At 70.6% G+C, this 57,671-nt stretch carries 41 protein-coding genes and 3 pseudogenes (2 of these 44 only partly in view); 27 read left to right on the forward strand and 17 right to left on the reverse strand.

All coding sequences use genetic code 11. From position 1 onward, the window contains the following. Positions 1–789: the 5' portion of an MFS transporter gene (locus ACQHII_RS45610; protein ID WP_427924816.1), read on the reverse strand. It extends 504 nt beyond the left edge of the window; 789 of the gene's 1,293 nt are visible here — the first part of the coding sequence; it begins with the start codon at positions 787–789; its stop codon lies off the left edge, out of view. Between the two features lie 219 nt (positions 790–1,008). Here ACQHII_RS45610 and ACQHII_RS45615 point away from each other — a divergent pair, with 219 nt between their 5' ends. Continuing rightward, on the forward strand, positions 1,009–4,962 hold the full coding sequence (locus ACQHII_RS45615; RefSeq protein WP_427924817.1) for a glycosyl hydrolase: 3,954 nt from the start codon (positions 1,009–1,011) through the stop codon (positions 4,960–4,962). On the opposite strand, the gene ACQHII_RS45620 is transcribed toward ACQHII_RS45615, so the two are convergent. After that, positions 4,945–5,970 carry a LacI family DNA-binding transcriptional regulator gene (locus ACQHII_RS45620; RefSeq protein ID WP_427924818.1) on the reverse strand — a complete coding sequence of 342 codons (1,026 nt, stop codon included), beginning with the start codon at positions 5,968–5,970 and terminating at the stop codon, positions 4,945–4,947. The genes ACQHII_RS45615 and ACQHII_RS45620 overlap by 18 nt on opposite strands. Before the next feature lie 186 nt (positions 5,971–6,156). Between ACQHII_RS45620 and ACQHII_RS45625 the strand changes: the two genes are divergently transcribed. Further along, positions 6,157–6,978 (forward strand): TetR/AcrR family transcriptional regulator, encoded by an 822-nt coding sequence (locus tag ACQHII_RS45625; RefSeq protein ID WP_427924819.1) that lies wholly within the window; start codon positions 6,157–6,159, stop codon positions 6,976–6,978. A gap of 267 nt (positions 6,979–7,245) precedes the next feature. Here the strand turns inward: ACQHII_RS45625 and ACQHII_RS45630 are convergent, their stop codons facing one another. Further along, the gene (locus ACQHII_RS45630) at positions 7,246–8,100 is read right to left on the reverse strand and encodes a chitosanase (RefSeq protein WP_427924820.1); all 855 of its coding nucleotides are present in this window, start codon (positions 8,098–8,100) and stop codon (positions 7,246–7,248) included. 312 nt (positions 8,101–8,412) lie between these two features. Here ACQHII_RS45630 and ACQHII_RS45635 point away from each other — a divergent pair, with 312 nt between their 5' ends. The 3 genes from ACQHII_RS45635 (at position 8,413) to ACQHII_RS45645 (ending at position 10,428) form a co-directional block, all read left to right on the forward strand. Then, positions 8,413–8,835, forward strand: coding sequence for an organic hydroperoxide resistance protein (locus ACQHII_RS45635; RefSeq protein WP_427924821.1), 423 nt, complete (start codon positions 8,413–8,415; stop codon positions 8,833–8,835). A 103-nt stretch (positions 8,836–8,938) separates the two neighbouring features. Beyond that, a complete protein-coding gene (locus ACQHII_RS45640; protein WP_427924822.1) occupies positions 8,939–9,979 on the forward strand; it encodes a LacI family DNA-binding transcriptional regulator in 1,041 nt (346 codons plus the stop codon). Positions 9,980–9,990: 11 nt separating this feature from the next. Further along, entirely contained in the window at positions 9,991–10,428 is a 438-nt protein-coding gene (locus ACQHII_RS45645; protein WP_427924823.1) for an NUDIX domain-containing protein, read from the forward strand. A 60-nt stretch (positions 10,429–10,488) separates the two neighbouring features. Here ACQHII_RS45645 and ACQHII_RS45650 read toward each other — a convergent pair whose 3' ends face one another. Next, positions 10,489–11,526, reverse strand: coding sequence for a medium chain dehydrogenase/reductase family protein (locus ACQHII_RS45650; protein WP_427924824.1), 1,038 nt, complete (start codon positions 11,524–11,526; stop codon positions 10,489–10,491). Positions 11,527–11,677: 151 nt separating this feature from the next. Here ACQHII_RS45650 and ACQHII_RS45655 point away from each other — a divergent pair, with 151 nt between their 5' ends. The 3 genes from ACQHII_RS45655 (at position 11,678) to ACQHII_RS45665 (ending at position 18,387) form a co-directional block, all read left to right on the forward strand. Continuing rightward, entirely contained in the window at positions 11,678–12,337 is a 660-nt protein-coding gene (locus ACQHII_RS45655; protein WP_427924825.1) for a TetR/AcrR family transcriptional regulator, read from the forward strand. 237 nt (positions 12,338–12,574) lie between these two features. Further along, positions 12,575–16,180, forward strand: coding sequence for a hypothetical protein (locus ACQHII_RS45660; RefSeq protein WP_427924826.1), 3,606 nt, complete (start codon positions 12,575–12,577; stop codon positions 16,178–16,180). 122 nt (positions 16,181–16,302) lie between these two features. After that, a complete protein-coding gene (locus ACQHII_RS45665) occupies positions 16,303–18,387 on the forward strand; it encodes a GH92 family glycosyl hydrolase (RefSeq protein WP_427924827.1) in 2,085 nt (694 codons plus the stop codon). On the opposite strand, the gene ACQHII_RS45670 is transcribed toward ACQHII_RS45665, so the two are convergent. Further along, on the reverse strand, positions 18,376–18,858 hold the full coding sequence (locus ACQHII_RS45670; protein WP_427924828.1) for a winged helix-turn-helix transcriptional regulator: 483 nt from the start codon (positions 18,856–18,858) through the stop codon (positions 18,376–18,378). The two genes, ACQHII_RS45665 and ACQHII_RS45670, sit on opposite strands and share 12 nt — an antisense overlap. A 93-nt stretch (positions 18,859–18,951) precedes the next feature. On the opposite strand from ACQHII_RS45670, the gene ACQHII_RS45675 reads away from it, so the two are divergent. From ACQHII_RS45675 to ACQHII_RS45700, 6 genes and pseudogenes are all read left to right on the forward strand, one after another. Next, positions 18,952–19,440, forward strand: a complete 489-nt coding sequence (locus tag ACQHII_RS45675) for a PaaI family thioesterase (RefSeq protein WP_427924829.1) — start codon at positions 18,952–18,954, stop codon at positions 19,438–19,440. Between the two features lie 207 nt (positions 19,441–19,647). Beyond that, positions 19,648–20,433, forward strand: coding sequence for a response regulator transcription factor (locus tag ACQHII_RS45680; RefSeq protein WP_427924830.1), 786 nt, complete (start codon positions 19,648–19,650; stop codon positions 20,431–20,433). Between the two features lie 35 nt (positions 20,434–20,468). Continuing rightward, positions 20,469–21,695 carry a cysteine desulfurase-like protein gene (locus ACQHII_RS45685; protein ID WP_427924831.1) on the forward strand — a complete coding sequence of 409 codons (1,227 nt, stop codon included), beginning with the start codon at positions 20,469–20,471 and terminating at the stop codon, positions 21,693–21,695. A 443-nt stretch (positions 21,696–22,138) separates the two neighbouring features. Next, the gene (locus tag ACQHII_RS45690) at positions 22,139–23,026 is read left to right on the forward strand and encodes a sugar phosphate isomerase/epimerase family protein (protein ID WP_200710723.1); all 888 of its coding nucleotides are present in this window, start codon (positions 22,139–22,141) and stop codon (positions 23,024–23,026) included. A gap of 44 nt (positions 23,027–23,070) precedes the next feature. Further along, on the forward strand, positions 23,071–23,919 hold the full coding sequence (locus tag ACQHII_RS45695) for a sugar phosphate isomerase/epimerase family protein (RefSeq protein WP_427924832.1): 849 nt from the start codon (positions 23,071–23,073) through the stop codon (positions 23,917–23,919). 225 nt (positions 23,920–24,144) lie between these two features. Then, positions 24,145–24,336 (forward strand): annotated as a pseudogene (locus ACQHII_RS45700) (sugar ABC transporter substrate-binding protein); the annotation flags it as partial. On the opposite strand, the pseudogene ACQHII_RS45705 reads toward ACQHII_RS45700, so the two are convergent. The 3 genes and pseudogenes from ACQHII_RS45705 to ACQHII_RS45715 all read right to left on the reverse strand — a co-directional run. After that, positions 24,298–24,447 (reverse strand): annotated as a pseudogene (locus ACQHII_RS45705) (dehydrogenase); the annotation flags it as partial. The pseudogenes ACQHII_RS45700 and ACQHII_RS45705 overlap by 39 nt on opposite strands. Before the next feature lie 30 nt (positions 24,448–24,477). Further along, entirely contained in the window at positions 24,478–25,239 is a 762-nt protein-coding gene (locus ACQHII_RS45710) for an SDR family oxidoreductase (RefSeq protein WP_427924833.1), read from the reverse strand. A gap of 18 nt (positions 25,240–25,257) precedes the next feature. Beyond that, positions 25,258–26,436: a phytanoyl-CoA dioxygenase family protein gene (locus ACQHII_RS45715; protein WP_427924834.1), complete on the reverse strand. Its 1,179-nt coding sequence runs from the start codon at positions 26,434–26,436 to the stop codon at positions 25,258–25,260. A gap of 108 nt (positions 26,437–26,544) precedes the next feature. Between ACQHII_RS45715 and ACQHII_RS45720 the strand changes: the two genes are divergently transcribed. Continuing rightward, on the forward strand, positions 26,545–27,591 hold the full coding sequence (locus tag ACQHII_RS45720) for a LacI family DNA-binding transcriptional regulator (RefSeq protein WP_427924835.1): 1,047 nt from the start codon (positions 26,545–26,547) through the stop codon (positions 27,589–27,591). 101 nt (positions 27,592–27,692) lie between these two features. After that, a complete protein-coding gene (locus tag ACQHII_RS45725; protein ID WP_427924836.1) occupies positions 27,693–28,139 on the forward strand; it encodes an SRPBCC family protein in 447 nt (148 codons plus the stop codon). 14 nt (positions 28,140–28,153) lie between these two features. On the opposite strand, the gene ACQHII_RS45730 is transcribed toward ACQHII_RS45725, so the two are convergent. Further along, positions 28,154–32,197, reverse strand: a complete 4,044-nt coding sequence (locus ACQHII_RS45730; RefSeq protein ID WP_427924837.1) for a discoidin domain-containing protein — start codon at positions 32,195–32,197, stop codon at positions 28,154–28,156. 223 nt (positions 32,198–32,420) lie between these two features. Between ACQHII_RS45730 and ACQHII_RS45735 the strand changes: the two genes are divergently transcribed. The 10 genes from ACQHII_RS45735 to ACQHII_RS45780 all read left to right on the forward strand — a co-directional run bounded on the left by ACQHII_RS45735 (position 32,421) and on the right by ACQHII_RS45780 (position 44,404). Continuing rightward, positions 32,421–34,550, forward strand: coding sequence for a glycoside hydrolase family 27 protein (locus tag ACQHII_RS45735; RefSeq protein ID WP_427924838.1), 2,130 nt, complete (start codon positions 32,421–32,423; stop codon positions 34,548–34,550). A gap of 78 nt (positions 34,551–34,628) precedes the next feature. Continuing rightward, positions 34,629–35,921, forward strand: coding sequence for an ABC transporter substrate-binding protein (locus tag ACQHII_RS45740; protein WP_427924839.1), 1,293 nt, complete (start codon positions 34,629–34,631; stop codon positions 35,919–35,921). A 1-nt stretch (position 35,922) separates the two neighbouring features. Next, positions 35,923–36,858, forward strand: a complete 936-nt coding sequence (locus ACQHII_RS45745; protein WP_427924840.1) for a carbohydrate ABC transporter permease — start codon at positions 35,923–35,925, stop codon at positions 36,856–36,858. Further along, a complete protein-coding gene (locus ACQHII_RS45750; protein ID WP_427924841.1) occupies positions 36,858–37,706 on the forward strand; it encodes a carbohydrate ABC transporter permease in 849 nt (282 codons plus the stop codon). The genes ACQHII_RS45745 and ACQHII_RS45750 overlap by 1 nt, the downstream gene beginning before the upstream one ends. Beyond that, entirely contained in the window at positions 37,703–39,763 is a 2,061-nt protein-coding gene (locus ACQHII_RS45755; protein ID WP_427924842.1) for an alpha-galactosidase, read from the forward strand. Before ACQHII_RS45750 ends, ACQHII_RS45755 begins: the two co-directional genes overlap by 4 nt. Positions 39,764–39,815: 52 nt before the next feature. Next, positions 39,816–40,589: an SDR family NAD(P)-dependent oxidoreductase gene (locus tag ACQHII_RS45760; RefSeq protein ID WP_427924843.1), complete on the forward strand. Its 774-nt coding sequence runs from the start codon at positions 39,816–39,818 to the stop codon at positions 40,587–40,589. Between the two features lie 34 nt (positions 40,590–40,623). Next, a complete protein-coding gene (locus ACQHII_RS45765; protein ID WP_427924844.1) occupies positions 40,624–41,397 on the forward strand; it encodes a FadR/GntR family transcriptional regulator in 774 nt (257 codons plus the stop codon). Further along, entirely contained in the window at positions 41,394–42,539 is a 1,146-nt protein-coding gene (dgoD, locus tag ACQHII_RS45770; RefSeq protein ID WP_427924845.1) for a galactonate dehydratase, read from the forward strand. The genes ACQHII_RS45765 and dgoD overlap by 4 nt, the downstream gene beginning before the upstream one ends. Then, positions 42,536–43,354 carry a hypothetical protein gene (locus ACQHII_RS45775; protein ID WP_427924846.1) on the forward strand — a complete coding sequence of 273 codons (819 nt, stop codon included), beginning with the start codon at positions 42,536–42,538 and terminating at the stop codon, positions 43,352–43,354. Before dgoD ends, ACQHII_RS45775 begins: the two co-directional genes overlap by 4 nt. A 30-nt stretch (positions 43,355–43,384) precedes the next feature. After that, entirely contained in the window at positions 43,385–44,404 is a 1,020-nt protein-coding gene (locus ACQHII_RS45780; RefSeq protein WP_427924847.1) for a sugar kinase, read from the forward strand. Positions 44,405–44,608: 204 nt separating this feature from the next. Here the strand turns inward: ACQHII_RS45780 and ACQHII_RS45785 are convergent. The 7 genes and pseudogenes from ACQHII_RS45785 to ACQHII_RS45815 all read right to left on the reverse strand — a co-directional run. Continuing rightward, positions 44,609–45,604: pseudogene (locus ACQHII_RS45785) on the reverse strand (MOSC domain-containing protein); the annotation flags it as partial. A gap of 159 nt (positions 45,605–45,763) precedes the next feature. Continuing rightward, positions 45,764–48,745, reverse strand: a complete 2,982-nt coding sequence (locus ACQHII_RS45790; protein WP_427924848.1) for a glycoside hydrolase family 2 TIM barrel-domain containing protein — start codon at positions 48,743–48,745, stop codon at positions 45,764–45,766. A gap of 58 nt (positions 48,746–48,803) precedes the next feature. Then, a complete protein-coding gene (locus ACQHII_RS45795; protein ID WP_427924849.1) occupies positions 48,804–51,530 on the reverse strand; it encodes an alpha-mannosidase in 2,727 nt (908 codons plus the stop codon). 29 nt (positions 51,531–51,559) lie between these two features. Further along, positions 51,560–52,366, reverse strand: a complete 807-nt coding sequence (locus tag ACQHII_RS45800; protein ID WP_427925551.1) for a carbohydrate ABC transporter permease — start codon at positions 52,364–52,366, stop codon at positions 51,560–51,562. A gap of 47 nt (positions 52,367–52,413) precedes the next feature. Next, complete coding sequence (locus ACQHII_RS45805; RefSeq protein ID WP_427924850.1) at positions 52,414–53,361, reverse strand: carbohydrate ABC transporter permease; 948 nt, start codon at positions 53,359–53,361, stop codon at positions 52,414–52,416. 7 nt (positions 53,362–53,368) lie between these two features. Further along, positions 53,369–54,703, reverse strand: coding sequence for an ABC transporter substrate-binding protein (locus ACQHII_RS45810; RefSeq protein ID WP_427924851.1), 1,335 nt, complete (start codon positions 54,701–54,703; stop codon positions 53,369–53,371). Positions 54,704–54,948: 245 nt separating this feature from the next. Next, the gene (locus ACQHII_RS45815; protein ID WP_427924852.1) at positions 54,949–55,956 is read right to left on the reverse strand and encodes a LacI family DNA-binding transcriptional regulator; all 1,008 of its coding nucleotides are present in this window, start codon (positions 55,954–55,956) and stop codon (positions 54,949–54,951) included. Positions 55,957–56,478: 522 nt separating this feature from the next. On the opposite strand from ACQHII_RS45815, the gene ACQHII_RS45820 reads away from it, so the two are divergent. Next, positions 56,479–57,087, forward strand: coding sequence for a hypothetical protein (locus ACQHII_RS45820; protein WP_427924853.1), 609 nt, complete (start codon positions 56,479–56,481; stop codon positions 57,085–57,087). A 30-nt stretch (positions 57,088–57,117) separates the two neighbouring features. On the opposite strand, the gene ACQHII_RS45825 is transcribed toward ACQHII_RS45820, so the two are convergent. Beyond that, positions 57,118–57,671 carry the 3' end of an acetoacetate--CoA ligase gene (locus ACQHII_RS45825; protein WP_427924854.1) on the reverse strand. The gene runs 1,429 nt beyond the window's last position, so the window shows 554 of its 1,983 coding nt (coding positions 1,430–1,983); its start codon lies off the right edge, out of view — the gene reads right to left on this strand; its stop codon occupies positions 57,118–57,120.

Consider the following 57,671-nt stretch of genomic DNA (forward strand, 5'->3'; position numbering starts at 1 on the left):
GGCGCCGCTCACCGTCACCAGCAGGTAGGTGCCGAACTGGCCGAAGGTGTTGGCGCCGATGCCCCAGGTGACGTAGTAGACGAAGGTCGCGACCATCGGCACCAGTGCGGCGCGGTTGCAGATGTTCTTCAGCTCGATGCCGCGCGGCACGGCCTGTTGCGGCACCTCCTCCTCGGCCGGCTCGTCGGGCAGTTCCAGCCGGGAGCGGAGCTGCCAGGTGACGAGTGCGGCGACGACCAGATGGCCGGTGATGAACCGCGCCCCGGTCAGGCCCGTGTCGGACAGCAGGTAGCCGAGGAAGATCACGACGACGATGCCCAGCACCCACATGACCTGGGTGAACGACACCAACCGCGCCCGGCCCTCGGGCGGCGCGGCGTCCGAGACCACGGCCAGGGACGTCGGCAGATCGGCACCGGCCGCCAGCCCCGCGACGAGCACGCCGACGAACAGCACGATGTCGTTCGGCGCCAGCGTGATGACGATCGCGCCCACCGCGTAGCAGAGGATGTCGAGGTTGTAGACGCGGCGGCGCCCGAACAGGTCGGCGAGGCGGCCGCCGACGAGGGAGCCGACGGCGATGCAGCCGGTGACGATCGCGCTGATCGCCCCGGCCATCCACACGCCCATGTCATAACTGTCGCGGTAGATCGCCAGGTTGACGGCGATGCTGACGATGAGCGCGGCGTCCAGGTAGGAGGCCATGCCCGAGAGGGCGGCGACCTTCCACAGGTGCTTCGGGATGGGCTGCTCCGGGTGTGCCTGGGCAGCGGGCAGGAATCGGCTCATGGTGCGGCTCCTCGCGGCTCGGGGGCCGGGGTCGCAGTGAATATAGGGTTCGGAAAACGTTCCAACAAGTCCCCTTGCGCCATTCGACGTGAAGAAGTGTCAGCCTTCTTCCCGCTCTCCGCCACCGGTGCCAACATTGCAGGTGGCAGACGACTGAGTCGATGTAAAACGTTTTTGATCCGTGTGGGTGACCGAGCCGTACTCGGAAGGACCGCCGTCGTGATCTCTCCCGCGCTCCAGCAGCTCTTCGACGCCCCGCCCCGGGACTTCGGTCCCACCCCGCTGTGGTGGTGGTCCGGCGCCAAGGTCACCCGCGAGCGGCTCGACTGGCAGCTGCGCAGATTCGCGGACGGCGGCGTCCACAACCTCGTGGTGATCAACCTGGCCCCGGCGGGCCCGAGTTTCGGCGCCCGGACCGACGACCCGCCGTGGTTCGGCGAGGAGTGGTGGGACCGCTTCACCGACACCTGCCGCATCGCCCGGGACATCGGCACCCGCCTGTGGTTCTACGATCAGATCGGCTTCTCCGGCGCCAACGTCCAAGGCGCCGTCACGCGGCGGCACTTGGCAGCCACCGGCCGCGCACTGCGCTCCCGCCGGGCCACCGTCTTGGGCGGCACGGTGGCCGCGCGCGGTGCCGAAACCCTTGTGGGCGCCTACGACTTGACGGGCCGTCGGCTACCCGTGACCGCCCGGGACTCCGGCGCCTTCCGGATCACGGCCGCGAACGGCACGGAGGTACGCCTCGTCGTCGCCGTGCCCACGGCCTTCGACTACCTCTCCCCGCACGCCGGGGAACTGCTGCTGGACGCCGTCCACCGCGAGTACGACCGCCGGGTCCCCGAGTACCTGGGCAACGTCATCGCGGGCAGCTTCCAGGACGAACTGCCCGCCACGAACTCCTGGAGCCCCCGCTTCCCCGAGGAATTCCGCGCCCGCCGCGGCTACGACCTGCTCGATCACCTGCCCGCCCTGTTCGGAGCGGCGGACGCCCGCGCGGCGAAGATCCGCGCCGACTACTACGCCGTCCGCGCCGAACTCACCGAAGAGGCCCTCTTCAAGCCCCTCGCGGCCTGGCACGCGGAACGCGGCATGCTCGTCGGAGCCGACCAGAGCAACCCCGCGCGAGCCGGTTTCCCGGCCCAGTCGACCCAGATCTACACCGACTACTTCCGCACCCACCGCTGGTACGGCGCGGTCGGCAGCGACCACCACGGCGACTCCAAAGTCCACTCCTCTATGGCCCACCTCTACGGCCACGAGCGCGTCTGGATCGAGGCGTTCCACTCCTCCGGCTGGGGCGGCACCCTCGCCGACACCTACGACTGGCTGCTGCCGTTCCTGCGCAGCGGCGCCAACCTGTACAACCCGCACGCCAGTTACTTCGGCACCGCGGGCGGCTGGTTCGAGTGGGCGCCGCCGTCCACCGACTGGCGCCAGCCCTACTGGCAGCAGTACCCGGCGTTCTCCCGCGCGGTCGCCCGCATCTGCTCGATCATGTCCTGGGGCACCTACAGCGCTGACGTCGCGGTCCTGCATCCCACCGCCACCATGCAGGCCCTCCTCCCGCTCGACGCGCCCGTCCACCACTTCGGCGACGGCTGCCTCGGCGACGAGTACACCGATGTCGACGAGACCCAGGAGCACTACCTCGGCCTGTGCGGCACGAACAACTGGCTCGGCCCGCGCGTCGGTTCACTCGACCGCCACCGCATCTCCTACGACGTCATCGACGACGCCTCGGTGCAGCGCGCCACGGTCACCGAAGGCGCCCTGCGCGTAAGGGACTTGGCGTACCGCGCCGTACTGCTGCCTTCGGTCAGCGTCCTGGAGGAGGAGACGGCACACCGGCTGACCCAACTCCTCGACGCGGGCGGCCGGGTGGTGGTCGTGGGCCGCCCGCCCGCGTCCGCCGCCGGACTGGCCGGTGACGACTCCGTCGTCGCGGCGCTGCTGAAACACCCGCGACTGGAGCGGGCGGGCGACGCCGAGGACGGCGCGACTACGGTGGCCGACGCCGCCGGATACGCGACCGGCGAGGTGCCCCTGCTCGTCAGGAGAAAGGGAGTTGAGGCAGTCGCCCTGGTGACGGGCACCTTCCCCGACGCCCGCACGCTGCCGGGGGACGCCAACCACGAGGCGGACCCCGCCCGTTACGCCCGCCACTCGACCGTCACCGTGCACGCCGAGGTCGCCGAGGCCGAGATCTGGAACCCGGCGACCGGCGCCCGACAGCGGGCGGACATTACGGTCCGCGACGGCCGTTCGACCATCGCGGTACCGCTGGAGGGCGCCCCGGCAGTCCTCGTCGTATGGCGCGAAGGCACCCCACGGACACCCCGAACGACCGCACCACCACCGAGCCCGGAGCGGACCACCAACCTCTCGGACGGCTGGGAAGGCCGCCTGGTCCCCACCATGGACAACACCTGGGGCGACCTGGCACTCCTGGCCGGCACGTCCATCGAGGCACCGCAGATCTGGACCACGCACTGGACCGAGACGGACGGCCCCGACACCAACCGGCAACCCACACGGGCGACTTACGGCAACCGGGTCCGCGTCCTGCCTCCGACACCGGCCGCCCGGGCCCCCGAACCGCTGGACGGGCCCGATGTCGAACGGGTCCTCGCCGACGCCCTCCCCCTCACACCCACGGACGAGGACTGGCAGGTCTCGCTGTACTCGTCGAGCCGAGGGATCCCGGAACCGGACGGCCTGCTCGGCAACAAGGGCCTGGTGCCCGAGGAGTTCGTGCGCGTCCCCGTGCCCGGACCCGGGACGGTCGCCAGGGTCCGGGCGATCGTTGAGACGGACCACCGCGGACCCGCCGACCTGCACGTGGGCGCCGCGGCCGTCAAACGGGTGTGGTGGAACGGCGAACTCCTCGACACCGCCACCGGATACCTCACCACCGCACGCGTGACGCTGGAACGGCCCCGCAACGTCCTCGAATACGAACTGGCCGACGCCCAGGACAGACCGCTGCTGATCTCCGGCACCGCGGGCACACCCCTGGGCAGCTACTTCTGCCTGACCCGACCGGACGGATTCACCTCGCGCCCCCAGTTCATGTGCCTGCCCGAGGACGTACGACCGCGGGGCGGGGTGACATATCGAGGCCGTCTGCGTGCCTCCGGAGAGGCGGTACTCGTTGTGGGTGCCGCGGTCGGAGTCACCGTGCTGCTCGACGGGACGGTGGTCGCGCGCCAGGAGAAGGCGGAGTACTACGAGTCCGACTGGGGCGCCGTACCGATGTTCTTCCGCCACCAACTCGCCCTGGACGAGGGCGAACACGTACTGGAGGTGGTGGCCGACGCCGTCCACCCGCGCGAGGCGGTCTTCGTCGACTGCGTGGCCCGCACGGAGGCGGCGGTGAACTCCCTGACCAGCGGAGTCGGTTGGGAGGCCGAGACGGGGGAGTGGCACGGCCGGACCGTCGAACACGGCGGCCGGTGGGGCGAGTTGCAGCACTGCTACGCGGCCGTACGACCGCACCCGTTGCCCGAGACCGAGTGGCTGACCGGTGTGCCGGTGCTCGGCACCGCCGTACTGCCCTTGCGGTCCACCGACACCGTCCGCCCCCGCGCGCAGCGCTTCCGCTTCACCGTGCCGCCGGGCACCGTGGCGCTGGACCTGCCGCTGGAGCTGGCGGCGAGGGTGCGGGTCGGTGACGGTGGCGAGAGGCCGCTCGACGGCGAGACGCTGACGTTGGACCAACCGCCGGCGCGGGCAACGGAGTTGGAGATCGTCACCGAGCCCACCGCGATCCTGCGGGGCGGATCCGCCTGGCGCGGACCGGTGCGCGTCCGTACCGTACCGGCGCGATTCCCGCTGGGGGACTGGCAGTTGCTGGGGCTGGGTGGCTGGAGTGGTGGGGTGACGTACTCGCGCGAGGTGGCGGTGCCGGCCGGGGCGGACCCGGTGCTGGACCTCGGGCGGGTGCGCGGCAGCGTGTCGGTCGCTCTCGACGGGGAGCGCGTCGGCGAGGCGTTCTGTCCGCCGTACCGCTTCCAACTCCCGGGCTCCGCAGGGCGGACGGTCCGTCTGGAGGTGACGGTCAACAACACGCTCGCCCCCTACCTGGCGGAAGCCACCCCCACCGCTTGGGCCTTCCCGTCCCAGCTCCCGTCGGGGCTGATGGGGCCAGTGACGCTACGAACTCCGGTCTGACGGGGGCCGGGTGGAGTCGCGCAGTACGAGGTCGGGGGCGAACACCCTTGTCTCGTGGGCGTGTTCGGCGCGGGCCTCCACCTCGTCGAGCAGCATCCCCACGGCTGCCCGGCCCAGCTCCTCGACCGGCTGTCGTACCGTCGTCAGGGTCGTCCCCACGAAGCTCGCTATGTCGAGGTCGCCGTAGCCGACCACCTGTACTTCCTCCGGTATGCGTACTCCCCGCTCGCCCAGTCCGCGGCAGAGCCCGGCGGCGAGGAAGTCGTTGGTGCAGAAGACACCGTCGGGCAGTCCGTCCAGGCCACGGGCGATCTCCAGGCCGTACGCCACCGTCATCTCGTCGGCGACGATCTGGCGCAGCCGCGCCTCGCGCTGGGTGCGGACGGCCTGGCGGGCGCCCTGGTGGCGGTCCGCGCACTGCACGATCCCGCGTTCGCCGTTCACGACGAGGATGTCGCGTGCTCCGCGGTCCAGGAGGTGCTGTACGGCGATCCGGCCGCCGGCGATGTCGTCGACGGAGACGGAACAGCCGTCCTGGGCCGGCAGTGCGCGGTCCGCGAGCACCAGCGGGATGCCGCGTTCGCGCAGCCGGGTGAGGCGGGTGGGATCGGCGCCGAGCGGGACCACCACCGCACCGACGGCCCGTTGCTCGATCAGCATGGTGAAGTAGCCCTGTTCGCGCTCGGGGTCGTCTCCGCTGTCGCAGAGCACGAGCGAGTAGCCGTGGTCGTAGGCCGCGTCGGCCGCGCCCCGTGCGATGCGTGAGTAGAAGGAGTTGGCCACGTCGGGCAGTACCAGACCGATTGAGGACGAGTGCCCGGTGCGCAGGCCGGCGGCTCCCGGGTGCGGTACGTAGTCGAGGGCGGCGACCGCGTCGCGGACCCGCTCGGCGGTGCGGGCGTTGACCCGCTCCGGCCGGTTCAGGACGTTCGACACCGTGGACACCGAGACTCCCGCGGCGGCCGCGACATCCTGAATTCGGGCGGGGCGAACCGGGATGACGTCCACCCCCCTCGCTCTGACAGCCGCGCGACCAGGCACGACAGGGTCTTCATGGGCGCGGAAAGTCTACCTCGGGGGGTGTTGGAACGTTTTCCGCGGGGTCGGGACGCCGAACGCAGGCCCGCCTGTGATCGACGGGGCTGGCATGGCGGCATGGCTGAGGGTGGTGGGGCTGGTGGGGCTGATGGTCCGGTGGAGGTCGACCGCCCGCTGAGGCGCGATGCCGCCCTCAACAGGGAGAAGATCCTGCGTGCCGCGCGGGAGGTTTTCGGTCAGCACGGGCTGGGGGTCACGCTCGACGACGTGGCTCGGCACGCCGGCGTGGGCGTCGGCACCGTGTACCGGCGCTTCCCCGACAAGGACAGCCTCGTACGGGCCCTTTTCAAGCAGGATCTGGAGATCCGGCAGCAGTCCGCCGAGCGGGCGCTCGCACATCCGGACCCGTGGCAGGGGTTCGTCGATTTCCGCACGGAGATGGGGGCCGATCTCGCCGAGAATCGCAGCCTGTATGAAGTGATCATGTTGGAGAGCCACAGTTCCGAGCCCTTGGAGACCGCGCGGGGCGGCTTGCTCCCCTTTCTGGAGGCCCTGATCCGGCGGGCCCAGGAGAGTGGGGACCTGCGCCCGGAGATCAGGCCCTCCGACATTCCCGTCATGGTCGAGATGCTGAGCGCGGCCAGTCAGTTCACCCAGGGCAGGCGGCCCGACATCTGGCGGCGCTGCATCGAGATCCTGCTCAACGGCGTCCGGCAGCGTCCCGACAACCTTCCTCTGACGACCCCGAGCCTGGGCAACGAGACGGTGGAGCAGGTGATGGGGCTGGTCCGGCCACCCCGACTGAGGAGTAGCAGGTCTGCCGTAGGAACAGCCCTGCCGTCCGTGTCGTCAGGAGGACGGTCCCCAGTCCTCGCGGCCGGGAGTGGCCGAACTCGACGTTGCCAGGGGCAGGTTGACGAATTGAGCAGGGTGCCGTCCTCGCCGTACCAGCTCTCCTGGGTGTCGACCGCGCGCTGACTGCCCAGGAGGATTCCCTCGGCCTGCTTGGTGACCGTTCCGTCCGGCGCGACGATGCTCAGCTTGGCGGAGAGTCCGGTCTCCGGTGTCGTCGACTTGGCGTAGAGGGTGACGTCGAGCAGAGCCGCCTTGGTGAGTGGGGCGCCGCGCGAGACGGCTGCGGCGCCGGAACTCATGACCTCGAGTCCCGGCGCCGCAGCCGTCATGTCGACCCGTTCACGAACGGCCTCGGCCGTTCACTGAGCCTCGACGTGCCGACGGCACAGGTCAGTTGATGTGGTAGCTGTCTCCGTAGACCTTCCAGGACAGTGGCGTGTTGAGGTCGAAGTTGCCGTTGCGGAGGAAGACGCGCTGTTCGGTGTCGACGCGGGTGGTGTCGCTGTGGGCCTCCTCCTGCTTCATGGCCCACACGCGTGCGTCGAGGAAGGCGTTGAGGTACGTCGTCTCGTTGCCGCCCTGGGCCGGCGGCTTGGCCGAACGCAGGGCGCGGGCGCGGATGTTGCGGAAACTGGTGGGGTCGTCGCCGTCGCCGTGCATGACGATGGCGTCGTAGTAGGTGAACTGGCCCAGGGCGCGCAGCCCGTCGGTCTTGCCCTGGCTGACGGCCGGGTTGAAGTACACGCGGTCGCGTTCGTCGTTCTGCGCCTGCTGGAACACCGTGTCCTGTGCCGCGGTGCGCCAGTCCTTCGGGTAGTTCGGGTCGAGGCCGGAGTGCGAGTCGGTGCCGTTGACCGAGCGGAGCGCGGGCAGGTACTTGGCGAGGACGTTGCCGGGCTTGCGGGTCGCGTAGAGCTGGACGAGGTCGAGCATGTCGCCGGTGCCGGAGCAGAAGCCGATGATCCCGGCGGTGTAGCCGCGGCCGTCGCCTATGTCCTCGATGTACTTGTACTGGGCCTTCCAGTCGAGCGAGGAGTTCTCCGCGCTCGACACCAGCTTCATGGCGATCTCCTTCTTCGCCGGGTCGTCGAGGCCGACGGCCCGGACCGCCGGAGCGGCGGCCGAGGCCTGCGGAGTGCGCAGCAGAGGTACTGCCGTGAGCGACACGCCGAGGAGCGCGAGGAGGGTCCGGCGCGAGGGGCTCGCCGGTTCGGGGGTCGCCGAGGCACGGAACGGGTGGACCACTGGAACTCCAAATGGTGGTGGGGGGTCGGGAGTTGGTCTTGCCGCCGAACTGATAGGAAACTTAACTATCAGAGGTTCGGCGAGGACGGCACCCGCCAGGAGCCAAGTTCGTAGATATGAACGAGAGTCGTGTGTCTGTGCGAGGGCGATGCTTGACGGTTTGCCCGCCCTTGTCGCACCGGCCATGAGGCGAGGGCCGATCACCTGGTCGGCAGGAAGCGTGCCCCTCGCAGGGGCAGGCTGCGAACGGCCGACGGCAGCACACTCACGTCGTAGTCATCACGTGCCGGCACTCATGAAAAAGGAACCGCCATGTCTGCGCTGTACACCACCGAGGCCCTGTCGACCGGCGACGGCCGCAACGGCGAAGTCCGTTCCCTCGACGGCGTGTTGGACGAAGTCCTCGCGGTCCCGAAGGAGATGGGCGGCCCCGGCGGCGACCGGACCAACCCCGAGCAGCTCTTCGCCGCCGGCTACGCCGCCTGTTTCCACAACGGACTCCGCCTGATCGCAGGCGGCCAGGGGGTCCGACTGGGCGCCTCCACCGTCCGGTCGAAGGTCACCCTGCTCGCGCTGGACGCCGGCGGCTTCACCCTGGCCGTGTCGCTGACCGCGCACCTGCCAGGCCTGGAGCAGTCGACCGCCGACCAGTTGGTGAAGGCCACCCATGAGGTGTGCCCGTACTCCAACGCCACCCGGGGCAACATCGACGTGACCCTCACGGCCACGGTGTAACCAGGGGGAACACGCACCTTCAGGCCTCGCGCTTCCCGACAGCGCGAGGCCTGCGGGCGTCGGGCGGGAGCTAGGATGCGGCTGCCGAAGATCGGGAGACGCCATGGCACCAGGGACAGGACGCGGCGCGGGAGCCGCACCGCGCAGTGTGGACGTGGCGCGCCTCGCGGGCGTGTCGCAGAAGACGGTGTCCCGGGTCATGAACGACGAGCCCTACGTCTCCGCGGACGTACGCCGCCGGGTCCTGGCGGCGGCCGAGGAACTCGGCTACCGCTCGAACAACGCGGCCCGCGCGCTGGCCTCCGGCCGCACCCGTTCCATCGGCGTCGTGACGCTCGGTACCGCGCTCTACGGCCCCGCCTCGCTGCTCATGGGCGTCGAGCGGGCCGTACGCGACACCGGCTACGCGCTCCGGGTGGTCAACACGATGGAGGGCGAGTCGGCAGGCATCGCCGGTGCCGTCGACTCACTTCTCGACCAGGGCGTGGACGGCATCGTCATCTCCGAGCCGATCGACGAGGAGGACGGCGCCGACCTGTCCGCGCGGGTCGCCGTGCCGGTGCTCGTCCTCGGCGCTCCGCCGCCCTTCGTCGCGCCCCATGTGGTGACGGCCGGGATCGTCTCCGGTCCGCTGGCCCGGGCCGCCACCGAGCACCTGCTGGAGTTGGGCCACACCACGGTCCACCATCTGGCGGGACCCGTGCGCTGGTACTCGGCCCGGGACCGTCTCGAGGGCTGGCGGGCGGCGCTCGCCGCGCACGGCCGGGCGGAACCGCCGGTCGTACAGGGCGACTGGTCGGCCGCCTCCGGCTACGCGGCCGGTCGCGCCCTGGCCGACGCCCCCGGCGTCACCGCGGTGTTCGCCGCCAACGACGACATGGCCATCGGACTGATCCGCGCCCTGACGGAGGCCGGCCGGCGGGTGCCGGAGGACATCAGCGTGGTCGGCTTCGACGACACCCCGGTCGCCGCCTATGTGACTCCGCCGCTGACGACCGTACGACAGCCGTTCGACGCGATGGCGCGCATCGGTCTCAAGCTCCTCGTGCACGCCATCGAGCATCCTCAGGAACCCCCGCTGCCGGTGACCGAACCACCGGTCGAACTCGTCGTCCGGGCTTCGTCGGCGGCCCCGCCTCGCTAGGCTCTGCGGGCATGAAGGTCCGTCACAAGGCGCGGGTCGTGCTGCTCGACCACGGTCACCTGGTGTTCCTGAAGCGGGGCTGGCCGGGCGGTGACTCCTACTGCACGACCGTCGGCGGGAGCGTCGAGCCGACCGACGCGAACCTCGAAGCGGCCCTGCGCCGCGAGGCGTTGGAGGAGATCGGTGCCACGATCGGTCCCGCCACCGAGTTCCTCACCCTGACCGAACCGGGCGACACGACCACCGTCGTACAGCACTACTTCCTCGCCGACCTGCTCGACATGGACCCGGACCGCCGCCACGGTCCCGAGCTCGACGACGCCGACACGGGCGACTTCGAACCGGTCCGGGTGGAGCTGAGCCGCTCCGCCGTGGCGGCCCTCAACCTCCAGCCGGCCGAACTCGCCGACCATGTGCTCCGGCATGTCGACGCGTGGGGCGCCGCCTGACGGTCGCCGTCGCGGGAGGCGTTACGTCGTTGGGAGGCTGTACGTCGTTGGAAGGCCGTACTACGGCGTCAGTACGACCTTGCCGGCGACCGTGCCCGACTCGGCGAGGCGCAGGGCGTCGGAGACGCGGGCGAGCGGCAGCCGGGCCGCGATCCGCGGTGTGACCTCACCGCGCTCGACGGCCGCGAAGACCTGGGTGAGGTCGGTGCGCAGCTGGGCGCGGAACCGGTTCTTGTTCAGGGCGCGCCCGGCCCAGACGTTGAAGAAGTAGGCGCGACGGCCGTTGGGCAGCGCGTTCCACATCCAGACCCGGCCGAGGATCTTGAGCACGGGCAGCTGCTTGGAGCCCTCGTCGTCGCGGGTGGCGGCGCTCCCGTAGGAGACGAGCGTGCCGCCGGGGGCGAGGAGGTGCCAGGAGCGGACGGCGCTCTCGGCGCCGACGTGGTCGAAGACCGCGTCCACCCCGCGCGGGGCGAGCTCGCGGACCCGTGCGGCGAGGTCCGGGGTGCGGTAGTCGATGGGCTCGACGCCCTGCTCGCGCAGTGCGTCGTGGTGGCGCGGTGACGCCGTGCCGATCACGTACACGCCCATCGCGCGGGCGAGTTGGACCAGGACCGTGCCGACGCCGCCGTTGGCGCCGTGCACCAGGATCGTCTGGCCCGCACGGACCCGGGCCTTGCGGTGCAGCATCTGCCAGGCGGTGATGCCGTTGACCACCACGGTCTCGGCCTCCGCCGCGCCGACCCCGGCGGGCACCGGCACCACGTCGGCCGCGTCGACCAGCACATGGCTGGCCCAGCCGCCGACCTTCACCAGCGCGGCCACCCGGATGCCGGCCAGGCCCGGTTCCACGCCGGCACCGGTGCTCTCGACCGTACCGACCAGGTCGTAGCCGGGGACGAAGGGGAACGGGGGCTGGTCGTAGTACCGGCCGCGGCGCATCTGCTGCTCGGCGAAGGAGACCCCGGTCGCCTCCATCCGGATCACGACCTGGCCGGGGCCCGCGACGGGGACGGCTCCCCGCCGGACCTCCAGGCCCTCGGGCTCGACCTTGCCCGGCAGGACGACCTCGACGAGTGCGTCGGTGGTGTTGTTCATGGCGACCTCCACTGTGAGCTGCGGCGAGCTATGTGCTTTCGTGTTCGTTATAAGTTCTAACGCACGCTAGAAGAGGTCGTCAAGTGCAATTGTGATACCTTCTAACTGAAGCTTGAGTATGTAGTCCTGTGAGTGTGGGAGGCGGCCGGTCATGGCGGAAACAGGCACGAGGACCCCGCGTGAGCGCTACCGCGACCAGGTGCGCACAGAGATCAAGGAGCACGCGCGGGAACAGATCGCCGCGGCGGGCGCCTCCGCGCTCTCCCTCAACGCCATCGCCAAGCGGATGGGCATGAGCGGCCCCGCGCTCTACCGCTACTTCGCCAGCCGGGACGACCTCATCACCGAACTCGTCCGGGACGCGTACCGCAGCCTCGCCGACACCTTCCGCACGGCCGCCGAGACCGGCACCGACCTGCCCGGACTCGCCCGCACCCTGCGCGCATGGGCCCTCGCCGACCCCCAGCGGTACTTCCTCGTCTACGGCACCCCCGTCCCCGGCTACCACGCGCCCGACGACATCACCGGTATCGCGTCCGAGATCATGACGACCCTGCTGGACGCCTGCGCCGCCGCGGACCGGGCGGACGGTCCCGCGACACCGTTCGCCACGCATCTCGCGGACCACCGCGACTGGGCGGGCGACCACCCCGCCCCGCCCGCGGCCCTCCACTGGGCCCTGACGTTCTGGACCCGCCTGCACGGCGTCCTCTCCCTGGAACTCGCTGGCCACTTCACCGGCATGGGCTTCGACCCGGCCGAGTTGTTCGCGTCCGAGCTGGCGGGGCTGATGGAGCGGCCGGGGGAGTGAGGTCTGCCTGGTGAGGGGGCGCCCAACTCCCCTGCTGCGTGCGAGAGTTCTTATTGATTGGCGGCTCGGGACGGGCTGCCAATCAACTTCCGGCCCGGTGAACTCGGTGCAGTGGGGGAGGTCGTCCCGCGTCCCCTTGGGGGAGGGGCGCGGGACGTTCGGCAGGACGGGTGAGGCAGTAGGGGGGCGATCGGTGTGGGGCGTCCGGAGAGTCCGCTGGATCCTGAGGGCGGGCCGGTGCAGCGGCTGGCGTACGAGTTGCGTCAACTACGGCAGGAGGCAGGGGGGATCACCTATCGGGTGATGGCCGGCCGGGTCGAGTTCTCAGCGGCCACACTGTCCGAGGCGGCGGCCGGCGAACGCCTCCCGTCCCTGCCCGTCGTCCTCGCCTACGCCCGGGCCTGTGGCGCGAACTCCGGTGAGTGGGAGGGGCGTTGGCGGCGGGCGGCCGAGGAGGAGGCCGGCCTGCCCGAGGAGGACGAGGGGGCCACTCCGCCGTACCGGGGGCTGGCGCGGTTCGAGCCGGGTGACAGCGGTCGCTTCTTCGGCCGGGACCAACTGGTCGCCGACCTGGCGGAGTTGGCGCTCGACAACCGCTTCGTGGCCGTCGTCGGGACGTCGGGGAGCGGCAAGTCGTCCCTGCTGCGGGCCGGTTTGGTTCCGGCGTTGCGTGGCGAGGCCTGGCCGGGTGCCCGCCCGGCGGCCGTACGCATCCTCACGCCCGGCGAGCATCCGGTTCGCGGCCATGCCCGGGCGCTCGTTCCCGCCGAGAGCACGGGTGAGGGGGACACCTGGGTGATCGTGGACCAGTTCGAGGAGGTCTTCACGCTCTGTCAGGACCCTGCTGAGCGGGCCCGTTTCCTGGACCGGCTGCTGGCGGCCTCCCGGCCGGGCGGGCGGCTGCGGGTGGTGATCGCGGTACGCGCGGACCTCTACGGGCGGCTCGGTGAGCACCGCGGTCTCGCGGACGCGCTGCGCGGTGCGAGCCTGCTCGTCGCCCCGATGAGCACGGACGAACTGCGCGAGGCCGTCGTCAAGCCCGCGACCGCCCAGGGGCTGACCGTCGAGCGGGCCCTGACCGACCGGATCGTCGCGGACGTGACCGACCGGCCCGGCGGCCTCCCGCTGATGTCCCACGCACTGCTGGAGACCTGGCGCCGCCGCCGGGGCCGGACGCTGACGCTCAAGGGGTACGAGGCCGCCGGCGGTGTCCGGGGCGCGATCACGCAGACCGCCGAGGACCTCTACGGCAGCCTCTCCCCGCAGGAGGCCGTGCTCGCCCGCCAGGTGATGCTGCGGCTGATCGCCCCGGGCGAGGGCACCGACGACGCGGGCCGTCCCGCCCGCCGTGCCGAACTCGACGCCGACGGCACCGGCGAAACGGCTGTAGTCCTGGACCGGTTGGCCCGGGCCCGGCTGATCACCCTCGACGACGACACCGTCGATCTCGCCCACGAAGCGCTGATCACCGCGTGGCCGCGACTCCGCGAATGGATCGACCGGGACCGCGAGTTGCTGCGCCGGCACCGATCGCTCACCGAAGCGGCCGTCGCGTGGGAGCAGTTGGGGCGTGACGCCGGTGCCCTGTACCGGGGGGCTCGGCTGACCGCGGCCGAGGAGGTCTTCGCCGACCCGGCACGTCCCGACCGGCTCACGCGGCCGGAGCGAGCCTTCCTCACCGCGAGCCTCCAGGCCCGGGATGCCGAACGGTCCGCGACAGCTCGTACGACCCGCCGATTACGGTCCCTGATCGCGGCGTTGGCCGCCCTGCTCGTGCTGGCGGTCCTCGCCGCCGGGCTCGCGTTCACCCAGCGACAGGACGCCGTCACTGCCCAGCACGCGGCGTTGTCCCGGCAACTCGCCGCCCAGTCCGCCGTGTTGCTGGACACCAACCCCGACCTGGCCTCGCTGCTCGCGGTCCAGTCGTACCGGACGAGCCCCACCGCCGAGGCCGTAACCAGCCTGTACGCCGCCGCAGCACTGCCGCAGCTGCACAGCATGGCCGTCGGCTGTCAGGTGTGGTCGGTGGCCTTCAGCCCGGACGGGCGCACCCTGGCCACTGCATGCGCCGACGCGACCATCCGGCTCTGGGACACCGTGACAGGCAAGCGGAGGGCCACGTTCGCCGGCCTCGGCGGTTTCGTGGCGGCGGTGGCGTTCAGCCCGGACGGCCGCACCCTGGCCGATGCCGGGGAGCACGGCCTCCGGCTCCGGGACGTGGCCACGGGCACGATCCGTGCCAGGCTCACCAGCCGCGATCCGGTGTCCGCGGTGGCGTTCAGCCCTGACGGTCGGACACTCGCGGCCGCGCAGGACAAGGTGGTGAGCCTGTGGGACGTGGCCACAGGCAGACTGCGGGCGACGCTCAAGGGCCACACCAGGATCATCGAAGCGGTGGCGTTCAGCCCGGACGGCCGTCTGCTGGCCTCAGGCGGCGCGGACTTCACCGTACGGCTGTGGGACGCGGCGTCCGGAAGGCTGCGGGCCACCCGGCCCAGCCACGCCGGTGAGGTGACGTCGGTGGCCTTCAGCCCCGACGGACAGACCGTTGCCGTTGTCGGTACCGTCGGCGAAAGTGTCCGGCTGCACGACACGTCCGGTGGCGCCGACCACGTCCTGAAAACCGGCCAGACCGGCGTCCTGACGTCGGTGGCCTTCAGTCCTGACGGCCGCACTCTGGCCACCATCGGGACCGACAAGACGCTGCGGCTGACAGACGTGGCCACCCACAGGAGCCAGGCCATCGCCACCGGACATGTGGACGGACAGACCTCGGTGGTGGCGTTCAGTCCGGACGGCCGCACCGTGGCCACCGGCAGTGGGGACGGCACCGCCTGCCTGTGGCAGCCGGACACCGGCCGGGCCCGTACCGTCCTCAACACCCTTTCAGGACCCATCCGTTCGGTGGCCATCAGCCCTGACGGACGCACTCTGGCCACCGCCGGCGACGACAGCAAGACCCGTCTGTGGAACACGGCCACCGGAACGCTCCAGGCCACCCTCACCGGCCACACCGGGCCCATACGGTCCGTCGCGTTCAGCCCGGACGGCCGCACCCTGGCCACCGGCAGCTACGACAGAACCATACGGCTCTGGAACGTGCGTACGGCAGCCGTGCGCAGAGTGCTCTCCGCTTCCACTGCCGTCCGGTCGCTGTCCTTCGCCCCGGACGGCCGCACTCTCTTCAGCCGCAGCGACGACGGCAAGCTGAGGCAGTGGAACATCACCACCGGCACAGCGCGTGTCCTCTTCGACCCGCACAATCCAACCGTGTCGTCCGTCGCCGTCAGTCCTGACGGCCGCACCCTCGCGGTCGGCTCGTACTTCGACACGATCCCGCTCCAGGACATCGACCGCGGCATCACCCGGGCCACCCTCACCGGCCACACCAGCACCGTGAAAGCGATCGCCTTCAGCCCGGACGGACGGATCCTCGTCAGTGGCGGCCAGGACCACACCGTACGGCTCTGGGACACCGCCACCGGGAAGCAACGGGCCGTCCTGACCGGCCACGGCGATCAGGTGCAGGCGGTGGCCTTCAGCGCCGACGGCCGGACCGTGGCCAGCGGCAGCGACGACGGCACGGTACGTCTGTGGGACACGGCCACCGGACGGCTGCGGGCTACGTTGACCGGCCACACAGGGCCCGTACGGTCCGTTGCCTTCACCCCGGATGGACACACCCTCGCCACCGGCAGCACCGACGGCACCGCCCGCCTGTGGAGCCTCACACTGCCCAACCCGCGACAGGCCGTCGACAAGATCTGCGCCGCCGTGCGCCGGGACCTCACGTCGCTGGAACGGACCACCTACCTCGACGGCCACCGGGATGCGACCTGCTGACCCGACCGGCTGGCTCCAGTGACCCGGACGGTGTGGCGGCGCCGTTGTGAAGATCGGGTTGGGGACACTCGCCGTCCGGCGCCGCGCGGCGGCGGGTTCCCCTGTCTGGCTGGAGAAACGTGGTGCGACTTCCCCTGCTGCGGGCCGTACTGGCGGCCTCGGTGCTCGTGGCGTCCGGAACGGCCGCCGCCGCCCCGGTCCGGGCGGACGGCAAGCCCCGGCCCCGGGCCGTCGACGATCTCGCGCGGTACGTCAACACCTTCGTCGGCACCGCCCCGGGTGGCCCCGACTTCGGACACGGAGGCGGCGCGGGCAACACCTTCCCGGGAGCCTCGGCCCCGCTCGGCGGGATGCAGTGGAGCCCCGACACCGTGACGTACCAGCACGGCGGCTACTCCTACGGCGACAACCGCATCCGCGGCTTCAGCCTCGCGCACATCTCCGGAGCCGGCTGCGCCGCCTACGGCAACGTGCCCTTCATGCCCACGCAGGAGACCGCGCCCCCGGCCTACGCCACGTTCTCGCACGCCAACGAGCAGGCGGCGCCCGGCAGTTACCACGTCACCTTCGACAACGGCATCGGCACCGACCTCACCACCACCCAGCGCTCGGGCATCGCCCAATTTACGTATCCGGCGGCCGACACCCGGCCCGCCGCGGTGAGCATCGACGCGGGCAAGGCGTTCACCGCGGCCACCGGCTCGGTCGACATCGGGACCGACACCCTGTCCGGATACAGCGACAGCGGGGCCTTCTGCAAGTCCAAGAACCGCTACCGGCTCTACTTCCACGCCACCTTCGACCAGCCCTTCGCCACAGCCGCCCACCCGGACGGCAAGGCCGGCGCGGCCATGGTCACCTTCGCCCCCGGCGTGCGCACCGTGACCGCCCGGGTCGGCGTCTCCTTCGTCGACGTCGAGGGCGCCCGCCGCAACGCGCTCACCGAGCAGGCGGGACGGTCGTACGACACCGTCCGGCAGGCCGTGCGCGCCGACTGGAACACGTGGCTGAACCGCGTCACCGTCGGCGGCGGCACGGACGCCCAACGCCGGGTCTTCTACACCGCGCTCTACCACGCCCTCCTGCACCCCAGCGTCTTCAGCGACACCGACGGCCGCTACACCGGCATGGACGGGCTCGTCCACCGCACCCGCACCGGGCATGCGCAGTACGCGAACTTCTCCGGCTGGGACGTCTACCGCTGCCAGGTCCAGCTGCTGGCGCTGCTCGCCCCGCGCGAGGCCTCCGACATCGCGCAGTCCGTCCTCAACCAGGGCCTCCAGGCCGGGTACTTCGACCGCTGGACCCTCGCGAACGGCGGCAGCGGTGTCATGGTCGGCGACCCGCTGCCCGCCATCGCCTCCGCCGTCCATGCTTTCGGCGGCACCGACTTCGACGCCGACGTCCTGCTGCGCACGGCTCTCGCGGACCGCCAGGACGACCGGCAGCGTCCCGGGCACACGCAGTACGACACGCTCGGCTATGTGCCCGCCGGCACCAAGGGGGTGTGGGGCTCGGTCTCCACCACCCTCGAATATGCCGTCGCCGACTACGCGCTGGCCCAACTCGCCCACCGGCTGGGGGACTTGACCGCGTACAACACCCTGCTGCGCGCCTCCGGGAACTGGCGCAACCTCTTCAACCCCGCCACCGGATACATCCAGCCCCGCGCCGCCGACGGCACCTGGCCGGCCTTCACCCCGGCCCAGAAGACCGAGTACGTCGAGGGCAACGGGGCCCAGTACACCTGGATGGTGCCGCAGGACCTGCCGGGACTGTTCGCGGCCATGGGCGGCGACGCCGCTGTCACCACCCGCCTCGACACCTTCTTCACCAGCCTCAACGCGGGCGCCTCGGAGCCCTACGCCTACCTCGGCAACGAGCCCTCGTTCGGGACCCCTTGGGCGTACACCCACGTCGGCCACACGGACCGCGCCGACGCCGTCGTCCACCGCGCGCTGGCCACGCTGTTCAGCGACGCGCCCGCAGGCCTCGTCGGCAACGACGACCTCGGCGCGATGTCGTCCTGGGCGGTCTGGGCGAGCCTGGGCCTCTACCCCGAGGTTCCCGGCAGCGCCCAACTCACCCGCACCACACCCCTGTTCGCCAACGCCACCATCCACCGGGGCGACGGCACCACGCTCACGGTCGGTTCCGCGGTGCCCAGGCATTCACTCCGGCAGTCGCCCAAGCGCTCACCGCGGTAGCGGACTTCGTACGGGACGGGCCGCCGGTCCGGGAACGGCCGTCACCTCGGTCGGTGCGAGCGCCCCGTGCGCTCCGCCGCACTCCACCACCACGCGTACCGGCGCACCGCACTCGGTGTGCCGGACGTCGAGGACCTGGCCCTCGGGGTCGGCCGCATACGTCTCGCCCCACTGCCGCAGCGCCATGAGGATCGGCCACAGATCGCGGCCCTTGGCCGTCAGCCGGTACTCGTTGCGGGTCCGGCTCCCCGCCTCCTGGTAGGGCACGGTCGTCAGGACGCCGGCCGCGACCAGCTTGCGGAGCCGGTCGGACAGCACCGCGTCCGAGAGCCCGATATGGCGCCTGAAGTCGTCGAAACGGCGGACCCGGATGAAGGCGTCGCGCAGGATCAGCAGGGTCCACTTCTCGCCGACGAGGTCGAGCGTGCTCTGGACCGGACAGTTCTCCGTGCTCACGTCGAGCCATTCCATGCCGCCACCATAGCCACCTGGCTCTGTCATTGACAGTCAGCTGCGGCGGGATCTAGCTTCTATTGGAGAAGCCAGTAGAGGAGGCAGCACCGCATGGGACGGTCACGCACGTACGAGTGGCAGGACCCGGGGATCTCGGCAGCCGCCGTAGGAAAGACCACGGGTCTGGAATTCCTGCGGGAAGTGCTCGCCGGACGGCTCCCCGCGGCGCCCATCGGCGCCACCCTGAACTTCACCGTCGACGAGGTGGAGTACGGGCGGGTGGTGTTCTCCCTCATACCGGGGGAGGAGCACTACAACCCCATCGGCAGCGTGCACGGCGGAGTGTTCGCCACCCTGCTCGACTCGGCGGCCGGCTGCGCCGTGCAGTCCACGTTGCCAGAGGGCATGGGTTACACCTCGCTCGACCTGACCGTTAAGTTCCTGCGCCCGGTCACCGCCGACACCGGGCGGATCCGCGCCGTCGGCACCGTCCTCAACGGCGGACGGCGCACTGCGCTCGCGCAGGCCCAGCTGCTCGACGAGAAGGACCGGCTGCTCGCCCACGCGACCAGCAGCTGCCTGCTGTTTCCCGTGCCCTGACCGTCGCCCTACCGTCCCCCGACCGGAAACAGTCGTAGAAGAGGAGTCCGCCTGTCCCCCGTGCAGGCGGATCCGTACCGTCAACTCCCTTGATCCTTACGGTCTCGGGCCTTGCAGGCACGCTGTGAAGTTTGCCGCAGACCGTTGCCGTGGTGGTATGGGGAGAAGTACGTACGTGGAAGTGACACAGCGGGATCGTGAGGGCGTATGACGGTCGGGGTGACCGGGGTGTACGAGCGCATGCTGGCGGTGGCGGTGGCGGCGCTGCACGAACGGGATCCCGCACGGCTGTGGCCGATGGTCGCCGCGGAGCTGCCGGGCCTGTGCGGGGGCGAGGCGCTGATCTACAAGCTCGGCGAGTGGACGGACCGGACCGGCGCGATGGGGCTCTCGCCAGCCGCCGCGGCACACCTCGGGCGGATCGACGACGAGGCGATGGCGGTGCTCCGCCGGGGCTACCCCTTCGCGGACCACTACGTCACGGCCGGTGCCGCCCGCCGCCCCGGAACCGCCCACCGAATGGCCGGGAAGGGCTGGGCCGACAGCCGTACGGCGGGCACGATCAGCCGTCTGATGGACGCGAACCACGTCCTGGCCGTCCCGCTGCCGGGCACGGCGACCCCGGTCACCGGCGCCCTCGTCTACCGGGCCGGCGCCGACTTCACCGAGGACCACGTCCGGGCCGCCGAGATGATCCAGCCCCTGCTGGCCGGCGTGGAACAGCAGCGGCAACTCCTCGAACGCTGGCAGGCCACCCAGGCCCCGCCCGAGCTGACCGAGGACTGCCGCCTCACACCCCGCCAGGTCACCGTCCTGCTGCTCCTCGCCGACGCCCTGACCGCCTCGGCCATCGCCCACCGCCTGGGCATCTCCGTGCGCACGGTGCACAAGCACGTGGAGAGCCTGTACCGGAAACTGGGCACACGCGACCGGGTGAGTACGGTGCTACGGGCGCAGGAGATCGGCCTGCTTCCAGCCCGCACGGGACGCTGAACCTCAAGCCGCCGCACCGACAGGAGCCCACCCTCGTGACGTACGACATCACCGCCCTGCGCGCCCTGTTCCCCGCCCTCAGCACCGGGACCGCCCACTTCGACGGCCCCGGCGGCACCCAGACACCCCGACCGGTCATCGAGGCCATCACCCGCGCGCTCTCGAACCCCCTCTCCAACCGGGGCCGGATCACGGCGGGGGAGCGCAACGCCGACACCATCGTCACCGGCGCCCGCCAGGCCATGGCCGACCTCCTCGCCGCGGACCCGGCGGGCATCGTCTTCGGCCGCAGCGCCACCCAGCTCACCTACGACCTCGCCCGCACCCTCGCCAAGACGTGGGCGCCCGGCGACGAGGTCGTGGTCACCCGTCTCGACCACGACGCCAACATCCGCCCCTGGATACAGGCGGCCGAGCGGGTCGGCGCCACCGTCCGCTGGGCGGACTTCGACCCGGCGACCGGTGAACTGACCCCCGACCACCTCCGCGCCGCCCTCTCCGCACGCACCCGGCTGGTCGCCGTCACCGCCGCCTCCAACCTGATCGGCACCCGGCCCGCGATCCCCGAAATGGCCCGCCTCGCGCACGAGGCGGGAGCGCTGCTCCACGTCGACGGCGTCCACTACACCGCGCACGCCCTGGTCGACCTCGGGCAGCTCGGCGCCGACTTCTTCGTGTGCTCGCCGTACAAGTTCCTCGGCCCCCACCTCGGCGTGCTCGCCGCCCGCCCCGAACCGCTGGAGACCCTGCGCCCGGACAAGTTGCTCCCCTCTTCCGACGCCGTCCCCGAGCGCTTCGAACTCGGCACCCTGCCCTACGAGTTGCTCGCCGGCACCAGCGCGGCGGTCGACGTCCTCGCGGGCCTCGACGCGGGGGCCGCCGGGAGCCGTCGCGAGCGCCTGTCGGCCAGTCTCGGCGCGCTCCACCGGCACGAGGAGGTCCTGCGCACGAGCATCGACCTCGGACTCGCGGCCCTCGACGGCGTCACCGTCCACTCCAACGCGGCCGACCGCACCCCCACCGTGCTTCTCACTTTCGACGAGGCGCTCGGCGCGGACGCCACGCAGGAGGCCTCCCGTTTCCTCGCGGAACGCCACGTCCACGCACCCTCCGGCTCGTTCTACGCCATCGAGGCCTCCCGCCGCCTTGGCCTGGGCGACTCCGGCGGCCTGCGCATCGGCCTCGCGCCCTACACCGACACCGAGGACGTCGACCGGCTGCTGACCGGACTGGAGCTGTTCCTGAAGCGGCCGACCGGCTGACGCCTGGCGAACCGATCAGGGTCGTGTCCCGTCCGTGCGCACGGATGAGGGAAAAAAGAGGTGCCCAATGAGGGGAGAATGATGGGTTCCACCCCTTCAGCAATGCCCCGCCGCGCATCTACCGTTGCGTCCATGTAAACAGCCTGGTCCGGTGGCCTGTCAGCGGCCACGGACCGGACACGACGGGCAGGACGGTTTCCGGAGGAGGGCAGGACCGTGGCGCTTGCCGAGCCGATCGCGGACGCGCGGCCGGATACGGCCGATCCCGGACCGGCCCGACACGATCCGCTGCTCCAACACCCCGACATGGTTCTCGCCCCTTGCCCGGTGGGTAGGACGCGCCGGGCGACGACCTCGGCCCTCGTCGCCGCGGCGCGTGATGCCGCGGGCCGTCCGCCGGCCGCGGTCGCCGACTCCGACCGGAACCTCAGAAAGGCCACAGCATGACCACCTCCCCCCTGAACAGGATCGCCGGTGCCCCCATCTCGTGGGGTGTCTGTGAAGTACCCGGCTGGGGCTACCAGTTGACGCCCGAGCGGGTGCTGAACGAGATGCGCGAGGTCGGCCTGTCCGCCACCGAGTTCGGCCCCGAGGGCTTCCTGCCCGCCGAGCCCGGCGCCATGGCCCGCACCCTCGCCGACCACGACCTGCACGCGGTCGGCGGCTTCACCCCGCTGCTGCTGCACGTGCCCGGCCACGACCCGCTGCCCGAGGCCGAACAGCTCCTCGCGGGCTACGACGCCTCGAAGGCGGAGGTGCTCGTACTGTCGGCCGTCACCGGCCAGGACGGCTACGACTCACGCCCCGAACTCGACGCCGACGGCTGGAAGTTGCTGCTGTCCAACCTCGACCGGCTCGCCTCGCTCGCCGCCGAACGCGGGGTGCGCGCCGTCCTGCACCCGCACGTCGGCACGATGATCGAGAACGGCGACGAGGTCCGGCGCGTCCTGGAGCACTCGGCCATCTCCCTCTGCCTCGACACCGGCCACCTCCTCATCGGCGGCACCGACCCGGCCGAACTCACCCGCCAGGCCCCCGAGCGGATCGCCCACACCCACATGAAGGACGTGGACGCCTCCCTCGCCGCCAAGGTCCAGGACGGCCGGCTCAGCTACACCGACGCCGTCCGCGAGGGCATGTACCGCCCGCTCGGCGCCGGAGACGTCGACGTCGAGGCCATCGTCACGCACCTCAGCGCCCGCGGCTACGACGGCTGGTACGTCCTGGAGCAGGACACCATCCTCACCGAGGAGCCCAAGGCGAAGGGCCCGGTCGAGGACGTGTGGGCCAGCGCCGAACACCTGCGCTCGGTATTGCGCGGCGTCGCGTAGCCCGCATCCGGGCCTGATGTGCATTTGATGTGTTCTGAGGGAAAATGACCGCTGACGAATTTCTGGCCACTTGCTGGACCACTGCGGGAGACGCCGCTCCCGATGAGGAGGACCAGCGCAGTCCGCTGGATCTGCGGGAACGGGTGGAAGCGGCGCGCCAGTCCGGATTCACCGCCTTCGGGCTGCTGTACGCGGACCTGGTGGAGGCCGAGCGCGCATACGGAATGGCCGGGATCCGGTCGCTCTTCGCGGACAACGGGATCAACCATGTCGAGCTGGAGCTGCTGACCGACTGGTGGGCGGACGGACCCCGGCGGGCCGCGTCGGACGAGATCCGGACCGGCATGCTGAAGGCCCTCGAGACACTTGGCGCCCGCACCTTCAAGATCGGCCCCGACGTGGCGGACGAACCCTGGGAACTCGACGTCTGGGCCAAGGAGTTCGCCGTACTGACCGCGCAGGCCGACGGGGTCGGCGCCCGGCTCGGCGTCGAGCCGCTGCCCTGGTCCAACCTGAAGACCGTGCACGACGGACTACGGCTCGTCGAGGCCGCCGGCCATCCGGCGGGCGGCCTCGTCATCGACGTCTGGCACACCGAGCGCGCCCACACCCCGCCCGCCGAGCTGGCGGAGGTACCCGGCTCGCGGATCGTGGGCGTGGAGCTCAACGACGCCGACAGCGACGTCGTCGGCACGCTCTTCGAGGACACCGTCCACCGCCGGCGCCTCTGCGGGGAGGGCTCGTTCGACCTGCCCGGGGCCATCGTCGCGCTCCGCACGGCCGGCTTCCACGGCCCCTGGGGTGTGGAGATCCTCTCCGACGCGCACCGCGCGCTGCCGGTGCGGGAGGCCGCAGCGGCGGCATATCGGAGTGCCGCGGCACTCGTGAACTGAAAAATGGGCCACAGGGGTGGCGGGAACGAAACCACGGTCGTTCCCGCCACCCCTGTTTTCATTTCCATTTCGGTGTACGGAACACGTTTTGATGGTCGTCGAGGAATTGTTTAGACATCTTGGCGTGACGATTCCATCTCGTCATGAGCAACAGCCGTATTAACGGCATGAGATCCGCCGCAGCACAGTGAGGTGCCCTCGCCGGCTGCTCCAGCGGCTCGGGCGCACACCATCTGCGTGATCATGGAACAGGGGCAGGTGGCAATGGAGGCCCGCTGTGCCGGCGTGAAGAAGGCCTTCACCGGCAGGACCGAGATCCTCAACGCCAACGGCACGGACATGCCGTCGGTGAAGTCGACGATCACGGCCAAGCTCCAGCAGCACAAGACCATCGACTACGTGACCACGCTCGGCGCCGTTCGCCCCGAAGCGCTCGGTGACCACCAGGGAGTCCACCACGTCCAGACCGGCGAGGGTCTCCGTATGGAAGGCGCCGATGCGGCCGAGCCCCATGATGCCCAAGCGCATGGGAAGCGCGCTCCTTCTGCGGGGTGCGGCTCAGTCCAGACCCCCGAAGACGTTCTGGTCCCAGTCGATGACCGAGCCGGTCACCACGCCGCTGCGGTCGGAGAGCAGGAAGACGACGAACGCGGCGATCTCGTCGACCTGTCCGAGCCTGCCCATCGGCTGTGACGCGGCGGCCTTCTCCCGCCAGTCGTCCCCGGCGCCGTGGAAGGCGCGCTGGACGGCGTCCTCGCCCTCGGTGTCCGTCCAGCCGATGTTGACCGTGTTGATCCGGATCCGGTCGAAGCGGTGTGCGTGCGCCGCGTTGCGGGTCAGGCCCGCGAGTCCGGCCTTGGCGGCGGAGTACGGGGCGAGGTGCGGCGGCCCGCCGTTCGCGCAGTTGGAGCCGATGCTGACGATCGTTCCCGGTGACTGGCGCCCGGTCATGTCGGCCACCGCGGCCTGCATCGCGAAGAACGGTGCCTTCAGGTTGATCGCCATGTGCTGGTCGAACAGTTCCGGTGTGGTGTCCAGCAACGAGCCGCGTGAGGTGAGCCCCGCCGCGTTGACCAGGCAGTCGATGCGCCCGTGGGCCTCGACGGTCCGTACGACGCTGTCGCGCGCCTGCGCCGGATCGGCGAGGTCGGCCCGCAGGAAGTGGGTGCCGGTCTCCGCGGCGAGTTTCTCGCCTACGTCGGCACGGCGGCCGGTGAAGACGACGGTCGCGCCCTCCGCCACGGCGGCCCGCACGACACCCGCGCCGACGCCCTGGCTGCCGCCGTTGACGAGGACGACCCTGTCCTCAAGCAGTCCCATGAGAGTGATGTGTCCTTTTCAGCTCTGGCGGCGCTCGGCCGCGGCCCGGAGTTCATGACGCAGCCGCCCGGGGTCCCAGTCCTCGGCTACGGCCTTTCGCAGAGTGTCCGCCTGCGAGGGCGGGGCGAGCCCCTCGACAGGTGGGTCGAGGTCGAGGTTGGTGGGGAAGGGGTAGCCCTCGGCGGTGGCGGCGATCACGCGGCGCAGCCAGTCCGCCGAGACACCCTCGGCCTTGCGGCTCAGCAGCACCGGGAACAGGGCGTTGGCCATCGCCTCGCGGTCCACCGTCTCCATGGCGCGCCCGAACGCGGAGGACACCTGCAGCAGATTGGCCATACGCCTGATGTCCGCCGACCGGTTGTGCCCGGCGGCGTGGAACAGCGCCGGGTTGAAGAAGACCGCGTCGCCCTTCTCCAGCGGGAGCTGGACGTGATGCGCGTCGAAGTACTCGACGAACTGCGGCAGCCGCCAGGCGAGATAGCCGGGCTCGAACTTCTGCGAGTGCGGCAGATACAGCGTCGGACCGGACTCCACGGGCATGTCGCAGTGGGCGACCGCGCCCTGGAGGGTCAGCACGGGCGAGAGCCGGTGGACGTGCGCGGGGTAGGCCGCCGCCTGCTCCTGGGAGAGGAAGCCGAGGTGGTAGTCGCGGTGCACGCTCTGTGCCGCGCCGCCCGGGTTGACCACGTTGACCTGCGAGGTGACCTGGTAGGCGGGACCGAGCCAGGCCTCGGAGATCAGCTCCAGGATGTCGTTGGCGTAGTAGTCGGCGAACGCCTCGGGCGCCCGTACGGCCACCTTGTCGAGGGCGTTCCACACACGGTCGTTGGCGCCGGGCTTGGCGAAGTGGTCGCCGCGCCCCGCACCGCTCGCCCGCTCCTCCTCGATCAGCGCCCGGAAGGCGTCGGACGCCCGGTCCACGACGGCCTCGTCGGGGAAGGCGCCCTTGAGGACCACGATGCCGGGCCCGTCGAGCAGCGCCCGCACCAGTTCGCCCTGTACGTCCCGGCGGCCCTCGGCGGTGGCCGCGAGCTCACGGAGCCGGGTGCTGTCGTAGAGCGGGACGTTCTGCTCGATCCCCTCGGCCGAGGGGTGGTCGGCGAGGTCGGTGCGCTGCTCCACGAGGGAGCGGAACGCGTCGAGATCGCAGTCCGCCCCGGTCAGCCAGGTCCGCGTCCTTGCGGTTACGGGAGACATGCAGGTCCTTTCGCCGTGCCGTGGTTTCTGCCAGTCTTGATAACTCCAACCCATCATTCAATGCTTGTCAGTACATCAAAAGTGCATCACCGGCTCTGGGGACCCGTCATGCGACACCGCTATCCGATCAGGGAGATCGCCCGTCAGGCCGGGCTGAGTACGGCCACGGTCGACCGTGTCCTCAATCAGCGGGGCAACGTGACGGAGAGCACCATCAGGGAGGTGCAGGAAGCCATCAAGGACCTGGACCGCCAGCAGAGCCAGGTCCGGCTGGGCGGCCGTACCTTCATGATCGACATCGTGATGCAGACCCCGGAGCGGTTCTCCACCGCCGTACGGGACGCGCTCGAAGCCGAACTGCCCTCGCTGCATCCCGCTCTCGTACGGTCGCGCTTCCACTTCCGCGAGACCTGCCCGCCCGCCGAACTGACCGCGACCCTGGACGGAATCGCGAAGCGCGGCAGCCAGGGCGTGATCCTTAAGGCCCCCGACGAGCCGGAGATCGCGGCGGCCGTCGGCCGGCTGATCGCGGCCGGCATCCCCGTGGTCACCCTGGTCACCGACCTGCCGCACAGCGCGCGCCTCGCCTACGTCGGCATCGACAACCGCGCGGCCGGCGCCACCGCCGCCTACCTCCTGGGCCAGTGGCTGGGCGGGCGGCCCGGCAACGTCCTGACCACCATCAGCCGCGGTTCCTTCCGGGGCGAGGAGGAACGCGAGATGGGCTTCCGCAGCGCGATGCGCCTCGCCGACCCCCGGCGGTCCCTGGTCGAGGTTACCGACAGTGACGGCCTCGACGCCACCCAGCACGATCTCGTCCTGGCCGCCCTCAAGCGGGACGAGGACATCATCGCGGTCTACTCCGCGGGCGGCGGCAACCTCGCCACCCTCGACGCCTTCGACACGCTGGGCCGGGAGTGCGCGGTGTTCATCGCCCACGACCTCGACCACGACAACACCCGGCTGCTGCGCGAGCGCCGCCTCTCCGCGGTCCTCCACCACGACCTGCGCCAGGACATGCGCCGCGCCTGCCAGATCATCATGCGCGCCCACAAGGCGCTCCCCGACGACGGCCCGCAGCTGCCCTCGGCGATCCAGGTGGTCACACCGTTCAACATGCCGCCGGGAGCGCCGTCCGCTCTCCCGGCCGACTGACAACGCGGGGCGCGCGGGGGGCCGCGCCGATAGGCTGTTGCTGGTCGGCACATCAGCGTGCGCTCAGCCGGAACTCCAGCGATCGCAGCACAGGAGGAACCATGGCCGGTCAGTTCGAGGCGACAGCCGAGATCAACCGCCCGGTCGAGGAGGTCTTCGCCTTCCTCGCCGCCGGCACGAACGACCCCAAGTTCAGCCCGAGGGTCCAGCAGATCACGAAGACCCCGGAGGGCCCGACGGCCGTCGGCACCGTCTTCACCAGCACGGTCAAGGACGCCGGGATGAAGACGGGCCGCACCTTCCGCATCACCGAGTTCGAGGCACCCCACCGCATCCGCTGGGCGGAGACCTCGAAGAACGTCGTCACGGCCGACGAGGGCGGCTACGACCTCGAATCCACCGGACCGGGCACGACCAAGGTGCGGATCTACAACGTCCTCGAAGGCCACGGAGTCGGAAAACTGCTCGTGGGCTTCGCGCTGAGCGCGGCCCGCAAGGACGCGCCCGCGTTCGGGCAGCGCATCAAGACGGCGGTGGAGGCGTCCTGATGCGCCGCTGACCGTCAACGCGCCTTAGTGGGGCGGCTGTTGTAGGCCTCCACCGTCAGCAGCGGATGCCCCGAGGCCAGCGCTCCGACCGGCCAGGACAGGGTGACGGTCTGTGCCTCGCCGGGCAGCAGCCACAGGTAGTTGTGGCTGTACAGCGTCGGAAGCACCCGGTGGCCGGTCGAGCCGTTCGTCAGCGAGAGCCGGACCATCGCGGCGACGGCGGGACCGTCGTTGCGGACGGTGGCGGTGAGCCCGGAACGGGTCACCCGCCCGAGTGTCGCCGACATCGTTGTCCGCGGTGCCCCGCTCAAGCCCCGCATGGCGGCCGGCGTGCGATAACGCCAGTACGTGTTCCGTGACCGGAGCCGCCCCTCACCGTCCTCCAGCGTCAGCCGCAGCAGGTGCAGATCGGGCAGGTCGTCGGTCCAGGGTGCGCCGAACGCCTTCGCGGTCGCGGCCGGTGCCACGTCCACCCGGGCGCTCCTGTTCCCGCCGAGCCGACGGCCCGACAGGTCGAGCAGCTGCGCGGAGACCACGGCGTCGCGCAGACCGGCACGGGTGTGGTTGACGGCGATGACCTGCCCCTCGGGGTCGGCCTGGACGTGCAGCGGCTCGCAGGCCGAACGGGCGCCGTAGTAGGTGCCGTTGACGTCGAAGTCGTAGTCGTAGGTCTGCCAGACCGTGCTGTGCCAGGCCGGGTGGGACATCCACAGCATGAGGCCGCTGGCGTTGTCCCAGAGGTTCGCGTTCCAGGCCTCGAACATGGCGCGCGTGTTCTCGTAGTTGACGAACTGTGCCTTGCGCGCGAAGTCGTCCAGGCCGGTGACCTCCCCGAGGCGTGCCTCTACGGCGGCCTTGTACGTCTGCGGTGCCTGGTTCCCGCGCTCGCTCCAGTCGTGGTAGTACCAGGCGCCCCGGATCGGCCACTCGGGCTCGTCGCCCGTCATGTTCCGCAGGCTGGCGGCGGTGGAGACCACGGGCATGCCGATCTCGGTGTGGAAACCGAAGTCCTTGCTGCCATAGGTGGTCGGGTCGAAGTACTTCTCCGGCTCGACCCAGCCGTAGGGTCCGCCGCCGGTGATGATGCCGCCCGCCGAGTTGTTCTGGTAGAGGACGCCGGGGACCTGGTCCTCGACGGCCTTGCGCATGCCCTGGTCGATCGCGGCGGGCGGATTGCCCTCGTTGGCGCCGCACCAGATCACCACGCTGGGATGGATGCGGTAGCGCAACACCGTGTCCCGGGCGAGGGAGTTGAAGGCGTCGTGGTCCGGCGGGTCCATGCCCCACGCGTTGGGAAAATCGTTCCACACCAGGATGCCGTGCTCGTCGCAGGCGGCGAAGAACTCCTCCCGGTCGGACGTGCCGACCCAGTTGCGGATCATGGTGAAGTTCATGTCCCGGTGCATCCGCACGGCCGCGTCCATCCGCTCCGGCGGCATCCGGCGCAGCAGTTCGTCCCAGCCCCAGTTGCCGCCCCGGGCCAGGACCCGCACCCCGTTCACACTGATCTTCAGCGGATCCGGGGTGTTGGACACCGACTTCACATCGGTCCAGGTGTCCGCGTCGTCCGACACCTGGATCACATACGTCTTCGGATACGCCGACTCCCACACGACGGCGACCCGGTCGAACCTCTTCGAGGCGCCCAGGTCGACCTGGATCCACTGGTGGTCCTCGTAGGCGGAGGACCAACGAGTGCCCGGATCACCGTCCGTGGCGTGCGCGGCCGGGTGGTCGGGATCCTCGGTGGAGGCGGTCGTCGTACGACGGAGAGCGAGGTCGGTGCCGGGGGCCGTGCTGTCGACGACGTTCAGGGACCACAGGGAGTTTCCCCAACTGGTTTTGCGCAGACCGCAGTTGATACGGACGTAGCGCGCGGTCCGGGGAGCGAAGTCCTCCGTCTGCAGGCTGGCGTTGCCGTTGTTGAAGGGCAGCGGAACCGCGCCGTTGTCCACCGACGCGGCATCGGTCCAGGTAGCGTCGTCGGAGGAGACCTGCACCACGAAGCTCTTCGCGTAGGCCTGTTCCCAGACCAGGTCGACCCCGTCGAAGGACTGCGCCGACCCCAGGTCGATCCGGATCCACTGGTCGTCCTCGTAGGCCGAGGACCAGCGGGTGCCGGGATCGCCGTCGGTCACGTTGCCCGCGCCGTGGTCGTCCCCGTCCGTGCTCGACGCGTCGGCCTGCGCGTGCAGGGCCAGGTCGGTCGCGGGCCGGGCACTGTCGCGTACGGCAAGGGTCCACAGGGAGTAGCCCCAACCGGAGGCTCTCGTAAGGCACTTGACGCGCACGTACCGGGCCCGTTGCCGGTCGAAGGCCACCGACTGGGTGTACGAGTCGCCGGAGTTGGCGAACGGCAGCGGCACCTCGTACTCGTAGCCGAACTGACGGATGCCGAAACGGGTCGTCCGGCTGTCGCTCTCGGCACCGTCGACCGTCGCGGTCAGGGTGAGCCGGTGGAGGGCCGGGTCTCCCAACCCGTTGGGCCACCACAACGTCGGCTTGCGCAGCCGCAGTTGACCGAAGTCGGCGGGCGCGAAGGTGACGTCGGCGCTCTGGCCGGCCGGCACGGTGACGGCCTTGCTGATCCGTACGTCGTCGAAGGCGGCGGAGACCGTGGTCCGGTGGTCGGTGGTGTCGGCGTTGCGGACCGGGACGACGATCGTCACTTCGGCGACCGACACCCGGGGCAGCTCCGGCAGCAGGGTGTCGACGCGCGGATCGCCGATGACCACCTGGCCGGTCGAGCGCAGCCGCACATGGTTCCAGATGCCGGCGGCCCGGTCGCGTACCGCCGGCATCCAGTCCCAGCCCGAAGCGGCCAGGTAGGTGGGGGAGTTGAGATTCATCTGGTTCGCGCCGGCGTCCACCCAGGACTCGCCGGCCGGACCCTTGTCGCCGGGGCTGCCGGGTACCGGCATCGGCGTGATCCGCACCGCGAGCGCGTTCGTCCCGCCCGGAGTGAGCAGTTGGGTCACGTCGAGGGCCGAGCGGGCGAAGGGATACGTGAGCCCGCCCACGCGGTGGCCGTTGAGCCAGATGTCGGCCGTGTGGTTGACGCCGTCGAACTCCAGCCAGATCCGGCGCCCGGCCCCGGTGCGCAGGCCGCGCGGCAGCTCGAAGTCCCGTTTGTACCACCATGCGTGGCGTGACAGGGCTTCGGGGACGCGGAGGTTGTTGAGTCCCGCGACGGGATCGGGCAGTTTGCCCTGGTCCACGAGGGAGCCCAGCACCGTGCCGGGGACGGTGGCCGGCAGCCAACTGCTGGTGTCGAAGGACGACTTGGACAGTTCCGTACCGTCTGCGCCGGCCCAGTCGTCGAGTGTCAGCCGCCAGCCGGACTCCACCGGAACCGTGCCGTCCTCGGCCACCGCCAGCTTCGGCGCCGGGCCGGTGTGAGTGCCCCAGTCCGTCCAGCCCGTGGCCGACGCGCGGTGGCCCTTGACGGTGCCGTAGACCTCGAAGCCGTTCAGGCCGAGGGGGTTGGGGTTGGAGCGGCGCGTCGAGGTCAGGCGTATCCAGCGTGCCGTGACCGGGCGCGGGGGCTGGATGTTCACGACTCCGCCCGTGCCGGCGGCGGTGCGGTGCACGGCGGTCCAGGTGGTGTGGTCGGTCGAGGTCTCGACGACGTACTCGACCGAGTAACTGGACTGGATCTCCTTGCCTGTTGTGCCGTCGGCAGGGTTGCCCGAGGTGGGCGGAATGAACACCGGGTCGTTCGCGTCGCCCTCGAAGGTGAGGCGGATCGACGTGACCTCGCACGGAGCCTGAAGATCGATCGAGATCCACTGGGGGTCGCCCGCCCCGGCACGCCAGCCGCTGCCGCGCACACCCGGCGAGTTGAGCCGGTCCACCACGAACGAACCCGGGGTCGGTGCGTAGGCGGTCGAGGAGACCGACACCGGGCGGTACAGGGCGAGTTCACCGGGTTGACCGGGGGAGGAGGGGGCGGCCGACGCGGGCGCGGAGAAACCGAGACCGAACCCGGCCAGCAGACCGGAACCCGTGGTGACGAAGGCGCGGCGCGACACGTGCGGTGAACCCGACTGTTCTGTCATGAGCGTGATGTCCCATCAAAAACCGGCGGCACTGACAACGTTGCCAAAGGCTGTGACGCGAGAGAAGCTGTGTCAACCCCTGAAGCAACGTTCTAATAAATTAGGAATTAATGTTGACAGGGTTTCGGCCGCACGCCACAGTCGTCGCCGTGACGCACCCGGGCCCCTGTCGCAGCGCGGCCCGCGGCACGTCCTCCTGCTTCCCAACCTCCGGGAGAGGCACGTGATTTCATCTCCGCAGGTCCGCACACCCGCGGTAACGAGACTGACCCGCCGGGCCACCGTCATCGCCATCGCGACCGTACTGGCGGCGACCGCCGCCCCGGCCGCCACGGCACGGACCGGCACCGACCAGGGCGCCCCCGACTACTACGACAGCGGTCTCGCCCCGACGCCGTACATGGGCTGGAACACCTACTACGGGCTCGGCGCGCCCACCGAACAGCAGGTGCGCTCCGTCGCGGACAAGCTGGTCAGCAGCGGTCTGCGGGACAGCGGGTACGACATCGTGTGGCTGGACGGCGGCTGGCAGGCCGACAACCCGCGTAACGCACAAGGGCAGTTGGTCGCCAACCCGGACCGCTTCCCCTCCGGCATCCCGGCCCTCGTCTCCTATCTCCACGAACGAGGACTGCGCGCGGGCATCTACACCGACGCCGGCACCTACGACGGCGGCAAGAGCTGCGGGCTGGGCAGCCGCGGCTATTACGACCAGGACGCCCGGCAGTTCGCCGGCTGGAAGATCGACGCGGTCAAGGTCGACTTCCTGTGCGGCATCGGCGCCAAGCTCGATCCCGGCCCGGCATTCAAGGAGTTCAGCGACGCGGTCGCCAAGTCCGGCCGCAGGATGCTGCTCAACCTCTGCAACCCGCTCACCGACGACTGGGGCCTGCCCCACACACCGGAGCAGGACGCGCACAACACCTACGTCTACGCCCCGACGACCGCCGACTCCTGGCGCACCGGCACGGACATCGCCTGGGGCACCGCGAGCCCGGGGCAGTGGCCCAACATCCTGCGCAACATGGACGCCAACGCCTGGCACCCCGAGGCGCAGGGACCCGGTCACTACAACGACCCCGACTACCTCATCCCGATGCGGAAGATGACCGACGGGTCGTACGAGCTGAGCCAGGAGGAGTCGACCAGTCAGTTCGTGATGTGGGCCGAGATGGGCTCGCCGCTCGTCCTCGGCTCCGACCCGCGCACCCTGTCCGACTCCATGCTGGCCACCCTGCGCAACCCGGAGATCATTGCCGTCGACCAGGACCCGCTGGCCGTCCAGGGCGTGCGCGTGGCCACCGACTCCGTCGGGGACGTGTACAGCAAGGTGCTCGCGGGGCGCGGGCAGCGCGCGGTCGTGCTGCTCAACCGGTCGGACCGACCCGCCCTGCGTACCGTGCAGTTCGCGGACACCGGGCTCGGTGGACCGGTCCAAGTGCGGGACCTGCGGGCTCGCGCCGACCGGGGTACGCACACGGGGTCGTACACCGTCGAGGTTCCCGCGCACGGCACCGCGTTCCTGAAACTGACCGGCGCCGATGCCCTGCCCGGTACGAGTCTGGGGCAGCGGACCACGGCGAGTCCGGCCGTCGTGAATGACGGCGGCACACCGACCACCTTCCTGCGCGGCCCGCACGGCTCGCTCGTCCAGCAGGCCGACGGCAAGGCGAAGGACCTCGGCGGTCCCACGAAGGGCCGGATCCTCGGCCAGACCGCCGCATACGCCTCGGCCGGCGGCCGGATCGACGTCTTCGTGCGCGGCACCGACTCCCGGGTGTACCGGAGGACCTCCGTCGGTGGCCGTTGGGGCGCCTGGCGGAGCCTGGGCGGGCAGGTGGCCGACGCGCCGTCGGTCGCGTTCACCGATCCCGCGCACTGGACATTGTTCGCGACCGGCTCGGACGGGCAGGTCGTGCAGCGCGGCCCGGCGACCGGCTGGTCCTCGCTCGGCGCACCCGGTGGCCGGGCGGTCTACGGGCGGCCGTCCGCCGTCGTGGACTCCCAGGGGCTGGTGCAGGTGGCCGTTCGTAGCGTGGCCGACGACGTGTGGACGCGGTCCAGGGACGCGTCGGGGGAGTGGTCGTCGTGGAGTTCGCTCGGCGGGACCGTCAGCGGCAGCCCGACGCTGGTCGCCGTCGGGGGCGCCGTGCTGCTGTACGCGCGGGCCGCCGACTACACGCTCTGGCAGCAGCGGTACGAGAACGGTGCCTGGCAGGGGTGGACCAAGCAAGTGGCCTTCCCCAGCGCCGCGTTCGACGGCGCGCTCGGTGCGGTGGCCGGGCCGGGTGGAACGGTCCACGCGGTGTACCGGGGCGTCGACGGCTATGTCCACCTGACTCAGGTCAAATAAATTAGTAATTATTCTTGACGTGGTGGGGACGCCACGCGAATCTGGATCCGCCCGCGAGGGATCCACAGGGAGCCATCCATGACGAACCACCAGCCAGACAGACGCCGGTTCCTCGCCGGAGTCGGCGCCGCGGGAGCGGCGGCGCTGCTCAGTAGCTGTGTCACCTCCACCGCCACCGGCAAGACCTCCTCGAAGGGCGCGGTGACCCTCCAGTCCAACCTCTCCGCCCCGCAGGCCAAGGCCGCGATGGAGGACCTCGTCGCCGCCTACGCCAAGAGGGGGTCCGAGAAGGCGAGCCTCAACACGGTCGCCGCGGAGACCTACCGCACCCAGCTGCCGACGTACCTCACCTCGGCCAACCCGCCCGACGTGTACACCTGGTACCCCGGTTCGGTGGCGGACGCGTACGCCAAGAAGAACCTGCTGCTCGACCTCGACGAGGCGTGGACCACCTCGCCCGACCTCAAGCGCTACACCAAGGCGCTCAACTCGCTCTGCACATCGACGAGTTCGGGCAAGAAGGTGTTCGTGCCCAGCACCTACTACTGGTGGGGCATGTTCTACCGGAAGTCCAACTTCGCCAAGTGGGGCGTCAGCGAGCCCAAGAGCTGGGACGACTTCCTCGACCTGTGCGAAAAGCTCAAGAAGAAGGGCGTCGACCCGATCGGTCTCGGCGCCGGTGGCGGCACGGCCTGGGTGGCCTCGGCGTGGTTCGACTACCTCGACATCCGGATCAACGGCGCCGAGTACCACCGCCAACTCCTCGCAGGGAAGCACAGGTTCACCGACCCCGAGGTGCGCAAGGTCTTCGACCGCTGGCAGGAGGTGCTGCCGTACTTCGACCCGAACGGCGCCGCCGTCGCCTTCCAGGACGCCACCACTTCCTTGCTCAACGGCCGCAGCGGCATGATGCTGATCGGCACCTTCTTCGCCGACGCCGCCCCCAAGAACGCCCTCGACGACATCGACTTCTTCCGCTTCCCGGTCATCGACCCGAAGGTCCCGCTCGCCGAAGAGGCCCCGGTCGACGGGTACTTCGCCAGCGCCCGCACCGGCCGCCGCGACCAGGTCGTCGACCTGATGAAGTACCTCGCCACCGCCCAGGCCCAGGAGATCTACATCAAGGGCTCCTCAGGCACCGTCCTGCCCTGCCACCCCGACGCGAAGGACTCGGGCACGGCGCTGGTCAAGAAGGGCCGCGCGCATGTCGCGGAGGCGGCCGAGATCACCCAGTTCTTCAACCGGGACTCCAGCGACGCCCTCCAGCCCACCGCCGACAACGCGTTGACCAAGTTCCTGGCCAAGCCCAAGTCGATCGGGAGCATCCTCACCGACTGGCAGCGCGATGCCGAGAAGATCTGGAACGCCTGACATGGCCGTCCTGACCGCGCCCGACCGGACGTCCCCGACCCGAACGCCCGCCCCGGGCAAGCGGGTTCGGGGCCCCCGGCGCACACCCCCGCTGGTCCTCGCCTTCGTCCTGGTCCCGCTGCTCGTCGAGGCCGTGTGGGTGTTCTGGCCCGCCGTGCAGGGCTTCTACCTCGCCTTCACCCGCTGGGACGGCGTCTCTCCACCGCAGTTCATCGGCCTGGACAACTTCCGGGAGATGGCCCACGACGACGTCTTCCGCAGCGCGACCGGCCACACCGTCCTCTGGCTCGTCCTCTTCGGCGGCCTCTCCGCCCTGCTGGGCCTCGCCGCCGCACTCCTGCTCCAACAGGAGCGCCGCGGCGTGGGTTTCTACCGCGCGGCCCTGTTCCTGCCGGTCGTCTTCTCCCTGGTCGCCACGGCTCTCGTCTGGCAGGCCGTCTACCAGCCCGACGGCGTCCTCAACCAACTCCTCCAGTCCGTCGGCCTCGGCAGCCTCCGCCACGCCTGGCTCGCCGACCAGGACACCGCCCTCTACGCCGTGATCGTGCCCGCACTCTGGCGCCAGATCGGCTACGTGATGGTCCTCTACCTGGCCGGCCTCAAGGGCATCGACCCCGCCCTCTACGAGGCCGCCAAGGTCGACGGCGCCGGCGCCTGGCAGCGCCTGCGACACGTCACCCTGCCCCAACTCCGCAGCGTCAACGCGGTGGTGCTGTCGGTCATCGTCATCGACTCACTGCGCTCCTTCGACGTCGTGTGGTCCCTGACCCGCGGCGGCCCCTACCACTCCTCCGAACTCCTGAGCACCTACATGTACTCAACCGCCTTCCAGTCCCTACGACTCGGCTACGGCTCCGCACTCGCCGCCGTCATCTTCGTGCTGGCCTTCGGCGTCATCTGCTCCTACCTCGTCCGCGCGTTCCAGGAGGCCGACTGATGTCCGCCAACTCCACGGCCCTGCGCCGCAAACGGGCCGCGACCGCCGGATTCCACCTGGGTGCGGGCGCGCTGGCGATCCTGTGGCTGCTGCCCATCGCCCTGGTCGTGGTCACCAGCCTGCGCTCCTTCGACGACATCGCGGCGCACGGCCTGGGCAGTTGGCCGCACTCCTTCACCCTCGGCAACTTCCGCCAGGCCTGGGTCGACGGCGGCCAGCAGCGCGCCCTCATCAACAGCCTCATCGTCACGATTCCCTGTGTGTTGATCACCCTGGCCCTCGCCTCGATGGCCGCGTTCGCCCTCAGCCGCTACGAACTCCCCTTCCGCCGCACCCTGTTGCTCCTCATGCTCGGCGGCAACCTGCTCCCCCCGCAGATCCTCCTCATCCCGGTGTCCAAGCTCAGCGAGGTGATGGGCGTCTTCGACACCCTGCCCGCGCTCATCGGCGTGCAGATCGGCTTCGGAGTCGGCTTCTACGTGTTCGTCCTGCACGGATTCATGCGCTCGATCCCGGCGGAGATCCAGCAGGCGGCGGTCGTCGACGGCGCGGGCCCCTGGCAGATCTTCTGGCGGATCATCCTCCCGCTGACCCGCCCCGCCCTCGCCGCGCTCAGCGCCCTGTCGTTCACCTGGATATTCAACGACCTGCTGTGGGCCATCACCGTCCTGCGCAGCGACACCAAGATGCCAATTACGGCCGCCCTCATCGGACTTCAGGGCCAGTTCGTGTCGATGTGGAACGTCATCGCGGCGGGTTCCGTCATCGCCGCCGCACCCACCGTCGCCGTGTTCCTGCGCTTCCAGCGGCACTTCGTGGCCGGCCTCAACCTCGGGGCGGTCAAGTGAGGTACCAGCGCTGGACCTTGCGCACGGAGAACACCAGCTACACCGTGCGCCTCTCCCCGGACGGCCCCTGGGCCGAACTCGACGCCTGGGGACCGCTCGGCGTCGAGGACGGTCCCTCCGCCCTCGACCGGTCGCGGCGCACCCACTTCATCACGCCCGCCGACGCGGCCCCCGCCGAGTATCTGCCGTACGGGACAAGGCCGTTCACCGGCTCGGAGCTGGTGGTGTCGGGTCCGGACGGTGACCGGGGTTCGTGGTGGGAGTTCGAGCACGTGGAGGCGGAGGAGACCGCGCTGCGGTTCGCCTTCCACGACGAGCGGCTGGGCCTGCGCACCGTCCTCCACTACGAGACCGTGCCGGGCACGGACGTGATTCTCCGATGGGCAGAGTTCACCGCCACGGCCGAACTCCGGCTGGAGCGGCTCGACTCGGCCGCAGTGAACATCCCGGTCACCGGAACCGCCCGCCTCACGTACCTCACCGGGCAGTGGTCGCAGGAGTTCCAGCGGACCCAACTCGACCTGCCCAGAGGCACGTTCACCATCGGCAGCCTCCAAGGCGTCCCGGGGCACGCGTACGCGCCCTGGCTCGCGGTGCAGGACGGCGAGGTACCGGCCGCGTACGGCATCGCCCTCGCCTGGCCCGGCAACTGGCACATGACCGCGGAGGCCGAACCCGGCGGCTCCGTGCGGGTGCGAGCGGGCCGCGTGCCCCACGAGGGCGCTGTGCCGCTCGCACCCGGCGAAACCCTCGCGACCCCCCGACTCGCCTGCGCTTTCAGCCCGGACGGCCTCGACGGACTCTCCCGCGTCTGGCACCGCTACGAACGACACCTCACCGGCGAACGCCTCCACCGTCCCCGCAAGGTCCTCTACAACTCCTGGGAGGCCACCGGCTTCGACGTCGAGGCGGCCGGACAGCTGGAGCTGGCGAAGACGGCCGCCGACATCGGGGCCGAACTGTTCGTCGTCGACGACGGCTGGTTCACCGGGCGTGCCGACGACACCGGGGGACTCGGCGACTGGTGGCCCGACCCGGCCGCCTTCCCGCACGGCTTCGACCAATTCATCGCCGACGTAAGGGCGTTGGGCCTGGACTTCGGTCTGTGGATCGAGCCCGAGTCCGTGAGCCCGGGCAGCCGTCTGCACGCCGAGCACCCCGAGCGGGTGTACCGGATCGAGGGCCGCCCCGGCCGGCTCGTCCGCAACCAGCTCCTCCTGGACCTGGGCCGGACCGACGTCCAGGACTTCGTGATCGGCACGCTCGACCGGCTGCTCGGCACGTACGACATCGGCTACCTCAAGTGGGACATGAACCGGCCCCCCACCGAACGCGGACGCCCCGGAGCCGGCCGCGTCGACCTGGACGCCGAGCACGTCGCCGGATACCTGCGCGTCCTCGACCACCTCCGGTCCGCCCACCCCCACGTCACCGTCGAGGGCTGCGCGGGCGGCGGCGGACGGATCGAGCACACGACGATCGCGCGCACCGACGTGGTGTGGCCCAGCGACAACACCGCCCCGCTGGACCGGCTGCGGATCCAGCACGGCTTCCTGCACGCGCACGCCCCGCACGTCATGAGCTCCTGGGTCACCGACGCGCCCGGCGTCTTCGACCCGCGCCCGCGCAGCCTCGCCTTCCGCTTCGTCAACGCCATGTGCGGAGTCCTGGGCATCGGCGCCGACCTGCGCGCCTGGACGCCGGAACAGCGGGCCGAGGCCGCCGGCTGGACCGCCCGGTACAAGGAGGTGCGGGACGTGATCCACCACGGCGAGGCACGGCTCCTCGGCACACCGGACGAGCCGAGCTGTGGCGTGCAGTACGACGCCGGGGACCGGACCGTCGTCGCCGCGCTGAGCACCGGGCGGCTCGACGGGGCCCCGCTCGTACCGGGGCGTGCGCAACGGCTGCGGCTGCGGGGACTGGAACCCGGGGCGCGGTACCGGGACACGGCGACCGGGACGTCGTACGGCGGAGCCCATCTGCTGCACCACGGGCTGCCGTTCGCGTGGAGTGCCGATCATGATGCCGACCTGGTCGTGCTGCTGCGCGAGTGAGCCCCGTTATGTTTCCTGCAAGCCCTGACGCGCGAAGGAGTCGAACCCCACGATGGACCAGCCCGTACGACGGCACGGCGCCCGCTTCACCGGACGCACGGCCGTGATCACCGGAGCGGCCTCAGGAATCGGCGCCGCCACGGCCGTACGACTCGCCGAGGAGGGAGCGGCCGTCGTGCTCGTCGACATCGCCGAGGAGCGGGGCGAGGCGGTGGCGGAGCGGATCGGCAAGGACGGCGGGCGGGCCCGGTTCGTGGCCGCCGATGTCGCGGCCGAGGACGACTGGGCGCGGATCGTCGGGGCCGCGCACGGCTTCGGGCCCGTCGACGTCCTCGTCAGCAACGCCTTCACCGTCGACGTCAGACCCGCCCACGAGATGAGCCTCGCCTCCTGGCGGCGGCAGCTCGACGTCAATCTGACCGGCGGCTTCCTCGGCTTCCGGGCGGTCCTGCCCGATCTGGAGGAGCGGCGGGGCGCGGTCGTGCTGACCTCGTCCGTGCACGCCCACAGGGGCCTTCCCGGACATCCCGCCTACGCCTCCGCCAAAGGCGCCCTGCTCTCCCTGTGCAGCCAACTCGCCGTCGAATACGGTCCGGTCGTGCGGGTCAACGCCGTTGTGCCGGGACCGATACTCACAGCCGCCTGGGACAGAGTGCCGCCCGAGGAACGGGAACGCAGCATCGCCGAGACGGCCGCCCGCCGCTTCGGCACACCCGAGGAGGTGGCCGCGGCCATCGCGTTCCTCAGCGCGGACGAAGCTTCCTTCATCACCGGTACGAGTCTCGTGGTGGACGGCGGCTGGAGTGTCGTCAAGGCCTCCGCGTGACCCCGCTCCCTCAACAGCAGAAAGGCTGTACGACATGACGCCCTATGCCCGTCGCGGCGTGCACGGCCAGACCGTGGAAGTCCTCGCCCGCCGCATCCTGGGCGGGGGGATCCCCGAAGGGGCCACGCTTGATCTGGTCGCGCTGCAGAGCGAGTTGGACGTCAGTCTGACCGCGCTGCGCGAGTCGCTGAAGGTGCTCGCGGCCAAGGGGATGGTCGACGCCCGGCAGCGTCGCGGTACGTTCGTGCGCCCCCGCGCCGAGTGGAACCTGCTCGACGCGGACGTGCTGCGCTGGCAGTTCGAGGGCGCTTCCACCGCCGAGTCGGACCGGGCCCTGCTGCACAACCTCGCCGAGGTCCGCGCCATCATCGAACCCGCCGCCGTCCGTCTCGCCGCCCAGCGCCGCACCGACGCGGACCTGGCCGCCCTGGACGGCGCCCTCGACGCGATGGGCGAGGAGGGCTCCGACGCGTCCCACGCCGTCGAGGCCGACCTCGCCTTCCACCGCGCACTGCTCGCCGCCACCCACAACGAACTCCTCGAACGCATGGAGATGGTCATCGAGTCGGGCCTCGCCCACCGCGACCGCATCGTGCACAGCGCCCCGCACAGCGAGGACCCGGTCCCGGCCCACCGCGCCGTCCTGGACGCCGTACGCGAGAAGGACCCGCAGGCCGCCGAGGCCGCGATGCGGGCCCTGCTCGATCAGGCGGGCCGCGACCTGGACCGCCTCGGCGAGTCCGAAGCGGGTTCGGAAGAAGACTCTGCATCGGGTTCCGAAGAGACGGAAGGTTCCCGCTCCCAGTGATGATCACCCGTATCGAGACCTTCCTCGTCCCGCCCCGTTGGCTGTTCTGCCGGGTCGAGACCGACGAAGGCGTGGTCGGCTGGGGCGAACCGGTCGTCGAGGGGCGCGCCGAGGTGGTGCGTGCCGCGGTCGACGTGCTGGCCGAACACCTCGTCGGCCAGGACCCGTTGCGCATCCAGGACCACTGGCAGGTGATGTCCAAGGGCGGCTTCTACCGGGGCGGCCCGATCCTCTCCAGCGCCGTCGCGGGCCTCGACCAGGCGTTGTGGGACATCGCCGGGAAGACCTACGGCGCTCCCGTGCACGCCCTGCTCGGCGGCCCGGTGCGCGACCGTGTCCGGGTCTACGCGTGGGTCGGCGGCGACGAACCCGCCGAGCTGAACGAGCAGATCGCCGCCCAGGTGGAGGCGGGCTTCACCGCCGTGAAGATGAACGCCGCCGGGGCCACTTCACCGATCCCCACCCCCGCCGAGACCGCCGCGATCGTCGCCCGTGTCGCCGCCGCCCGCGAGGCACTCGGCCCGGACCGTGATGTCGCCGTCGACTGCCACGGCCGCTTCACCGCCCCGGCCGCGCGCCGCGTCCTGGCCGAACTCGCCCCGCTGCACCCGCTGTTCGTGGAGGAACCCGTCCTGCCCGAGCACGGCCATCTGCTGGCAAGTCTGGTCGAGTCGAGCCCGGTACCCCTCGCCACCGGTGAACGCCTCTATGGACGCGCGGAGTTCCTGACCCCGCTCGCCGCGGGCATCGCCGTCGTCCAGCCCGACCTGTCCCACGCCGGCGGCATCTCGGAGGTGCACCGCATCGCCTCCCTCGCGGAGGCCTACGGCGCCCAGCTCGCCCCGCACTGCCCGCTCGGCCCGATCGCGCTGGCGGCCAGTCTCCAGGTCGCCTTCGCGACCCCCAACTTCCTCATCCAGGAACAGAGTCGGGGCATCCACTACAACAAGGACGCCGACCTGCTGTCCTATCTCGTCGACCCCGCGCCGTTCCGTTTCGTCGACGGCCATGCCCTGCGCGGGGACGCCCCCGGCCTCGGCATCACCGTCGACGAGGCCGCCGTGCGCGCCGCGGACCGGACCGGGCACGCCTGGCGCAACCCCGTGTGGCGGCACCCCGACGGCTCCTTCGCGGAGTGGTGAGCGTGCCGCTGGACATCGTTATCGACCGTGCGCACGGCGGGCGTTGGACCTCGCTGCGGGCGGGGGAGCGCGAGTGGCTGTGGCGGCGTGACGCACCGGAGCGGGAGAAGGCGGTCCCCGGCGACGCCTTCGTGGACGCGGGTGGACTGGAGGAGTGCATCCCCACGGTCCGTGGTGATCCCGACCACGGGGACGCCTGGTCACGGCCCTGGACGCGGGAGGGGGAGGCGGACGTCGTCCGCTGCGACCGCTTCATGCTGACACGTACGGTGCGTAGCACCGGCGGCGGTGCCGAGGCGGACTATGTGCTGATGGCCGACGCGGGCTTCCGCTTCGTGTGGGCCGCGCACGCCCTGCTCGACCTCTCCGACCAGGCACGGCTGCACCTCCGTGAGGGAGCGCTCACCCGGCTCTTCCCGGAGGCGGCGCCGCTGGTGGACGGAGCGTGGCCGGAGGGCGCGCCGTGGGCCGAGGGCGACTGGCCCGCCCCGCGCGGACTGCGCCTCGACCGGTTCGGGCCGGACGACGGCACCGCCGTAGGAGCTGTGGTGGACGCTTCGCACTGCTGCGTCCACGACCGGGACGACCGGCTCTCGCTCGCCCTCGAAGCCGACGGTCAGCCCCTGTCAATTGCGCTGTGGCGCAACCTGGGCGGCTTTCCCGCCCCGCAGCCCTATCGCAGTACGGGCGTCGAACCGATGCTCGGTCGCGTCTTCGACCTCGCCGAGGCGGGCCCGGGTGATGTCGCCCTGGTGCCCGCATCGGGTGAGGTCCGGTGGCGGCTGACGCTGACCACACACTGCCGTTGCGCCTGAACCGACCTGCACGGGAAGGGAATTCGTCACATGGATCTTGAAGACGTCCGAGCGACCGGTGTGGCCGTGGTCTGCATCGGGGAGACCATGGCGGCCCTGGCGCCCGCGCCGTCCGCTTCGCTGGAGAGCGCCGACGACCTGCGGGTGTCGGTGGCCGGCGCGGAGTCGAACGTGGCCATGTACCTGGCGGACCTGGACATCCCCGTGTCCTGGCTCTCGGCGGTCGGGGACGACGCGCTGGGCCGGCGGGTGCTGGCGGAGGTCGGCGCGGCGGGAGTCGACGTCGGCGGGGTGCGCCGCGACCCCGGGCGGCCAACGGGCCTGCTGGTGAAGGAGCCGACGGGCGACCGGACCCGCGTCCACTACTACCGCGGTAATTCGGCCGCCTCGGCGATGGGCCCCGACGTACTCGACGACGACCGGCTCGGGTCGGCCTCCGTCCTCCATCTCACGGGCGTGACCGCGGCGTTGTCTCCGTCGTGCCGGAACCTGGTGGCCACCGCGCTCGCGGTCCCGGCCGACGAACGGCCGTACGCCATCAGCTTCGACGTCAACCACCGTCCCGCGCTGTGGGCGCCCGACACGGCCGCCACCGTGCTGCGTGAGCTGGCCGACCGGGCCGACATCACCTTCGTCGGGCTCGACGAGGCACAGGAACTCTGGGACGCGGACCTCGAACCGGACGGTGTACGAAGGCTGTTGCCCCACCCGCGTCTCCTCATCGTCAAGGACGGCGGGCACGCGGCCGTCGCCTTCGGCTCGGATGGCAGATGGACCGTTCCAGCGCTGGGCACGGACGTGGTGGAGCCGGTCGGCGCGGGTGACGCGTTCGCCGCCGGGGTGCTGACCGGTCTGCTGCGCGGGGAGGGCATGGAGCGCGCGCTGCGGCTGGGACACATCACGGCTGCGTCGGCGCTCACGGTCACGGCCGACCACGGACCCCTCCCGGACAGCGCCCGGATCGAGCGGCTCCTCGCGCTCCCGGCCGACGAATGGGCCGTGGAAGCAGGGCAGTTGGCCGTCCCGGTCAGGGATGGGGCACCGCGGTGACCGAGTTGGATACGGGACAGTAGGGGCTGGCGTTCATGCCACCGGAGGAGGGGGACACCGAAGGGGGACGCGCGGGCCCGACCGGCGCCAGGTGCGTCACCGCGAACAGGACGGCGGCCACGACGAGCAACGCGAGGGCGGTACGGCGGACGGTGGCTTCCCGTGGCCAAGGCCCTGGCTCGGAGGCAACTCTTCTACGACGGGTCCGCGGGCGTACACGAACTCACCCCGGGGCGCGGCGACTTGGAGATCGACGCCGGGCCGTAGCCGCGTGGTGAGATAGCCGCTCGCCGTGCCGTGCGGTTCGTGTTTGACGCTGATCCGGTAGCTGCCAGCGTCGGGCGCGGCGGAGAGCGAGTAGCTCCGCACCGGAGCGGGGCCGGTCGTGGTGGGGACGCGCAGGGTGAGGTACTGGCCCGCGCGGGCGGCCGGGAGCGGAGAGCCGTCGGGGTCGGCCAGCCGGATCGAGGTGACCGTCGTGCTCTCGGCGGTCACGTCGATCACGCGCAGCGGGCGGAAACCGTTCCAGGCCGGGCGGGCGGCGGGCCGCGCATCGTCGGCCTCGGCGAGCAGTTCACGGAAGGAGCCCTGCCAACCCGGGCTCAACGCGGGCACGTTGAGGGCGAGGCGCAGCTTGGCGGGGTCGCGGCCGGGAAGGTAGAGCAGCGCGTCCGTGTCGGCCACGCTCAGCGCGCTTGGACCGGTCCTGGTCCGTACGATCAAGTCGCCGGCCTGTACATGGCCTTCGCGGACGACGCGCATGTAGAAGCCGGGACGGTGATGGCTCACCAGCAGGGCGGCCAACTCCGGTTCGCCGAAGCGCATTCCGACCCGGTAGCAGGTGACGCGCGGCTGGGTGACCTCGAACTCGGCCTCGCCGATGCGGTACCGGTCGCCGATGCACACCTCGGTGTCGAGCAGACCGTCCACGGTGAGGTTCTCGCCGAACTGGCCGTAGCCCAGGTCGTCGCGGCCGAAGTGTCGCTGCCAGTGCCGGTACGACTGGATCTGGTAGACGAGCACGGCCCGCTGCTCGCCCCCGTGACCGGCGGTGTCGCCCTGGCCGTCGCCGTCGATGTTGAGTCGGCGGACCATGGCCGGGCCCCGCACCGGGTACTTCCACACACCGGTGCGGACGGTCCTGCCCTCCCACGGGACGTCTCTCGGCATTCCGACATTCACCGACAGCAGGGTGGGCACGGGGAACTCCTTCCCACGGGGACGATCGGCACGGTCGCGCCGAGACCGGTTGCGCCGGGACGGCAGTCGTCCCCTCCCATACTGAGGGCGCGGTCGCCGCCGTGCGAGTACTGGGGGATACGGCCCCGGCCGTGCGAGGCCGCACCCTCAGTGCTCGATCTAGTGCGGTGCCGTGATCCGGAGCCTGATCGTGCGGGCTTCCGGGCGCAGCGCGAACGCGGGCCACACGTCCGGGCCGCAGGCCCGGGAGCCGAGGCCGTGCTGGGCGGCGTCGACGGTCAGGTGGCTCGACGTGGAAACCGGCAGCTCGAACGGGTGTCCGGACCGGGCGATCTCCTGCGGGGTGTGACGGCTCAGCGTGAAGCCGGGACGTCGGCCCTGCGTGTCGGGGAGCGCCTCGACGCGCAGCACTTCGGTGTCGCCGCTCGTCAGCGCGAGGCGGCGCACCGCGGAACGGTGTCCCGTCTCCTGGGGCCGCGCGTACTCGACCGAGAGGTCACGGATACCGGCGGCGAACCGGCCGGCGCGGGCCGCGCGCAGACTGTCGGGGTAGGACTCCAGCGGGCCCAGGCCGAACCACTCGGCGCCGTCGACGGGAGCCGTGCCGTCGGGCAGCTCGAAACGCACCCCGATCCGCGGCCACACCGTCTTCCAGCCGTGCGCGGGCTGGATCTCCACCCGCAGTTCGACCTCGCCGTCGCTCTCCCGCGACCAGACCGACTCCACCAGCACCGACAGCGCCGAGTCGGCGGCCGAGACCTTGTCGACCGTGCGCAGCGCGTCCGCGGTCTGCTCCACGGACACCCGTCGCGAGGTCAGCCGGTCCAGCCCGTCGCGGAGCCACAGCTCGGCGTTGGACACCCCTGAGACGCTCGCGTCGCTCTCCTCGACCTCGCCCCACGCACCCTTGTCGTTGTCGGTCGGCGCGCGGAACAGCTCCAACCGGGGCCCCGATACGGCACGTTCACCGAGCCGCACGAGCGACCCGCCGACGAACTCGGCGATCCCGAGCGTGAGCGTTCCGTCGCCGGGCCGCCAGCCCTTCCGGGGCCGTACATCCGGGACCGGACGGCGAATGGAACGGTCCAACTGTGCAGTTGCCACCACATGCCCCTCGGACGCCCACGCCGTGTCCCGCGCCAGCTCCGCGTCGATCGTCAGCCAGGTCTCGGCGTCCGGCGACACCGCGACCGGCGGCAGCGACACCCACTCCGAGTCGCCCGCCCCGACGGACGGGACCTCCAACTCCCCTGCATCCACCGGCACTCCGTCGTGCTCGACGCGCCAGCGGAACCGCAGGTCGGACGTGTCGCCCGTGTGCCGCAGATTCGTGATCGCGACCCTGTCGCCGTCGAACGCGAAGTCCACGGGCGCCACGACGGACTTGAACTCGTACAGGCTCGGCGTCGGGCTGCCGTCGCTCAACACCATGCCGTCCATCACGAAGTTGCCGTCGTGGATGACCTCGCCGAAGTCACCGCCGTACGCGTAGTACGGAGTTCCGTCCGGGGCCGTGGTCAGGATGCCGTGGTCGCGCCACTCCCAGACGAAACCACCGTGCAGACGCGGGTGTTCGCGCACCAGCGCCTCGTACTGGTCGAACGCGCCAGGCCCGTTGCCCATCGCATGCGCGTACTCGCACAGCAGGAACGGCTTGGTGCGCTGCCTGGCGCCCTGCGAGGGCGTGCAGTTGAGCAGCGGGGCGCGCGAGCCGTCGGTGCCGATCTGCTCGGTCTCCAGCACGGACGCGTACATCCGGGAGTAGACGTCCGTGTACTCGCCGGTGTAGTCGCCCTCGTAGTGGACGGGGCGTTCGGCGTCGCGGGCGTGGACCCACGACGACATGGCGGCGAGGTTGCTGCCGGTGCCCGCCTCGTTGCCGAGCGACCAGATCACGATGCTGGGGTGGTTCTTGTCCCGTTCCACGGTGCGCTCGATGCGGTCGAGGTACGCCTCGCGCCAGGCCGGGTCGTCACTGGGGTTGCCGGTCCAGCCGACCTTGTCGAAGCCGTGTGTCTCCAGGTCGCACTCCAGGATCACCCAGAACCCGAGCTCGTCGGCGAGGTCCAGCAGCCGGGGGTGCGGCGGGTAGTGGCTGGTGCGGATCGCGTTGACGTTGAACCGCTTCATGAGGGCGAGGTCCTCGCGGGCGTGCGCCTCGTCGAAGACCCGGCCGCGCTCCGGGTGGGTCTCGTGCCGGTTCACCCCGTGGAACACGACCCGGCGCCCGTTGACCAGGAACTGGTCCCCGCGGATCTCGACCGTACGGAAGCCCAGGCGCAGGGCGACGGTCTCCGCGGCCGTCGACACGGTGGCGTCGTAGAGGCGAGGCCGCTCGGCGGACCAGGGCTCCACGGCGGCGACGTCGACGGGCGATACGTCGGCCGGCGTTGCCCAGACCCGCTCCACGCCCAGTTCGGGGATGCGCAGGGTGACCGGGAACGCCGTCGCGTCGGCGGTGATCTCCGCCTCGACCCGGCCGCGCCCGTCGTCGAAGCCGGTCCGCAGCCAGACGTCCTCGATGCCCCCGGCCGGCTGGGCGACCAGGGTGACATCGCGGAAGATGCCCGGCAGCCACCACTGGTCCTGGTCCTCGACATAGCTCGCCGCCGACCACTGGTGCACCCGCACCGCGACCACGTTCTCGCCGGGCCGCACCGCGGACGTCACATCGAACTCGTGGGCCAGCCGGCTGCCGCTCGCACTACCGATCTCCACCCCGTTCACCCAGACCCTGAACAGCGACTCGACACCGTCGAAGCGCAGCACGACCCGCTCGGCGTCCGACCAGTCGGCCGGCACGTCGAAGGTACGGCGGTAGTCACCGGTCGGGTTCTCGTCCGGGACGTACGGCGGATCGATCGGGAACGGGAACTGGATGTTGGTGTAGATCGGGCGGCCGTACGCGCCGTCGCCCTCCAGCACCCAGTGCGCGGGCACGGGGATGCTGTCCCAGCCGTCGGCGTCGAAGCCCTCGGCCGCGAAGTCCTCCGCCGCCGACGCGGTGGGGGACAGGCGGAAACGCCAGGACCCGTTCAGGGAGAGGGACTTCGCGTCGGAGTGCAGCCACGAGCGCGCCGGGCGCAGGGCACCACGGCCGGGTGCGAGGTCGGAAACATGGGGGGAGAACTCGGGGAGCAAGAGGTCACAACGCTTTCATGAGAGCAGAACGGGGCGTATTGCATTCGATCACGGCGGTCTACCGGAGCACGACGGTGTGGATCTCCCAGGGACCGAGGTCGAGTTCGAGCGCGTCGGCGACCGGGGTGCGGGAGAGCGGCCGGCCCAGCAGATCGACGGTCGTGGCCTCGGTGAAGGTCCCCGTCACGCGGACCGTGGACGCGGTGTCGCGCATCGCGGTCAACCGCACCTCCGTGCCGGGCCCTTGTGCGTCGTCGCCGCCGACACGATGGACGGCCGACACGAGGACGTCCTTCCCGTCGACCCGCAACCCGGCGGTGTCCGGCGGCAGTTGATGCCCGGCGGACCCGGTGCCACGAGTCACCAGGACGTCGTTGCGGAACTCCTCGGCGAGCGCCACCGCGTGCGCACCGCGCCAGCCGGACGCCGAGGGAACGACGGCGAACCGGTTCTCGATCCGCATCCCGAGGTCCTGCGCACCGGGTACCGGAATCTCGCTCGCCGCCGGTTCGTCACGCAGGGGGTGGATGTTGACGCTGATCGAGCCGATCGCGCGCAGCAGGGTGATGGCGAGTTCGGTGCCGTCGCCGACGAGTTCGTACTCGCTGGAGTGGTCGAGCAGGACGGTGGCCGCGCCCGCCGCCACGAACGAACCGGCCGGGAAGGTCGGCAGCGGATACTCGCCCCAGCCGCCCTCGGCGGTCAACCCGCGTTCGGTGACGGCGAATTGCCCGGCGGACGCGGACGTGGTCACCGGTTCGGGCAGTGGCACATGGAAGCGCAGCCGGTGATCGGCGCACTGGTTCAGGAAGGACGTGGAGACCCGCACGAACGGCTCGCCCACACGTACTTCCACCAGCGTCTCCACCGGCGTCGGCACGACCTGGTCACCGCGTACATCGCGGTCGTCGGAGAGCGCGGCGGGCCACTCGTAGACCCGTGTGACGCTCAACCGCGAGCGCAACGGGCCGGTTTCGAGCACCTCGACGGTGATTTCGGTGGGCTCCGAGACGAGGACGTCCTGCGCCGGGGGAGCGTAGTTGTAGCTGTCGCCCCGGTCGCCGCCGTCGACCAGGCGCCCCACGCCGTACAGCACGGTGCCGTCCTGCCCGGTGATGTCCAGGGTGCCGTCGGCGGCGACGGTGACCTCGACCAGGCCGTTGGCGAGGGTGCGGTCCGTCGCCGTGGCGGGGGCGGACGTCGTCGCAGCGGTGGTGTCGCTCGGCTCGACCCGGAAGCTCGCAAGCCCGGAGGCGGGCACGTCCACGGGGGCGAGCGCGGTGGCCCGGGCCTCCTCCAGTGTCAGCACCCGCCACTCACCGGGATGCGCCGCGGCTGCCTCCGCGACCTCGCGGCGCAGGATCAGCAGGTCGAAGGGTCCGCTCGTCGGCACCTCCGCGAGGTGGAACACCAGCTCACCGGCGGTGAGTTCGTAGTGGTCGATCAACCGGCCGAAGAGTTCGCGGCGGTGGATACGGCGCAGCACGCGCTCCAACTGCGAGGCGTCCATGCGCTCGTCGGTGAGGACGGTCGGCGCCTGGGAGATCAGCTGTACGAGGGCCGTCGAACCGTCGGCGGCGGTCGCGAGGAGAGCGGTGCCCTCGGGCGGGGCCACGACATCCACCTCGACCAGCGTCGTACGGTCGAACGGCAGCGGGTTGGCGACCAGATGGCCGTCACTGGGCACCCGTGCGGCGGCCTCGGCGAGCGCCGCGTCCCGTAGGGCACGGGCCGTCTGCGCGGCTTCGGCGAGGCGGGCCGCGACCTGGTCGCACGTCTCGTCGGTGCCGGAGCCGACGACCGAGTCGTGCGCGGTCGACTCGATGATCTTGTGCCAGGCGAGGCGGAGGAACGGCGCGTCGTCGCGCCGGGACCACAGTGCGTTCATGCGCTCGGCGTGGTCGATCGTGCGCTCCGCGACGGCCATGCGCTGCTTGAGCCCGAGACGTACCGACAGCACGCCCGGGAGGATGTTGCCGCGCACATGGCTGCGCAGCTCACCAGTGACGACGGCGGACACCTCGTCACGGACGTGCTTGCGGACGTACTCGTCGAGCGTGGCGATGGTGATGGGGCGCCCCTCGCCGGAGGCCCGCCGCAGCCAGGACGCCAGTTGGGGGTCGGGCGCGTTGTGGTCGGTGCCGGCCATCGCCAACACCGGGTCGCCTCCCCACCGTTCGGCCGTCATCTCCGCGTAGTCGCCCAGGGCGCGGCCGATCTGCTCCGGGATCAGCAGCACGTCGAGGCCGTTGTCGTAGCCGTCGAAGAGGAACTCGGTACGGACCTGGGAGCCGTCCGGGGCACGCCAGTTGAAGGCGTGGCCGTCGACGGAGCCGGGCACCCCGCGCCACAGCGCCGCGTGCTCGATGCCGGCCCGGGCCAGGATCTGCGGCATCTGCGCGATGTGGCCGAACATGTCCGGGAGATAGCCGACCGGCATCGCGCCGCCCAGCCCTTCGGCCGCCGTCCAGCCCATCTGGAGGTTGCGCACGATGGTCTCGCCGGAGCAGAGGAACTCGTCGAGCAGGATCAGCCAGGGCCCGATGGCGAGTCGGCCCTCGCGGACCAGGGCCACGACACGGTCGCGGTTCTCCGGCCGCATCTCCAAGTAGTCCTCGATCGCCGCCAGTTGACCGTCGACGGTGAACCGGAAGTCAGGGTCCGCCTCCGCCGTCTCCAGCACGGTGTCGAGGGCGGCGACGAGCCGGTGCCGGAACACCTGGAAGGGCTCGTACCACTCCCGGTCCCAGTGGAAATGGGGCACGAAGACAGCGGAGTCGCTCATGACGGGTGGCACCTTCTGTGCGGGGGCGGTCACTTGAGGGAACCGGCGGCGAGTCCGGTGCGCCAGAACCGCTGGAGCAGGATGAACAGGATGATCACGGGCACGATCGACACCAACGAGCCCGTGATCACGGACTCCTGGAGGAGCGGGGCCCGCGCGGTCTGGCCGTTCCACTCGTAGAGGCCGAGCGTGATTGGGAACAGGGACTCCTTCTGCAGCATCACCATCGGCAGGAAGAAGTTGTTCCAGATGGCGACGAACTGGAACAGGAAGATCGTCACCAGCGACGGCGACATGAGCTTGAACGCCACGGAGAAGAACGTGCGGAACTCACCGGCGCCGTCGAGGCGCGCGGACTCCAACAGCTCCTGCGGGACGGCCGCGTTGGCGAAGATCCGGGCGAGGTAGACGCCGAACGGGCTCACGATGCTCGGCAGGAACACCGCGAAGTAGGTGTTGACGATCCCGGTCGCCGAGAACAGCAGGAACAGTGGGAGCGCGAGCGCGGTGGTGGGGACCAGGACTCCGCCGAGGATGACGGAGAACAGGAACTCCCGGCCGCGGAACTGGAACTTGGCGAGCGCGTAGCCGCACAGCGCGGAGATCAGCGTGCCCACGACCGCGCCGAACACCGCGTAGATCACGGTGTTGAGGATCCACTTGCCGAAGATGCCGTCGCTTCGGGTGAACAGGACGCGCAGGTTCTCGAACAGGTTGAAGTGCGAGAATGTCAGGCCGTTGGTGGCGGCCAGATCTCCCTGCGGCTTGGTGGCCGCGACGATCAGGAAGTAGATCGGCAGCAGGAAGTAGATCGCCAGGAGGAGCATCAGGGCCATGGCGGCCGTACGGCTGACCTGGCTCTCACGGTTCACGGTGTGCTTGCTCACAGGCCGGCCCTCTTCGAGGTCAGTCGCATGAACCCGAAGCTCAGGACGAAGGTGATGACGGCGATGACCACCGAAATGGCCGCGGCCTGCTGGTAGTTGTTCCCGGAGGCCACCGCGTACGCCAGCATGTTCGGCGTGAACGTGCTGGAGATGTTCGAGGAGATCTGCCGCAGCACGGCCGGCTCGGCGTAGAGCTGGAGCGTGCCGATGATCGAGAACACCGTGGTGAGGATGATCGACGGGGCGATGATCGGGACCTTGATCTGCCAGGCGATGGTCCAGTTGCTCGCGCCGTCCAACTTCGCTGCCTCGTACAGCTCCTGCGGGATCGACTGGAGCGCGGAGAACATGATCAGCATGTTGTAGCCGGTCCACAGCCACGTCGAGATGTTCGCCGCCGACCACAGCACCGCGCCCGGCCCGAGGAAGTCGGGATGGAGCCCGATGCCGTTCAACAGGTCGACGACGGGGCTCAGTTGGGGCGAGTAGAGGTACGACCACATGATCGCGGCGATCACGCCGGGCACCGCGTACGGCATGAACGCGGTGATGCGGAACACCGACTTGAGCCGCAGCAGTGGAGTGTCGAGCAACAGCGCGATGACGAGGGCGACGAACAGCATCACCGGCACCTGCACGATGCCGAAGAGTCCGATGCGGCCGACGCTGGACCAGAACTCGTCGTTCTGGAAGACCTTCGTGTACTGCTCGAAACCCCCGAACGTCGTGTACGAGGTGCCGTACTGCCCGCCGGTGCGGCGGACGACGCGGACGCTCTGCCAGAGCGCGTAGCCGACCGGCACCAGGTAGAAGAGCACGAACGGGAGGAAGAAGGGGATCACGAACGCGAAGACGGTGCCCGCCCGGGGGCCGCCGCCGTTGAGACGGCGACGGCCCCCGGGCGATGCCACCCGGCGCGTCGCGCGGGTTGCCATGTCGGTCATCGTGCGGTCACTTGCCCGCCGCTGCCGGGATCGCCTGATCCTTCATCGACTTGAGCGCTGCCGCCTGTGCCGTCGCCAGGGCGTCGGAGAGCGTGCCGCTGCCGGCCGCCGCCTTGGCCATCGCGTCCTGGAGCGCCAGGTTCACCGTCTTCTGGGTCGGGCCCCAGGCGAAACTGGTGTTGATCTTCTTGGACGAGTCGGCGAAGACGTCGAAGATCTTCTCATTGTTGTAGTACGGAACTCCCTTGGAGAGCGCGGGGAGTTGGAGCCCGGCGTCGGCCGCCGGGTACAGGCCGCCGAGCTGGTTCTCCAGCGCGAGGGCCTCCGGGTCGGTGTTGAGCCAGGTGTTGAACTTGACCGACTCGTAGAGGTGCTTGCTGCCCTTCATGAACGCGACGGTCGAACCGCCCCAGTCACCGGAGGCACCGTCCGAACCCCATGTCGGCATCGGGACGATCGTCCACTTCCCGGCCTGCTTGGGGAGGTTGTCGCGGAACATGCTGTAGCCCCAGGCGGCGCCGACGTAGCTGGCGATCTGGTCCTTCTGGTAGGCCGCGTACATCTGCGTCGAACCGTTGGCGAGGTCGGTGCGCACGAGCTTGCCGGCGATCAGCTTCTGCCAGTAGTCGGCGACCTGCCTGCTCTGGTCCGAGGCGACCGTGACCTGCCACTTGTCGCCGGAGTAGCTGTACATCTGGGCGTTGTTCTGCCAGAGCAGCCCGTTGAACCACTCGGCGTTGTTCGGGTCGAAGAACGTGATGTCGAGCTTCGGGTCCGCCTTGTGCAGCTTCGCCGCGGCGGCCGCGTACTCGTCCCAGGTGGTGGGGATCGCGATGTCGTACTTCTTGAAGATGTCGCTGCGCACATAGAGGGCCATCGGGCCGGTGTCCTGCGGCATGGCGAACACGCCCGTGTTGCCGAAGCTGGCCTGCGACCAGGTCCACGGCACGAACTTCGACTTGGCCGCCGTGGCCGCGGAGCAGGCCGACGCGTCCACGAAGGCGCTCTGCGTGCGGAGGTTGGGGAGTTCGTCGTAGCCGACCTGGGAGAGGTCGGGGGCCTTGCCCGCCTTGAGGGCGTTGCTGAGGATGCCGTACTGGTCGTTGGAGATGTTCTTCGTCTCGACCTGGATGTTCGGGTTCTTCTTGTTCCACAGGGCGACGACCTTGTCCATGCCCGGAACGGTGTTCCAGTACTGGAGGGTCACCTTGCCCTTGGCGGGTTCGCAGGAGGTCGCGGATGTCTTGGCCGAGGTCGTGGATGACGAGCATCCGGCGACTACGGAGACACTGGCGGCCACGGCGACGACGGCGAGGCGGAAGCGGGTGATTCTGCTGCTCATAGTTTCCGTTCCAGACAACGACTAGCGGCGGTGCTAGGCGGCTCGATGCTGATCCCTCGGGCGGGATGCCTGCTGGAGTGGGTGCACCATTTGTGGCGGTCCCCGGGCTTCCCGTGAGCGCTCCCGTGAGCGCTCACGGGACTGCCTGTGAGGTGGCCTGTTCAAGTGTGTTGCGAATGTTCGGAAGTTTGCGCTCCGGCGCGGGGGGTGTCAAGACATTCGGACCGGATGCGCACCCGTGCGGCTCAGGCGGAACCGCTGAGCCGCAGTTCGCCCCGTACGACCAGCTCGTCGGCGGCCAGCGCCTCGGTGCCCGAGAGCAGCCGCGCGATCTGTTCGATGGCGAGGGCGCCGAGCGCGCGCGTGTCGAGGGCGACGCTGGTGAGCGGGGGCTCGACCAGCGCGCCGAGCTGCAGACCGTCGAAGCCGATGACCGCCAGCTCGTGCGGGACGTTCCTGCCCAGCCGGCGGGCTTCGCGCAGGGCGCCGAGCGCGATGATGTCGTTGAACGTGAAGACCGCGGTGACATCGGGGTGCGCGACGAGCATCGCCCTGATCGCCGCCCCGCCGCCGTCGGCGGTCTGGTCCGCGCCGACCACCAGGCCGGGGTCGATGCCGTGCGCCGCCGCGGCCGTGGTGAACCACTCGTGCCGGACGCTCGGTTCGGCGCGGGTGTGGTGGTCGAGCATGCCGATCCGGGTGTGCCCCCGCGCGACCAGATGCGCGACCGCCGCGTGCACTCCCTCCGAGCCGTCGATCGTGATCGCGCTGAACCGCGTCGGCTGCTCCCGGCCGATCAGTACCACGGGCATGCCCCGTGTGAACTTCTCCAACTCGCCCTCGGGACAGCTGAAGTAGCCGATGACCGCGTCCACTTGGGAGCTGATCACTTGGAGCGTTCCAAGTTCCTCCTCCGCCCGGTCGCCGGTGTCGTACACGACGACCTGCCAGCCACGGGACCGGGCCGCCTCCAGCGCGGCGGCGGCGACCTCGGTGAAGAACGGGTTGAGCAGATCGGGGATGACCAGCCCGATCGTCATCGTGTCCTGCCGGACCAGCCCCCGGGCGAACCTGCTCGGGCGGTACCCGAGCGCCCGAGCGGCATCCAGCACCCGCTGCTTGGTGTCGACGTCGATCTCGTCCTTGTCGTTGAGCGCCCGTGACACCGTCTGCCGGGACACCCCGGCCGATTTGGCGACGTCATTGATCGTGATTTTCCGGGGCTCGGCCCCCGCTGTCGATGGCAGCACCATCGCCCACCTCCCGCTTCTCGCGAACGCCGGTGCGCGCGCAAGGCCCGAGTATGCACGTAGCGGGGCGACCGGACGAAGCGACGGGCGACGGTTGGAGGCGTCGGGAGGGGGCGGGTAGTGGAGATGGCCTTACAGCTGTATGGCGGTGCCGCTATGGAGACGTCACGGTGACCGGGGGTGCGGGGACGGTTGGAACGCTGGTGGGGGCGTCGCGGCTGGGCGAAGCGACGGGTACCGGTGGGAGGTGCCCGGCGTGGGTGTCGGGGTGCTTCGCGGCCTTGGCGATGGGGGGCGGGGGAGGGCCCGCCGTCGTGTGGTCGCGGAGCTACACCGACGAGCGCCGCACCACGATGACGTGGGACAACCCCGCACGCGCTGGACGACCCGCTGAGCGCGGAACGCCGCATCTGGACCGGATCGCCGACCACTCCTTGAACCGGCGAACCTCCGCTGCTGTCAGACCAGTGGCGGAGGTCCGTTGCAGGTCGCCCTTATGCTGCGGCGGAGCGACGGGAGGCACGTATGCACAGGCCCGCCAATAGGGCGCCGATCAGCGGGATGCTCGGCGTGCTCGTGACGCTGACTCTGGCGGTGGCGTGCGCGCAGCAGAACTCGGCGCCGGTGAAGGAATCTTCTGGGAGTGCCCCAGCCTCGCCGGAATCCACGGTCTACGCCTCCGAGTTGGAGAAGAGCGACCTGCCTTGGAGCGGCGGCAGTCCAAGCCCGTACGACGCCGTGGTGAAACTCGGTGACGGCCGCCGCGTGGCCCTGCACTACCGCCGGGGCAAGGGGCTCGTCGAGCAGCACTACAGCCCCCGGGCGAAGGCTTGGACCGTGCCAAAGGTCATCTACCGCACCACGACCGACGCCTGCCAGGGCATCCACCTGCGCACCAACAACGGAACCGTCGCGGCCATCGCGGACTTCGGCCCCTACTGCTACGACGGTGAGCCACCGACCGAGTCCCTCGCGGCCGTCGGTGTCGGCGACCTGACCGACTGGAGCGTCGACGTCACAAGGAACTTCGACGGCTGGGAACGGTCCACGGTCTCCGAGGACGGACAACGGGTGGTCTTCGGGAGGAACACCACGCTCAACTGGAGCCGGGCCGAGGGGTTCGGGGGTCGATGAGCTCCGGCTTAGTAGTGATCGGTGCTGTTCTCATGCCGGATTCCTTCGGCTGCGACGCTCCGCGCCCAGCCGGACGAAGTAGTCCAGCTGCGCAGGGGCATCGACAGTGTCGGGGTTGACGACCTGCTCCACGGCGTGGCCCTGGAGCAGTCGTTTGATGGGGATTTCGAGTTTCTTGCCGGTACGGGTGTGGGGGATCGCCGGGACTTCGAGGATCTCGTCGGGGACATGCCGGGGCGAGGCGTCGGTGCGGATCGCGTCGCGGATGCGGTCGCGGAGGGCGTCGTCGAGTCGGGCGCCGGCCGAGAGGACGACGAACAGCGGCATCCAGTAGCCGCCGTCGGGCTCCTCCGCTCCGATGACCAACGCCTCGGTGATCGCGGGGAGTTGCTCGACGACGTCGTGGATGTCGGCACTGCCCAGCCGTACCCCGTGGCGGTTGAGGGTGGAGTCGGAGCGGCCGTGGACGACGACCGAGCCGTGGGAGGTGAGGGTGATCCAGTCGCCGTGCCGCCAGACGCCTGGGTAGGCGGAGAAGTAGGCCTCGCGGTAGCGGGTGCCGTCGGGGTCGTTCCAGAAGTACA

This window comes from Streptomyces sp. cg40, from assembly GCF_050320165.1.
Taxonomy (GTDB): domain Bacteria; phylum Actinomycetota; class Actinomycetes; order Streptomycetales; family Streptomycetaceae; genus Streptomyces; species Streptomyces hokutonensis.

What these genes read in the sequence shown, in the direction of transcription:
- ACQHII_RS45650 (WP_427924824.1), bottom strand. Translation starts at nt 11,526, where the DNA reads ATGAACAACACCACCGACGCACTCGTCGAGGTCGTCCTGCCGGGCAAG.
- ACQHII_RS45690 (WP_200710723.1), top strand. Translation starts at nt 22,139, where the DNA reads ATGACCACCTCCCCCCTGAACAGGATCGCCGGTGCCCCCATCTCGTGG.
- ACQHII_RS45730 (WP_427924837.1), bottom strand. Translation starts at nt 32,197, where the DNA reads ATGACAGAACAGTCGGGTTCACCGCACGTGTCGCGCCGCGCCTTCGTC.
- ACQHII_RS45805 (WP_427924850.1), bottom strand. Translation starts at nt 53,361, where the DNA reads ATGACCGACATGGCAACCCGCGCGACGCGCCGGGTGGCATCGCCCGGG.
- ACQHII_RS45725 (WP_427924836.1), top strand. Translation starts at nt 27,693, where the DNA reads ATGGCCGGTCAGTTCGAGGCGACAGCCGAGATCAACCGCCCGGTCGAG.
- ACQHII_RS45815 (WP_427924852.1), bottom strand. Translation starts at nt 55,956, where the DNA reads ATGGTGCTGCCATCGACAGCGGGGGCCGAGCCCCGGAAAATCACGATC.
- ACQHII_RS45715 (WP_427924834.1), bottom strand. Translation starts at nt 26,436, where the DNA reads ATGTCTCCCGTAACCGCAAGGACGCGGACCTGGCTGACCGGGGCGGAC.
- ACQHII_RS45710 (WP_427924833.1), bottom strand. Translation starts at nt 25,239, where the DNA reads ATGGGACTGCTTGAGGACAGGGTCGTCCTCGTCAACGGCGGCAGCCAG.
- ACQHII_RS45670 (WP_427924828.1), bottom strand. Translation starts at nt 18,858, where the DNA reads ATGGAATGGCTCGACGTGAGCACGGAGAACTGTCCGGTCCAGAGCACG.
- ACQHII_RS45745 (WP_427924840.1), top strand. Translation starts at nt 35,923, where the DNA reads ATGGCCGTCCTGACCGCGCCCGACCGGACGTCCCCGACCCGAACGCCC.
- ACQHII_RS45760 (WP_427924843.1), top strand. Translation starts at nt 39,816, where the DNA reads ATGGACCAGCCCGTACGACGGCACGGCGCCCGCTTCACCGGACGCACG.
- ACQHII_RS45780 (WP_427924847.1), top strand. Translation starts at nt 43,385, where the DNA reads ATGGATCTTGAAGACGTCCGAGCGACCGGTGTGGCCGTGGTCTGCATC.
- ACQHII_RS45750 (WP_427924841.1), top strand. Translation starts at nt 36,858, where the DNA reads ATGTCCGCCAACTCCACGGCCCTGCGCCGCAAACGGGCCGCGACCGCC.
- ACQHII_RS45675 (WP_427924829.1), top strand. Translation starts at nt 18,952, where the DNA reads ATGGGACGGTCACGCACGTACGAGTGGCAGGACCCGGGGATCTCGGCA.
- ACQHII_RS45680 (WP_427924830.1), top strand. Translation starts at nt 19,648, where the DNA reads ATGACGGTCGGGGTGACCGGGGTGTACGAGCGCATGCTGGCGGTGGCG.
- ACQHII_RS45640 (WP_427924822.1), top strand. Translation starts at nt 8,939, where the DNA reads ATGGCACCAGGGACAGGACGCGGCGCGGGAGCCGCACCGCGCAGTGTG.
- ACQHII_RS45765 (WP_427924844.1), top strand. Translation starts at nt 40,624, where the DNA reads ATGACGCCCTATGCCCGTCGCGGCGTGCACGGCCAGACCGTGGAAGTC.
- ACQHII_RS45740 (WP_427924839.1), top strand. Translation starts at nt 34,629, where the DNA reads ATGACGAACCACCAGCCAGACAGACGCCGGTTCCTCGCCGGAGTCGGC.
- ACQHII_RS45795 (WP_427924849.1), bottom strand. Translation starts at nt 51,530, where the DNA reads ATGAGCGACTCCGCTGTCTTCGTGCCCCATTTCCACTGGGACCGGGAG.
- ACQHII_RS45655 (WP_427924825.1), top strand. Translation starts at nt 11,678, where the DNA reads ATGGCGGAAACAGGCACGAGGACCCCGCGTGAGCGCTACCGCGACCAG.
- ACQHII_RS45635 (WP_427924821.1), top strand. Translation starts at nt 8,413, where the DNA reads ATGTCTGCGCTGTACACCACCGAGGCCCTGTCGACCGGCGACGGCCGC.
- ACQHII_RS45800 (WP_427925551.1), bottom strand. Translation starts at nt 52,366, where the DNA reads ATGGCCCTGATGCTCCTCCTGGCGATCTACTTCCTGCTGCCGATCTAC.
- ACQHII_RS45695 (WP_427924832.1), top strand. Translation starts at nt 23,071, where the DNA reads ATGACCGCTGACGAATTTCTGGCCACTTGCTGGACCACTGCGGGAGAC.
- ACQHII_RS45820 (WP_427924853.1), top strand. Translation starts at nt 56,479, where the DNA reads ATGCACAGGCCCGCCAATAGGGCGCCGATCAGCGGGATGCTCGGCGTG.
- ACQHII_RS45720 (WP_427924835.1), top strand. Translation starts at nt 26,545, where the DNA reads ATGCGACACCGCTATCCGATCAGGGAGATCGCCCGTCAGGCCGGGCTG.
- ACQHII_RS45810 (WP_427924851.1), bottom strand. Translation starts at nt 54,703, where the DNA reads ATGAGCAGCAGAATCACCCGCTTCCGCCTCGCCGTCGTCGCCGTGGCC.
- ACQHII_RS45645 (WP_427924823.1), top strand. Translation starts at nt 9,991, where the DNA reads ATGAAGGTCCGTCACAAGGCGCGGGTCGTGCTGCTCGACCACGGTCAC.